Here is a 57671-nt window from a genome sequence, read left to right as displayed (position 1 = left end):
AGCCTAAGGCCGTATCGCCATCTATACTCCGTGGCTTGGACAGGGGCGCAACTCGTGGCGGTGGGCGATTACGGAGGTACTTACACCTCACCCGACGGTATCGATTGGACCCCTCAAAAGTCGGGCACAGCCGAGCAATTGTATTCCGTGACTTGGACGGGTTCGCAACTCGTCGCCGTTGGAAGCTTCAACGCCATCCGTACTTCACCCGATGGCATCACCTGGACAGAGAGAGGCTCGAGTACATTCAACGAGAACCTTATCTCGGTGACCTGGACGGGGACGCAACTCCTGGCCGTGAGCGACTTCGGAAGAAGCTACACCTCTCCCGACGGCATCGCTTGGACCTCCCACAATACTATCCAGGGGGAATATCCACGTTCCGTGGCATGGACGGGAGCGCAGTTCGTGGCGGTAGGTAAGTTCGGTTCCATCCTCACTTCGCCCGATGGCAGCACCTGGACTTCCCGTGGCACGCAATCCACCACCCAACTGGAATCCGTGATCTGGACCGGAACCCAGCTCGTAGCCGTAGGGAACACCATCGCTACTTCACCCGACGGCATCACTTGGACAGTCATAAACGCCGGCGTTCCGGTATCGCTTAAATGCGTGATAGCGTCGGGTTCGCGACTCGTCGCCGTGGGTGGCGGGGGCACCATTCTTACCGCCACGGAAAATTCCAGTTCGATTAAGATCCGGCCGCGGTCCCGGGGCGAACTTTCGCTGCGCCTGACCTCTTCCTATCTTTTTTGCATCCCGCCTTCCCGGCTGGGAAATCAAAAAACCCGCGTGTCGATTTATTCCATCGATGGCGGCAAGGAAATGGAATCGTGGGCCTGGGCCGGCCGCGAGATTAAAGTCCCCATCGATCGTCTGGCGCGCGGACGGTATGTACTGGGATTAACGGCGGCGGGGATGGGAATCGCCGAGCCATTCGAGATAGCGAGATAGAGATCTCCTTGGCGCACACGGATCACTCCTTGATTACTTTCCAGTGCACCTCTTCCCCCAATTGGTCGGTCACGGTACCGGTGGTCTGGGGAACTTGCAGGGCAGCCTCCACCGAATCGCGTGCCGGGTCGGTCAGGAAGCTGGGATGGGCTTCGAAGCGGTTGCCTGCGAGAGGGAATTTCCCGAGGATCTTGTCGTTCGCGAATTCAGGGTTATGCACATAGAAAACGATTTTCTTCCTTGCCGACATTTATGCCCCCTTGAATGTCACTTTGGCCCTTAACCGGGACCGAGCAGGCTATCCAAGACCGAGAAGTCCGAATCGCCCAGCCCCCGCTCCATGCCCTCCCGGTAAAACTCCCGTAAGGCTTGCAGCAAAGGCAATCGCAAACCCTTCGCGTCGGCTTCGGCCAAACGAAGATCCTTATCCATATGCTTCAAGGAGAATTGCGCGGCGAAATCCCGGCTCCGCAATTTCGGTTCCTTCAAATCGCTCACGCCCGAGCGCGATACGTTCCCGCTCAAGGCTTCGAAAAAAATATCGTCGGTCAGGCCTTGGGAGAGAGCGAAGCGATGGCTTTCGCTCAAGGCTTCCATCACCAGGGCGATGTTCATGTTCATGGCCAGCTTGATGGCGCTGCCCTTCCCGAGTTCGCCTACGTGCTGGATCTTCGCCGCCTGCCGTTCCACCACGGGCCGTGCGCGGGCGATGACCGCCGCGTCCCCGCCCATGTAGAACACGGTCTTTCGCTGCTCCGCGGCGATCTTGCTTCCGGTGAACGGGGCTTCCAGGAAATCCGCGCCGGTGGCCTTGACCTGCTTCGCGAATTCCAAAGTCCAGGTCGGGGATATGGTGCTGCTTTGCATTACGATCTGCCCGGCCTTGAGGGCGGGCAGGATCCGGCGCAAGACATCTTGTACCGCGGGAGGATCGGAGACAACGATGATGATGAGATCGGAACCGGCGGCAGCGGCTTCCGGGGTATCGCACCAGCCCGGGAAATCCTTCTTGGTGCGGTTCCAAACCCGCACCGGCAAGCCGTCTTGCTGCAGATTGCGCGCCCAGACGGCGCCGATGATGCCTAATCCTAAAACCGCGACGTTCATCTGCCGGTCCCGGGTGCTCGCTGAATCAATTCGCGACGGTTGCCAAGGCGCGCGGTTCGGTCGCGACGTCGCCCTCGACGAGTTCGCCGCGGTTCTTACGGTATTCCAGGCCCCACTCGCACAATTGCTCCAACAGGGGCTTCAAGGACCAGCCGGTCTCGGTGAGGCTGTACTCGACCTTCGGAGGTACTACGGGATAGACCTTGCGGGCCACCAATCCCGATTCCTCCAGGTCGCGCAATTCCTGGGTGAGCATCTTCTGGCTGATGCCGCGTACCATGCGCTGCAATTCACCGAAGCGCTTCACGCCGCCTTCCTTCAGGTGCCAGAGGATGATGACCTTCCATTTCCCTCCGATGATGGAGAGAGCGGTGGTAACCGGACAGTGAACCATGGTGTTTTGCATACTTCAGTTTTCTCTTGGGCGCCTTGGGGCAGTCCTATGGATACTTTCCTATTGATACGATGGAAAATATAGTTACGGGCAGGAACAAAACAGTTGGCGATAAGGGGGCAATCCTTTATTCCCCTGGATGGATATCCCGGAGAAACTCCTGGATTTTGGGTTTGGCCGCGGAATCCAGGCGTTTTCTCCTAACTTTCGCAGGATGGCAAGGTCGCCTACCCTCACCCGCGCGGAACTGCAGCGTAAAGCGGCGCATGCCGCCGCTTTCTGGCCGGCTTTGCTCCTCCCATGGTTATCGCCCTTGCAAGCCATGGGGGTAACCGCCGCGCTTCTGCTGATGAATCTTTTCGTTCTGCCGCGGGCCGCGCCGGTCCTGTATCGCGCCGAAGCCGACGGGATGGGGGCGCTCGAAATCATCCTCTACCCGGCCGCCCTTTGCGCTTGCGTGGCGGCGGTCGGTTATCCGGCGGGGGGGAAACCCGCATGGTACCTCCCCTTGGGGGCGGCATGGTTCGCCCTGGCCTGCATCGATGCTGCCATCGGCCTATGTTGCCGCGCGTTCCCCGGCGGCCCGTCCTTGCCGTGGAACCGGCGCAAACCCGTAACCGGCGTGTTACTGGGGTGCGCCTTGGCCGCGCTGCCGGGCTTGGCCCTGGCGCATTGGGCGGCGCGTCCGCAGGGCGCCCGCGAGTGGATGGGATTGGGGATCCTGTTCGTCGCGGCGGCGGTGGCGGAAACCTTGTGGTTCGGCGTCGCCGACAACGTGGTCATCCCCTTCACCGTCTGCGTATTGGCCCCGCTGGTTCCCGGTCCGTTGTGGCCGCCCGGGGCAGGCGGCATCCTGGCCGGGGCGGGCGCCGGCGGCATCTGGCCGGAAGCGGGTTCCGGAATCGGGACGGCATTGCTGGTGGGCATCCCCGCCGCCTTCGGATTGTTGGCCTGGGCGGCGCGCCTGTTGACCCCGGGCGGAGCCGTGGCGGGGGCCTTGATGGCCTTTCTCCTCGTGCGGGCCGAACCTTGGCTGTTCGCGTTCCTGGCCGGGTTTTTCGTCCTCGGCAATCTGGCCACCCGCATCGGCTTCGCCGGCAAGCGAGAGCGGGGAATCGCCGAAGCCCGCGGCGGCAGGCGGGGGGCGGCCGAGGTATTCGGGGCCATGGGCCTGGCCGCGTGGATGACTCCGCTCGCGCATTTGGCGCGGGCGCGCGGGGGGGACGTAACACCGGCGTTACTGGTCATCGTCGCTCCCCTGGCGGCCAAGGCCTTCGATACGGTCTCTTCGGAGATCGGAAAGGCCGTAGGCGGGACTACCATCTCCTTGCGGAGCTTCCGGACGGTGCCCGCGGGAAGCGAAGGCGGGGTTTCCTTGGCGGGTACCTTGGCCGGCCTGGCGGCGGCGGCCTTGATGTGCGCCGGAATCGTGCCTTTGGGTTGGGGAGGCTGGGGGGCGGCGGGCATCCTGTTGGCCATTTCCTTGGCCGCCAACGTTTTCGAATCGTATTGGGGCGAATACGCCGCGGGTCGCGGCCTCGATCAAGGGCCGCATGCCAACGTGCTGATGACCCTGTTGGCCGCGGTGCTGGCCTGGTTGGCGTTCGCGGCGGGGCTACGCTAGCGTGGATGCGGAGCGCAGGCTTGGCGGCATTACCTCAGGGAACCGCGATGACGATCCCGGAGTCGTTCTTGCCTTTCTTGTCCGGAGCGGGTTGCGGCGGCACGTCGTCTCCGTTGAGCTTGGCCTTACCGCCTTGCGCGACGTAGATCCCGTCCCCATCGCCTTCCACGGTTCCTTTCACGTCGGCCGTGGCCTTGTTCTCCACCCGCATTTGCCGCGGCAAAGCCCCGGCAGTGTCCGGCACGGTATTTCCCGAGAGCGTGAGGCCGGTGGCGGTCAATTTGGCCTGGGTATCCAACCATATCCCGCCGCCGCCGCCGGAATCGCTGGCGAAATTCCCGGTGAAGGCGCAGTCGACCAGATCCACCTTGGCCTTGGAACCCACCGTCAGCGCCGCCATCAAGGCTTGCTTCGCCCCGTCCACGCGTACCTGCTTCAGTTGGAAGGTCTTCCCGTTGTCTCCCGTCACGATTTGGATGGGATAGGCGCCGCCCGGGGCCGAGAGGAGGAGATTGCTTCCGGCATTTCCGCTATCGCCTTGCAGGCCCCCGTCCGCGGCGACGATGCTGAACCCGTCCAAGGTCGAGCCGTTCCCGGCCATGCGCACCGCGAAGCCGGTTCCCGTGGAGACCAGGATGGACTTGGGATCGGCCACGGTGCGGTCCGCGGTCGTAAGGCCGGTGCCGTCCGCCGGGAACCCTCCATACACGGCCAACCCGGAGGGGATATCCAAGCTTCCCGTCCCATCCTGCGAAACGGCGTATTGCCCGTCGCTGACCCAGATTTCCTTGCCCCCCGCAGCCGCGGCCCCGGACACCGCCTGCCAGACCTCGCCGTAAGCGTCTTGCCAAGAAGTGCCCTTCCCCGCCTGGCCCGAACGCACGAATACGATCCCGGGACGCTTGTGGATCGTAATGGCGGCGGGCGCACCGGTATTGCCGGCCGCGTCCGTGGGGGTTAACGTGACGGTGACGTCACCGGCAGGGTACGTGAGCGGGGGAAGGTTCCAGGCAGGGCCGGAAACCTGGGCCTGGCCGGCGGTAAGCCCCGGGCCGGACCATTTCACGGTGACGGGGCCATTGGCCTCGTCCAGGGTGCCGGAGAGGGCGGGATCGGCGGAGGTAATGGCCGCGACCGGCGCGGGGCCGCTGATGGCGAGCACGGGGGGCGTGCGATCGACAACGATGGCGAGGCTGGCCGCAGCGCTCCAATTGCCCGCGGAATCGGATTCGGAGACGAAGAGCGTTTGCGTGCCCTCGGTGATATCGGCGGCGGCCGCGTACTTCTTGGTGGTCACGGTCGCGAACCAAATCCCGTCGCTCCATCCCAACCGGAAGGTTCCCGTGCCTCCGGGTCCTCCCGAAGTCCAGGTCCATACGGGAGCGCGGGTGGGCGAGGGCGTGCCGGTGAGGATCGGCGCGGCCCCGGCCGCGGTGCGCCTGATGACCAGGACGGAGTCGGCGCCGCGATTGCCGGCCGCGTCCACGGAGGATCGGGTGATGCGGACCGGACCGTCGGCGGGAAGGGCTTCGAGGATTTGCAGCACCTGCGGAACGCCATCCACCGTCCACTGCACGCCGATCAAGCTGGAGTTGGTCCAGGAGCCGGTGGCCGGGCTGATGATCTTGACCACCGGCGCGGTCAGGTCCAGGGTCACGGCGGCGCTTGCCAGGGCCGACCAGTTGCCGGCCGCATCGCGCTCCTGCACGTACAAGGTATGGCTCCCTTCCGCTAAGGGATGGGACGGCACGTAGGCGGTGTCCCCCCAATCGACCATGGTCGCGGCGGGGTCGGTTTTATCCAGGCGCACGCGGAAATGCCCGTCGCCCCCGCCTCCGCCATGCCAGGTCCAACGGGGATACGCGACATTCAAAAGTCCCGGTACGCTGATCACGGGCGGTAATGGCCCTTGCGTATCGCGGATGACGGTCACCGAATCGGCCCCGGAATTCCCGAGCGAATCCCGGAAGGACCGCCGGATGACGTTGGGGCCTTCGTTGAGGAGTCGTTCGGAGGTCTGATCGGTTTGCTTCTGGTCGCCTACCATCCAATCCACCTTTACCACGCTGTCCTTCACGAGGCTGCCGGATATCGGCGACAGGATGGCCACGTCCACCTTGCGCACGGAGTCGGCGATGTCGAGGACCACGTCGAGGGCGGCGGTGGCGGGCGGATGATGGGAGTCGGAGGCGGTGACAGCGCATTCGCGATGGCCCGCGTCGCGGAAGCCGGGGACGAAGGTCCAGCGCAGGGACCCGGAATCGATGCTCCCGCAAGCGGAGGAAAATGAAACCGCGTCGCCTTCCCCGTCCCCGGCGAAAAGGGGTTTGAGATCAAGGACTATGGGCAAACCTTCCTTGCCGGTCAAGGACGTGGTCGCCGTCTTCCATTGGGGGGCGCTATTGGAGTCGATCACGGTGATGCGCGCGGAGATTTGCCCGGTCTCCGCGGGGGCGCCCCCGTCCTGGGCCCGGAACACGAGGTCCGCGAAGGTGGTCTCGCCCGCGGCTACGCATTGGAAGGACGGGGAGAAGGTAACCTGCCCGCTACGGGTGTCGTAGCTTCCCTGCCCGCATCTCGGCCAAGGGGGATTGTCCAGGCTAAGCAGGCTAGTGGGATCCCCATCGGGATCGCTGACGGCCACGGTGAATTTTAAGGTGGCGCCTTCGCGCACGCGGAAGGCCGTTCCCGTGGCGGGAGAGGCGAAAGAAACCGCCGGGGGGCGGTTCACGTGTCCGACGGAAATGGTGAGGATCTGTTCTTCGATGCCGCCGGCGGTATCAGCCACCACGATGCGGAAGCGGTAATTGCCTTTCCGGGAGCCGGGGGAGAAGGCGATCTTCAGCGAATCGCCGCCGCTCACGACCGATATGGCCCGGTCGCCGTCGGGGAACAAGGCGCGCAAGCTGTCGAGATCGGGGATGGAGAAGGTCAATGGATCGCCATCCTCGTCCCTGGCCCGGAGTACCACTACCTTGGATTCGCCTTCCAGCATGCTTAAGTCATGGACCCCCAGCCCTAAGGTCGGCGCATGGTTGGGGCGCGGCCCACCGGAAGTCGGCGGGGCGGTGGAGTCGTCCGGATGATCAGCGGGTTCATTGGACAGGCCGGGACGATCGGTGAGATTACATCCGGATATCCAAACGCAGGCGGAAAATGCCAGGAAGAGACGGGCGCGAATAGGAATCATGTCGGCCTCGCGGGTCAGGAGCGATGATCCGAAAAAACACTCCCGGGGACGGGGCGGGAAACGTTTTTTCCAAGAAGGGTCGGCCCGTGATGGAATCGAGGCCTGCGCCGTTACAATTTCTTGAAACGGCCGCTCAGGTTCTTCAGGATCTGATCGGGACGCGCCAAGCCCTGCGCCGCCGCTTCCGGACCGCTTGCACCGGTCCCGCCGGCCGCCGCTTTCGCCGGGCCCGCCTTCGCGTTCTGGCGCAGGAGCATCGCTTCCAATTCCATCTGGGCTTCGAGCTTGCGCGGCCATGGCAGGTTTTGATCCAGCGCATCCAAGGCGGCACGCGGTTCCTTAGGCAATCCCGCCACGCTTTGCCCCAGGCCCGCGAGGCGCGCGCAGATGCGGTCGCGCAAGGCCTTGGCGCCTTTACGGACGGCCTCGGCACGGTCCCGGGCGGCTTCCGCTTCGGCAAGGGCAACGGCCCCGGCGGATGCAGGCGGCCGATCCCGGGCCGAGATCGGATCGGCTCCCGGCAAGGCGGAAGCCCACGCCTCGGCGAACCGGGCCGCTGCGAATGGGGAGACAAGCAAAGCGTCCCAATCCGGAAGGGCGGAGGCCCGCGCCAGCAGATCGGCAACGGCTTGCTTGGCTTCCGCCGATGGTTGGGTGAAAACGCGGAACCAGGCGGTAAAGCATTCACGCGAAACGAATCCCGCGCCCAGGACCAGCGCGGCCCCCGCCCATCCGTTGCTACCGCCGCCCTTATGCACGGCCTGCCCCAAGGCCGCCAATGACTTCACCTGCGAGCCCGCCTTGGCGAGGACGGGAGGACGCGGCGGCGGCAAATCCTTTTCCGCGCGCGCCAAAGCATCGGCCCCGAAGGCCTCCTGCCAATAACGGGAGAGGATGCGGCCCGCGAGGAATTCCCGTGCCGTAGCGGTGGCCGCGCGGGCCTCCGGGGGCACGGACCAGGCGTCCAGCAACGCCTGCAAGCGTTTGGCGAAAAAGCCGGGCAAGGCCGAGGAGCCCGCCGGGATGATTTCCGCGGCCAGCCTATGCTGGAATGCAGCCTCCGCTATCGATGCGAACCATCCGCATGCGGGCGGGGATTTACCCGCGGATCCCCCGGAAGAGGCTTTCCCGAGCGAGCCCCCGCCCGACCCCTGCGCGCCGCCCGTACCCCGCGATGAGGCCGCCCCCAGGGGATCGGGGCCGAAGGCGAAGCCGCGCCAGGGTAACGGAGGCGCTACCCCTCCCCAATCCGCCAGATGCCCGGGAAGCCATTCCGCCCAGGGCTTTTCCGCCGCTCCGAAGAGGAGCTTGCGGGCGGCCAGAAAGAGATCGGCCTCTCCCCAAGACGGATCGACGTGCAGCAGGAAACGCCGGCCCGTCGGGCTCGTAACGAACACGTGGATCTGCAGGTAGGATGGCCAGGTAACGGGAAAGGACGGCGCGCCGATGGCGTCCTCGGCTGCCAGGGCCCGGGCCAAGAAAGCGGCCGGAGAGGCTTCGCCGGGGGCTTGGCTCCAGTCCGCCGCCAAACGATCCCAGGCGGCCGCCAGGTGGGCGGCGCGGGGGCGGGCGGCTTCGGCGGCCTTCGCGCCCAAGCGTTCCAGGGCATAGTCCCAAATCCATTTGCGCCAGCCGCGGAGTCCCCGCAACAGCGCGGGAATCGTGAGCGCGGCCAGCCCGGCGGCATCGGTCTCCAAGGCGATCCCATCCTGGGGATCGCCGTAGTCGAACCGGTAACTTAGACGATACGTATGACCGGCATGGGTAAGCCGATCGGGGTACAGGCGATGGAGGACATGGTCGGGTCGGGCGGTTTTTTCCGCGCCATCGCCGCCCGCAGCTTCGTCCCACGCATTCCATTCCCCGCCCTCCAAGCCCCCCGCCCAGTCGCGATGGCCGAATTCCAGGATCCGTTCGGGCGCCGCTTTCAGGAAGCGTTCCAATCCGATGCGCGAAGCCACTTCGGGCGCGCGCGACCGGTACCAATGTGCCAAGGCATCCTCGTCAGGAACCAGGCCGCGCATACGGGCCTTGGTTTCCAAGGCCGCCAGGGAGGCAAGCACCCGTTGGTTGGCTTCGCGGAAGGGTAAGGGCGCGCCGGCGCCGCCGCGGATCACGCCTTCGCGCCAGAAAATCTCCGCGCATTCCTCCGGGGCCACCGCCTCGTAATTTACGCGGCGATCCTGGCGGAGGGCGAAGCCTTTGAAGGTGATGCGTTCGACGGCTTCCACGAAGCCGCGCTCGGGATTCCAGGCCACGTTACCGTAAGCTTTCTTGCACATCTCCGGGGCGACTTCCTCCACCCAGGCCGGCTTGATCTCGGCGGCGCGATAGATGAAGGTTCGCGAAGTCTGGCGCACCTCGCCGGCCACGATCCATTCGGGCCGCCGCTTGGCCAGCGCCGATCCGGGATGGATATGCGCCTCCTTGTCCCCGGCCAGGCGGTAGGCGGTATCTTCCGGTTTGCGCCGGCCCAGGAAAGCCAGGAAACCCGCCAGGATGGCCTTATGCAAGCCATCGGTCGCCGCTTCCTCCAGCTTCAGCTTGGCGGGATCGAGTTCGATTTTCAGGAGACGCGAGAATTGATCCGCCAAGTCCATCCATTCGCGCACGCGGTTGTAGGAAAGGAAACTCTCGGCGCACAGGACGCGTAGCTTGCGTTGGGTCCAACGCTCGCCCCAATTGCGATGGATCCAAATCCACAAGGCCAACACGCCCAGGAAATCGGAGCGCGGATCCTCGAAGCGCTTATGCAAGCCGGCCGCCTTCCCGCGATCCGGTTCCTCGCGCGGAAGGAAGCGCGGGTCCTGCACCGTGATGCCCGCCGCGACGACCACGGCCAACTCGAGCACGTTATAATCGGCCGCCTTGAGCAGGATTTTCCCCAGGGCCACGTCCACCGGCAATTTGCTCATGCGCCGGCCTTCGGGAGTGAGGCGCGCGTCGAGCCCGGGCCCGTCCACGGCCCCCAACTCATGCAATTGCCGGAAGGCGCCTTTCAGGATCGCCGGCGCGGGCGGATCGGGGAAGGGGAAAGATCCCACGTCGAGCCCCAGGGCCAATAACTGCAAGGCCACGTTGGCCAGGTTGCTGCGCAAGACTTCGGGTTCGGTGAAGGTCGGGCGCTCGTTGAAATCGGCCTCGGAGTAGAGGCGCACGCAGGTGCCCGGCTTCACGCGCCCGGCTCTGCCCGCGCGTTGGCGGGCGCTGGCCTGCGACACCCGTTCGATAGGCAGGCCCTGGATCTTGGTCTGCGCATGGTAACGCGCGACGCGCGCCAGCCCCGTGTCCACCACGTAACCGATGCCGGGGATGGTCAAGGAAGTCTCGGCGATGTTGGTGGCCAGGATGATCTTGGGCCGATCGCTTTCCTCGAAAACGCGTTTCTGATCCCCGGGCGCCAGCCGGCTATAGAGCGGCAGGATGAGGAAATCCCGGCCCAGGTCCTTTTCCAATTCGCGTTGCAGCTCGTTGATTTCCTTTTCGGTGGGCAGGAAGGCGAGCAGGTTGTCGCGCTTGCGGCCTTGCAGTTCTCGGATGGCGATGGCAGCCGCTTCCACAGGCGGAAAGGCCCGCGCCGGAACGCCTTCCGCGCCCTCATCCCCCTCTTCCGCCGCCTCTTTGCCGGAGATATCCCAATATTCCAGGTGCACGGGAAACTGGCGGCCCTCCACCTCGATGACGGGCGCTTTAGGCTCCGGCGCCGCCTTTGATGAGCCCGCAGATGGCGCGCCTGGCGACGGCGCGCCTCCGGACCTTGCGCCATAAGGCGGGGCGTCCGGAAGCCCTCCGCCAAGCGGCGCGCCCAGATAGGCCGCGAAGCGATCGGCGTCCAGGGTCGCGGAGGTTACGATGAGGCGGAATTCCGGGCGACGCGGCAGCAGTTGCTTGAAGATCCCCAGCAGGATGTCCACGTTCAGCGAGCGCTCGTGGGCCTCGTCCAGCACGATGCCGGCGTAGCGCCGTAGCAGCGGATCGCGACGGAACTCCTGGAGCAGGATGCCGTCGGTCATGACCTTGACGCGGCAACCCTCGGGCACGTCCTCATGGAAACGGATCTTGGCGCCGATCAGTTCCGGCCGGCCCGTCTCCTGGCGCAAGCGATCGGCGATGGTCAATGCCGCGATGCGTCGCGGCTGGGTCACCCCGATCAGGCCCGAGGTCGGCCAGGGAGGCAGGGCTACGGTCGCGGTGGAGTCCGGGACGGCATCGAGGTCCGATTCCCCCAAGCCGGCTTCCAAGAGGAACTTGGGCAATTGCGTGGTCTTTCCCGACCCCGTTCCGCCTTGCACGACAAGCGTCTGGTTTTCCCGCAGGGCCTTGAGGATATCGTCCTTGCGGGCCAGGATGGGGAGCTCGGGATAGGCGAAAGTATAAGGCACGCAAGCAAATTAGATTTATCCGTTTTCCGGGAAGCGGCGGGGCATGCACGAGAAGACGATGGCCGAAAGGCTGAAAGAGCTGCGGCTGAAGGCGGGATTGGATCCCGAAGGCATCGCCGATCAGATCGGCATTTCGCCGGCGTGGTACGAGGACCTGGAAAGCGAGCCCGGCGAACTCGAGGACGGACTCGATCTGGCCCAGCTCCGCAAGTTGGCCGTGCTCCTTCACGTGGGGATGGGTTTTCTGCTCACCGGGGCGATCCTGCCCGACGAGGTTCCCCCTTTATCCTTCCTGGAAGTGGCCCGCCGCGTGCGGGCCCGCCTGGAGCATGCGCCGGACGTGGATGCGCTGGAAGCGAAGATCGGTTGGGAGTTGGGCGCCTTCCTTAAACGCCCGAGCGAAGAGGGCTGGGGGCAACGCGTCACGTTCTTCCGGGATCTGGGGATTGAACTGGAACTCGATTGGCGCGGCGTCCTGAAGTATTGCGAATCGTTTCTGGAGGAGTAACCGCCGTCGCTCAGAATCCCGGATCGGTTTTACAGCCTTTCGCTTGCAGCATTTTCATGACCTTCCAATTTCCCTCGACCGCGGCCGCCAGATAAGGCGTCCACCCCTCCGCATCCACCGCGTTGACATCGGCGCCCGCCCGGATGAGTTGGTCCACCACCGTTGCGTCCCCTCGGCGCGAGGCTTCGATCAAATCCTGGCTGAGACGGTCCTTGGTCCTGGACGTCGCGCATCCCATCCAAGTCAAGCCGACTGCGAACGCGATCCCTGCCTTACCCATGATTTCCCCCACCCTACTTTCCGACCGGACAAAGCCCTATCCATCCCGGGCCTGGGCCGGGCTCGCTTCGGAAAGGAAGGGTTCCAGTCTGCGCGTCGCGCGACGTCTCAAAAACTAATTGGGTAATTTGCGGTTGTCATGAAGTTTGTGCTTTTTCGGAACTTTTAGCCCCATTTAGCGCCAAACTGCATGGGAAGGATTCCTTTCTCCCCCTTCGAGGCTAATCGAATACTCCGGGAGCGTCGCCGCGGAATCCGGCCCCCGTAGCACGCATGTTACCCCTTCCGAACGGAAACCCGCTTGCTGGTCCGCCCCGAAAAAGATTACCTATAGAAGCCATTGCCTAACCGAACCGGACGGGGGAAGCCGCGTGTACCTTTTCAGCAAATACTTCAGCCCGCGTAACTTCCGCTTCGCGGATGCCTTCGACGGGAACGCCTACCGGATCGGCGAAGAGACCTTCGGCTTGGACGCCAAGGCCGTGGGCGACGATATGTGGGCTTTGCGTATCCGCCATCCGCGCTGGCCCATCGATCATTGCCGCTCGGGATTGCACGCGGAGGAGCGCAGCGAAGGCGTACGCCAAAAAGCGCGGCTGGAAATCTCCCGCGACGGGGAGATGGCGCTCAAGGCCGGGGCCCTGGGCCGCACCTTCCTGGGCTCCTTGCCCGGCGCGGGCTTCGGGGTTTCCGGGCAGGCTTGGATGTTCCAATTCCGCCTGCGGCCGGACATGCAGTTCTACGGCATGGGGGAAAAGAGCACCCCTTTCGAGAAGTCGGATCGCTCCCATCGCTTTTGGAACACCGATGTCTGGGCCGATCACGGGACCTCGCGGGCCAAGGACCATGCTTACGATCCCGATTACATCTCCGTTCCCTACGTCATCGTCAAGCGGGGGAATACCTACGCGGGCCTTCTGATCGATAATCCGGGCGCGTCCATCATCTCCGTTTCCCCCCGGCTCAACGTGGCCAACCAGATGATGGCCACCTCCGACGAGGAACCGTATTTCTTCCTGGGTTGCGAGAACGGTCCGCCCGGCCTGTACCTGCTTTTCGGCCCTTCCCTGCCCGAGCTCACGCGCAAGCTGCAGAAGCTCGCGGGCTCAACTCCATTGCCTCCGCTCTGGGCCTTGGGCCATCACCAATGCCGTTGGGGCTATCAAGGCATCGAGGACCTGGAATCCCTCGCCGGGAATTTCGCCAAGCATGAGTTCCCTAACGATGGCTTGTGGCTGGACATCGATTACATGGATGGGTACCGCGTATTCACCTGGTCCGATAAGCATTTCCGCAACGCCGCCAAGGATCTGGCGTCCATCCAAGCCAAGGGCTTCAAGGTGGTGCCCATCCTCGATCCGGGAGTGAAGAAGGAGAGCGGCTTTAGCGTATACGAGAGCGGGCATGCGGCCGGCGTCTTCTGCAAGAATCCCGCGGGAACCGAGTTCACCGGCATCGTCTGGCCGGGCTATACGGTGTTTCCCGATTTCTCCCTGGAGAAGACCCAGGCCTGGTGGGCGGAGCAGGTGGCGGAATTCGCCAAGCTCGGTCCCGACGGGGTTTGGCTGGACATGAACGATCCTTCCACCGGCCCGGTCGATTGCAACGAAATGCTTTTCCAGGACGGCAAAGCCGCCCATGCCGACTACCATAACCAATACGCCTCGCTGATGGCCGAGGCCACCCGGCGCGGCTTCTTGGCGGCCAGGCCGGATAAGCGGCCCTTCCTCATTTCCCGCTCCGGCTTCACCGGCGGCCAACGTTATTCCGCCCATTGGACCGGGGACAATTGGTCCAACTACCATCATCTGCATATGTCGATCGGCAAATCGCTCAACCTGGCGCTCTCGGGGATCGCCTTCAACGGCCCGGACGTGCCCGGCTTCGGCGGAAACGCCAAACCGGCCCTCTTCGTCGATTGGTACAAGGCGGGCTTCCTGTTCCCCTTCCTCCGCAACCACTGCATGCGCACCTCGCGTCGGCAGGAACCCTGGGTCTTCCCCAAAGAGGCGTTCGCCATCGTGCGCCGCTACGTGCGCCTGCGCTACAAGCTGCTGCCCTACCTGTACAATCTTTTCATCCGCCACGAGGACGAGGGCGAGGCCATCCTAAGGCCCTTGTTCTACGACTTCGAGGACAGCAAGCGCCTGCCGCTTTCGCACGTGAATGATCAATTCCTCGTCGGCCCTTCCATCATGCAGGCGCCGTTCACCTTCGAAGGCCCCGCCGAACGCGAAGTCGCGTTGCCGGCCGCGCGCTGGTGGCGCGCCGATCGCCCGGGATGGGTCGAGGGGCCCGCGAAGCTGAAGGTGCGCCGCGTCGAGGCTTCCACCCCCCTATTCCTGAGGGAAGGCGCCCTCATCCCCATGCAAACCGGGATTCCCAAGGACAACGGGAAGAACCTGAAGGAAATCGAATTGCTGCTGGTGCTGCCGCCGGACTTCCGGGGCAAGGCCGAAGGCGTATACGCCTGCGACGATGGGGAGACCTTCGCCTACCGGGAAGGCGCGCGCACGGTCTACCGCTTTTCCGCCGAGGTGCGCCAAGGGACGCTCCATCTCGAGGCCCGCGCGGAGCGCCTCGGGTTCGGGCCGGTACGTATCACGCCGGTTACCCTGGGCGGGTTCGGGGCCTTGCTTTACCGCGACCCCGAAGGCAAGGAAGCGGGCTTACGGCCGGAGCCTTGGTCGACGGATATCTGGGGGGCATCGACCACCTTCACGTTATGGCGCTAGTCGATGGCTGCGGTTGTCGACGGCGACGGTCGTCAGGGATTCCTTTTCAATAGACCGCCACCCGACGCGTCCGGCTCTCCCTTCCGGATACTAGGCGCAGCGAATACACGCCCTTGGGCAAATCCTTCCGCAGAAGTGCGGAATGGCCGCCTTCATCCAGCACCCCGGACGACAGGACGGTTTCTTTGCCCAAGGCATCGTACAAAGACAACCGGGCGGGAGCCCTATGCGCGATGAAGAAGGAGATGCTCTCTCCCGGACGGAATAAGGTTCCCGGCGCGAGTCCGAAACCCGCTGAAGGGGCGGCGGGATGGACGCCGGTGATTTCCGACAAAGCGCGTTCCCATATGGCGCCGTCGGATCCGACGAGGAGGGTCGAATCCATGATCGCCAGCGAATAGACGGGAGTACTCATCAAACCCTTATTGATCTGCGCCCAAGGATCGATCCCTTCCCGGGAAACGAACACGCCGCCGCTTTCGGTTCCGGCAATCAGGGTCGAGCCGGCCATCAGCAAGCAATTCACGTCGTATTGCGTTAACCCGACCCGGTTTTGCGTCCAGGTCTCGCCTTCATCCGGGGAACGGTAGACGCCGTAGTAATCGTTCCAGACCCCGACGAACAAACCGGTCTCGCTAACGGCCAGGGATTGGGGATCGCCAATCCGCACGTTGAGGTTGACCTTCGTCCATGATTCCCCATGGTCCCGGGAGCGGAATACGTTGCCGGTGTTCCCGGCGGAAGCGATGGTTCCGGCGAAAAGGGTAGAGCCTTTGACCGCCAGGCTGCGGACATAGCTCTCCGTCAAGCCATTATTGATCTGGGTCCAGTCATCCCCATTGTCCCCGGAACGGTATACGCCCCGGCCTCCGGATCCCGCGAAGAGATCGGTACCGCTCACCGCCAGCGGAAGCGAACCGCCGAAGTTCAAACCGGCGCCCATCTCTACCCAGGTATCGCCGTTGTCCAAGGTACGGTAGAGCGACCCGCCGGCCATGCCCGCGAAAAGGGCGGATCCGTTTACGGCGAGGGTTAAGACGGTGTACGCGAATCGGTTGTCATTGACGCGCGTCCAAGTGCCGCCTTTATCCCGAGAGCGGTACAAGCCGTTCACGGCTCCGGCGAACAGGGTGTTCCCGTTGACCGCGAAGCAGTAAACATTATCCGCCTCGGGCAGCTTGATTTGCGTCCAATCGGCCAGGACCGGAAAGGCGGCCGAAAGGATCATCGCCATTCCAAAAGCGAGTCGAAGCATCATGATGGATCCGGACCTTCCTTGGGAGTTCCCCCGTCGCCCGCCTCCGGAGAGGCATCCCCAGGTAGCGCCCCCGCCTCCCTCGGCCCCAGCCAGCGCACCCAGGACCCGTCGAGGTTCTTCAGGGCATGGGCCGGCGACGGGAATTCGGAGATGCGGTTGCAATGCACCACGCGCAGGCGAGGCTCTTCGCCTTCCTCCCGCTCCATCCAATCGAGGGTGTACAGCAGCTTCATCCCGTCGGTGCGGCGGAACTCGTAGATGCCGGGACGCAGGGGACGTCCATGGGGGTCGAAATGGGAGGATCCGGAATCCTCGAAGAAGGGTTTCACGGCCATGATCCCAAGGTAGCAACGACTTTGAAATCTCCCTTTGCTATTTGCGCGGGGCATACCGAGGACGGGAGGTTTTGCGTGGGTAAAAGAAGAATCGCGATCGCCGCTATAACTGCGCTGCTGTCGGGATGCAAATTCGGCGGCTATTCCGGGTCCGGGCCCGAAACCTTGCTCCGGCTGCATGGGTCCAATACCATCGGCGCGAAATTGGCGCCAGCCTTCGCGCGCGCATGGTTCAAGGCGCGCGGCGCGGATAGCGTTTGGGACGTGGCGGGCGCCAACGCGGAAGAGGCCAGCGTACACGCGCGATTGGGAGGGCGAGAACGCGTGGTGGAAATCTGGTCCCATGGATCGAACACGGGGTTCGACGATCTGACATGGGGCAAATGCGATATCGCATTATCGAGCAAGCCCATCGACGCGGAGACGGCGCAGCGTTTGGCGGCCTTGGGCGATATGCGATCGGCCGAATGCGAGCACGTGATCGGATTGGACGGCATCGCCTTGATCGTGAATCCCGGCAACCCGCTCGCGAGCCTTTCCGTCGCCGAAGCCGCGTCCCTCTTCGCTGGCCGGGTGGGCTCGTGGGACCGGCTACGGGGCGGGGCCCGGGGCCCCGTGCATTTATATACCCGCGACCATAATTCCGGGACCTTCGACGTGTTCCGCCAAGAGGTCCTGGGGGGCGCGCGCATTTCCGATTCCGCCCGCGTCTGCGAGGGCAACCAGCAATTAGCCGCGGCCGTCGCCGCCGATCAGCAGGGTATCGGATATGTTCCCGTAGGCGCCCTGGGGACCGCCAAGGCCCTGGCCATCGCGGGCGGGGAAGCCCCGGCCCTGCCTCCCACCAAGACCGCCATCGCCACCGAGGATTACGCCCTCTCTCGCCGTCTCTTCTTCTATACGGCGTCCCGGTCTGCCAATCCCGAGGTGGCCGACTTCATCGCCTACGCCCAGTCCGATGCGGGCCAGGTCCGGGTGGAAGAATGCGGCTTCGTGGCCCAGAACCTGCGCGCCGCCCGGCCGCCCTTGCCCGCGGGGGCGCCTGCCGCCTATGCCGACGAGGTTCGCGATGCAGTGCGTTTGTCGGTGGACTTCCGCTTTCGGCCGGGGAGCGCGGAACTGGACGGCAAGGCCCGCGACGATCTCGCCCGCCTGGCCCGCTTCGTAGATCAGGAACGGCTGCGCCCTTGCCAACTCAAGCTCTTGGGGTTCTGCGACAACTTGGGGTCGCAGGACAGGAATCGGGATCTGTCTCTGCAACGCGTGCGCGGCGTGGCGTCGGTCCTGGAAAAAGATTATCGCCTGCCGGCGGCACGGGTGGAAGGGTTCGGTAGCGCCCTGCCGGTGGCGGACAATTCCGTGGAGGCCGGGCGGCAGAAGAACCGTCGCATCGAGGTTTGGCTGGCGTGCAACGCCGATCTGGCCGCGGCCGATCTACGCTGAGACCGGGCCATGGGCCCAGGCGTATTCGCGTCCCTGGGCCATCTTCACGGTCTCGTCATGGCGATGGGCCCAACGCAAGGCGACTTCGAACGCGGATAGCCGGCAATTGCACTGATCGATCCGCTTATCCAGGTAGAATCTGAACCCGCCTTGGACCAGGGAAAGGATTTCCAGGACCGCATCGGCGCCCTCGGCGGTGCGCGTTTGCGCGAAAGTAATGATGCCGTTGGCGAAGTTGAGAACGCCGGCGGGCGGGCCGTCCTCGATGCTGAGCATGCCGCTGCGGCGACCCACTTCCAGGAACTGCAAGATGTCCGACAAGCCTGCCGTCTCGATGCGGCCTTCCAAGGAACAGGGTACGGCCGGCACGGCTTCGTCGCCTTCCGCGGCGGGCCGGGCATGATAGAGGGGCGCCAGCAATTCCATCACGTGCCGGCTAGAAAAGCGCCCGTTGAGGTAATGCACTTGCGGCAGATCCGCCGGCGGACGGATGGCTTCCGGATCATCGGAATTATACAGGAAGATCATGACGGGGGCCCGGCCCGCGCGTCGGCACAGGTCCAAGGCCCCAGCCGTCGCCCGCCTGCCCAGCCGGACGTCCAGCCCGAGCACGGCGGGGACATCCCCTTTCCGGAAACGCATCGCGCAGCGCGCCAGGGTATCCGAGTGCTCGACCGCGAATCCAAGATCCCGCAGGGCCTGTCCCAGGGGGATGAACACTCCCGGTAAATGGCTTTCGATAACCTTCTGGCGCGGGGCTAGCAACAAGGCCCGCCGGCCGGCGGGAACAGGGGGACCCGGGCGGCGCGTCTTGCGACGGCCGCGTCGGGAAGCCAACATCGCGGCCATGAGGGCGCAGGCGCTGCCGGCGAGGCCTAAAGCCAGCGCGATACCCAAGCGCCGGGGCAGTCGGACAACGGAAGCGCGCGCAAGGGCGGACGCCAGGGCCGTTTCGCTTCCTCCCATCGCGCTATTCGGGCTACCTTTCCCATCGGCGATCGGAAAGCCAACCGTAACTGGAATGTTACCCTGGGGAGGCGGCGCGGTCCGGATCCATCCGGTGGCGCGGCGGAAGCCGACTTGGGCCCAACCTTCCTTGCGCCTGAATACGGCAAGCCGAAGCCCGTCCTCGGCGAGGCCCATCAGGGGCGCATCCTCCGAGGGCAAGAGGAAGACCTTCGCGAAATAATTGATGGTCAGGGAATCGGCGGCTTCAAGGCGTAAGGCCGCCTTCTCCGATGCCGTCTCGGCGGCGAGTGGGGCTGTCGCCGCGAAAATCGCGGCGAGCATGATTCCGGCTCCGGTTGCCATACAGCCTCCTTACGGGCGCCTTCGCTTACGAAAGACCGCCCATTGCGAGGTCGGAAGGTTAGGAAATTGGGGACGGGTATCGCTCAAGGTAACATTGCGATGCTGTTTCAGGCCCCATGGGGATCGGAAGGATCCTTAGGAAGCCTTATGGCTGATGAGGGAGAACCTGATCGTTCTCGTCCAGCCGGCAGGCCCATTGCATCAGCGCTTCCTGGGGCATGATTCGGCAATTGCTTTGCATCACCCGCTTATGATCGAAGAAATGGAATGTACCTCCGGTCACCGATAGGACCTCCATGATGGCTTCCAGGCCCTCGGCGAGCCGCGTCTGGGCGAAGGTAATGGCGCCTTGCTCGAAGCCGATGATGCCCGCGGGCTTGCCGTCCTCCAGGCTCAGCAGGCCGGTCCGGCTCCCCGCTTCCAGGAACTGGAGGATCTCCGGAAGGGCATGGCCGACATTCTTGCCTTCCAGCGTCGAGCCTTCGCGTAATGCCGCGGCGGGGCGGGGAGCGTTATCTTCCAGGGAGATGGCGTAGGAAATGATTTCGAGCACGTGCAGGCCCGCGAAGTTTTCGCCCAGGTAGGTGGCCTGGGGAAGGCTGGCCGGGGGCTTGAGGGTTTCGGGCCGGGCCGCGTTATAGAAGAAGACCACGGAGGCGCGCATTTCGAAGCAGGCCCGGCAGGCGGCGTCGATCCTCCGCAGCGCCTTCGGTCCCAGGCCGCAATCGATGCCCAGGATCACCGGGGCCCCTTTCCGTAAGATTGCCTCGAAGCGCCGCAAGTCGGCGGTCGCCTCCACCTGGAAGCCGATGTCCCGGAGGAACTTCTCCAAGGAAACGAAAACCCCGGCGATGCCGCTTTCGATGATCTTCTCGCCGCGGCCGAGCAGGACCACAGATTTTTCCCCGACGTGGCCTTCGCTCCGGGTCCGCGAGAGGCGCTGACGGCGTTGCTGCCGCTTCAGCAAAACGGCGATGAGGATGAGCGACATCCCCAACAACAAGCAGGCATAGAAGGTGAAACGAGGGTTCAAGCCGAAAGGCATGCCTCAAAGAGAGATAACGTCGCAAAGAATGGAAACCCCCGCGAACGGGAAATTCGTGCCTGGTCGTCGCGGGGGTGTTGGGGATTTTTACAGATCCGGGTTCCCAACCCGGACGATTCTTCACATTGGCGGCGTCTCGATTCTCCGCCGGGGGGGAGGGCGACCGTTGTATGCCACCGGATAGGGTAACCTGGAAGAAACGGTCTCTCCCAGGTTACGCCTCCGGAATCCCGCCGTAGGGCTCTTCTTACCTATGACGATGCCAGGGGCGAAAGCCGCGTCCGATCTTGGGCGGATGGAGCTCTTCGCAGGCTTCATGGGTAGCATGGGAGAGGATGGCATAATCCGCGGAGGATGAATCCGCGGAAGCCAGCTTGGTCTTAAGGGAATCGCACCGCGCCGCGCGGGCCGCGGAATCCAGGCGAGCCGGAGGTACGAAACAGGCAAAAGCCGCATGTGCCTTAGCGGCGGCGTAGCCGGAGTCGGTCGAATCCATGCCGGCCACGACCTTGGTCAGCGAATCGCACATACCGGCCCGGGCGGCTGAGTCGAGGCGGCCGGGGCCGTCGCTGTCGTTATCTCCATGCCGGCCATGGCGGTCGCCGCCGAAGCCGCCCCCTTCCAATATCCGCCGCGCCTTGGCCGTATCGATGATACAGGCGCCAACCAGGCTATCGGTTAAAACAGCCGAATCCTTGCCCGCGTCGTGGGCGATGGCGCAGCGCGCGTGCAGGGAGCGGCAATCGCCGGAGTCCTTCACCGCCAGGGAAAGTAGGGAGGCCTGGGTATCTTGCGTGTTACCTGCGGCGCTTTGCCCCGGATTCTGGCAGCCCAAGAAGAACGCGGCTACGAGCCCTGCTCCCGCCAGCGCCGAAATCGTCGTCGTTTTCCTGTTCATAGATCCTCCAAGGATAGGTGGTACGAATAGGATAAATGCCGCGTAGGCCTGGATGCGGAATCTAGGGGCGGAAAACAGGGATAGAATGTCCCCGTTTGCGTGTACCGATTGGGACACCCCCCGAAAGAGGGTCGAACGAACGCGAAAAGCGGGAGACCATAGGCCCCCCGCTTCCATTCCGATGCCCGGCGGTTCGATGGCCGTGTCGGAATCCCCTCCCCTGCTTCGGATTACCTTAGGGAACGTCCGGGCAATGCCCCTTCATCAAAGCGGTCAGTTGCGCGTAATCGGCCGACGCCGGATCCAAGGCGGCGCGCTTGGCGCGCAGTTCGTCGCAATTCACTATCGGAGCCGTGACGGGAACGGGCTCCGAGCACTTGGCCTTGAAAGCCGCTTCCAGATCGGACCGACCCGCGGTGCCCGCCGGCGTATTCGCCAGTTGCAGCTTCAGGGCCATGCAAACCGAATCCGATACCGGAGGCTGAGGCGGGATTTTGGTGGTATCCGTCACCGGCGGCTTCTCTGGGCAATGCGCCTTCAGGGTGACCACCAGGCTGGCGTAGTCGGCGGAACCGCTATCCAAGAGAGCGATCTTCTTGCGCAACTCATCGCAATTCACCGTCGGGGGCGGGGGCGGCACGGGAGTCGAATCATGCGGCACGGGTTCGTGGCAGCGCGCGGTGTATTGGTGTTCAAGATCGGCGCGGCCGGGTTCTCCGGGCTTCACGGTTCCCAATTTGACGAGCAGCATCTTGCAGGTATCGTCTTCGGGGTTCGTGCGAGGAGGCAAGCTATCGTCATCGTGGGGCTTGGGAGGCAGGCTATCCGTATGCGGCTTCGGTTCAAGGCACAATTTCTCATGGGAAGCCGAATCCGTGGCCTCGAGCTTACGGCAATCGTCCGGGCAATATTTCCGGTACGATACGGATAGGGAATCCCGGCCGCCTTCGATCTGGGCCACGATCCATTTGCAACGCGTGCCTGAATCGGGGAGCAACGGGGGCGGGATCACGGGGACGGGCTTGTCCTTCTCGGGCTTCACTTCGGTCACGCAAGACGCCAGGAAGGCCGACTCGGAGGCGCTATCCGGATGGCCCGCGCTGCGCGCATCCAGGATGGCATGCCATTCGCCCATGCAAGTGCTGTCGTTCCGGATGGACAGGCTTAAAGAACCGGTTTGATCGACGCTCGTCGCGCCCGGGTCGGAGGCCGTCTTGCCGGGATTCAGAAGGTCCTGGCACCCGATCATCATTCCGGCAGCCAGCCCCAGGGCCGCGGCGATGCGCAAATTGGGGAAGTTGAATTTCATGGTTCCTCCGTAAGGCGAACAGTGCCTTGCTCCATAGGATAACGATTGGAATGGAAGAACGGAAAGAATATGGGTCCAAAAGCGAGGATGGTTTGTCCTCGCTCCGCAAGCGGCGAATCGCGTTCGCTCCGGAGGCCGATCGGACAAAAGGCCCTCCAAACCGGCCTCAAAGTCATATTTGCCTAAAAAGCCCCTAGTTCCTTCCGGTCATAAGGTCGTGAAAATGCCGTTTTAAGAGGGGATTATTTGTCCTCACCCGATTGATGAGTAATCGGGCCTCGCGGCCGGGTCGGCGTAGTATACTTGGGATATGGATGCCGAAGCCGAGCCGGCTACCGAGGCGAAGTGGACGGGCCCCGCCCCGCAACTGCTTCAGTACCTCGACTATCGCGATTTCCTGCGCGACTATTACGCGCATCGTAAATCCGTGGATCCGGAATTCTCCCAACGCGCCTTCGCCCGCGAAGCCGCCCTGCCCGCATCCTGCTCGAGCCTTTTGCCCGCGGTCATCCGCGGCCGCCGCCAGCTGTCCCAGAACTTGCGCGTCAAGTTCGGGAAGGCCCTTAGGCTGGGGGAGCGCGAAAACCGCTATTTCGATCTGCTGGTGCAATTCAACCAGGCCAAGGGCATGACCGAGAAGAACTTCTTCTTCGCGCAATTGGCCAAGTTCCGCTCTTCGCGCGCCCGCATCGTGGGCGAAACCCAATACCGCTTCTTCTCCAAGTGGTATTACTCGGCGGTCTGGAACTACTTCGGCATCGACCAGAAGACGCGCCATCCCGGCGCCATCGCCGCCAACATCCTGCCGCCGATTACCCCGTCCCAGGCCGAAGAATCCGTGCAATTGCTCTTGGAATTGGGCCTCATCAAGAAGACGGCCAGCGGCTACGCGGTGGCCGAACGGCACATCTACACGGAGAAGAACGTGCAGGCCATGGCCGCCCGCCAGCATATCCAGGAGCTAATGTCCATGGCGGCCGCGGTTTTCCCCGATCTCCCGGCCGAGCAGCGGCAATATAACGCCCTCATGTTCTCGATATCGAAGGACGGGTTCCAGGCCATCAAGGATCGCATCCGATCCTTCCAAGAGGAATTGCGCGAGATCATCGACCGCGACCGCAATGAGGACAGGGTCTATTCCCTGACCTTGCAGTTGTTCCCCAATACCAAGGTGCCTTCGTGAAGCGGGCCGCGCCTCGGGAAATTAATACTATTGCTGCCGGGAGAATCCTTTCCCCGGACCATTAAGCTATGCCGCTTTACCGTTTCCCCGCCCATCCGCTCCGCTCCTTGGCCCGCAATCGCGCGACGGCCTGGGCCGCCATGCTCGGCGCGCTGGGCCTTTTCGCCGCCTCTTGTTCGGATAACCAGGTCGCGGGCACCAGCTCCGGCGTCGACAACCCCTCCCTTACGGTCAGCTTCGCCTCTTCCGGCACGGCCGCCCGCGTCACCGGCGATCTCAACGTTTACACCGCCGATCAGAACCCCGCGATCGATCCCGAGCCGCTCGCCACCATCAAGATCAAGAACTCCGCCTTCACCGTGCTTACCGGCGACGACTTCCGCCGCGCCCAGCAGACGGCCGCCAAACGCGCGGCCGCCGGCGAAACCGTAGGCGCCGAGGATCGCACCCTTTTCAACCTGGTGCTCACGACCCAGGACAAGAACGGCGGCATCGCGCTCAACCTGGTCTACGATTCGGCCGCGCGCGCATTCACGCGGCGGGATTCTTCCGTGAAGTCCGTCGCGCTTGAAACCAAACCTTTGATCCGCTACCAGGCGCGCATAGCCAAAGAGCCCGTGCACGGGGAGGATTGCCGCATCTACGTGCCGGGAACGCCTTATCTCGCCACCTTGGTGGACAGCGAATTCGCGTTCGTGGACCTGCCCCAAGGCGTGCTGCCATTGCGCCTGATCGGTTCGGACGGGAAAATCTATCCTGTCCCCGATTCCCTGAATACCGCCGATTCCAATCGGGTGTATCATCCCTCAATCACGCCATCCGGCTCCATCGATACCGTCCCCTCCGGCGATTCCCTTCCGGATTTCCAAATCGCGGCCCCGCCTGCATTCGAAACCTTCGTGGAAGGGCATACCTATTTGGAAGCCAAGGTCATCGGGATTTCCGCCACCGATCCGCGCTTGTCCGTGCTTTGGAAGTGGCTTCCCGATTCGACCCATCGGGCGGATTCGCTCGCCCCGGATCTGCATTCGGCGGATCCCCAGCCCCCGCCTTTGGCCGAAATCCTTTCTCCGACTTCGTTGCGTACCGAGGTCCGTTTCCACGGCGATGGCGTATTTCGGTTTCTGGTCTCCGCCAAACTGGGTTCCCGCACCCGGTCCGATAGCGTGGTGGTTTCGGTCCGCCATTTGCCGCCGCCCGAGCCCGCCGTGATCCACCCGGCCCCGGCCGAATCCTTGCACCTCGCGAAGACCTACAACGTGCAATGGCAAATGCAGGGGAAAGGCCCGTATACCCTCGCGGTTTCGACAACCGGCGGCGAGAGATGGATCGTGTTGGAAAGCCATTATACGTCCCCGGACAGCTTACCGATCTATGCCTGGACCCCATCAATAGATCTCGGGGTGTCGGATCGCTGCCTGCTCCGCGTAACCGATGCCGTCGATACGACCCTGGTCGCGACCACCAAGGACTTCTTCCACCTCGTCCATTGAGTCGGCGCTCCCCATCATCGCCTGCGATTCACCTAAGCGCGCGATGGGATTTTACGCTGATTTTCCCGAAAAAAGCCCCAAAACTACAGGGATCGGGGGAGCGCCGCGGTTGACTGGGGCCTTGCTCCGGCCCCTATCATTGGATATGGATGCTTCGTCGCGCCATCGGTCCGGCAACTTCGGCGCCTATCAATTGGATGAGCGGCGAACGGACAATTACACCTTCACCAATCTCAAGGGCCTGATCCGCTACTTCTCCTCATGGCTGGAAGACGAGGAAATCGATGAGGTCATCGAGAACTCGAAGGTCGGGTTCCAGGTCCGCACGGGATGCAGCGCGGAAGAAACCAAGCTGCAGATGATCAAGAAATGCGAATACGCCTTGGTCCGCATCCTGCGCCGGGGCCCCCGCTAACCCGGAAATTCCTACTCTTCCTCACGGCATGAGGCCGACACCCTCTTGCAACCGGGAGAGGCGATGGCCGCGAAACGCGCGCAGGCGAAGGCAAAGAGCAAGGGTAAGGGAACGCTATGGCAGGGCCGCTTCCAGGGAGGCATGGCCTCGTCGATGGAACGGCTTTCCCTAAGCCTCCACTTCGATCGGAAACTGTTCCGCGAGGACATCGAAGGCAGCATGGCCCATGCCCATGGCCTCAAGGCCGCGGGCGTATTGACCGGGCCCGAGCTGAAGCGGATGCTGGCGGGCCTCGCGAAAATCCAGGCGGATCTCGAAGCCGGTAAGGACCTGTTCCAGCCTTCGGATGAAGACATCCACATGGCGGTCGAGCGCGTCCTCAGCGAGCGCATCGGGGCCTTGGGCAAGAAGCTGCATACGGGCCGCAGCCGCAACGATCAGGTCGCCACCGACGTGAAACTGTACGTGCGCCGCCGGGCCGCGGGGCTGGAAACGGCCGTGGCCGCCTTGCAGAAAGCCATCTACCTGAAAGCGATCGAGTACCGCTCGCAATTGATGCCGGGTTACACCCACGTGCAGCAGGCGCAGCCCATCTACATCGCCCATTACCTGCTTTCCTTTTTCTTCGCCCTGGAGCGCGACAAGTCCCGCCTCCGCCACGCCGCGGATTCGGCCGCCGAGATGCCCTTGGGCTCGGGCGCGCTGGCGGGCTCCGCCTTCCCTTACAAGCGCGAGCTGGTGGCCGCCCGCTTGGGCTTCCCGCGGCTCTCGCCCAACAGTATCGACGCCACCGCGCATCGCGATTTCGCCCTGGAGTTCCTGGGGGCCTGCTCCGTGCTGGGCGTCATCCTTTCCGGTTACGCCGAGGACTTCGTGCTCTGGTCCACGCAGGAATTCGCCTACATCGAGCTCGGGGAGGCTTTCACCTCGGGCTCGAGCATGATGCCGCAGAAGAAAAATCCGGATTCGATGGAATTGATCCGCGGCAAGGCCGGCCGCTTGCTGGGGAACTTCACCCGGCTCTTCACCGTCATGAAAGGCCTTCCCCACGCTTACGATCGCGATCTGCAAGAAGATAAGGAGCCGATCTTCGATTCCGTGGAAACGCTGGAGATTTGCCTCATGGTCATGACCGAGGCCATGGGGACCCTCAAGTTCCGTCTCGATGAGATCGCCCGCAAAATGCATCCCGGCATGCTGGCCACGGATTTGGCCGATTACCTGGTCGGGAAGGGCATACCCTTCCGCGATGCGCATCACATCGTGGGCCGCATGGTGGGCAAAGCCGAGGCGGCCGGCGTCTCCTTCCTCGATTTGCCCGAATCCGATTGGGCGGAGATCCCCGAGGGAAAAGCCTTCCGGAAGCGATTGACCTTCGCCTACTCCGCCGAGCGCCGGAACATCCAGGGCGGCACCGGCAGCCAATCCGTGGCCCGACAATTGGCCCAGGCCGCGAAGATACTGGGCTTGAAACCGGTCCGCAAACCATAAAATAGGGTTCACCCCCCGGAGGCGCCTTTCCTCCGGGCCCCGGCCGGTGATATATTCTTCCCAGGACCCGTAAATTCCATGTACGATGATCAAGGCGATTCCTCCGCCAGGCCCGCGGCGGATATTCCCAAAACCCATTTGGGCGGCGTCTTTGTCGGCTCCCCGTTAATACGCAACGCGCTGTTCAACAGCCTGCTGGACGGGATCGCCTCCAACGGCATGTTGGCCCTGAACGAGACTTTCTCGGTCGCGGCGGCGGTGGCCTTGCGCGCCACTTCCATGGGCATCGCCCTCATGACCTCCATCCCGTCCCTGCTGGGCGCGATCAGCCAATATTTCTCCCCATTGTTGACCCACCCTTCCAAAGGACGAAAGCCGCTGGTGCTCGCGGGCGTGGCGGGCCAGGCATTCTTCCTTTTCCTCGCGGCCCTGTCCGGATGGCTCCCGTCTTCCATGGCGCCTTGGGCCTTCGTCGCCTGCTTCGCGGCCGCCACCTTGAGCACCAACCTCACCGGGCCTTTCTGGATCTCGTGGATGGGCGACCTCATGCCGGGCGAGACGCGCGGCCGGCATTTCGCCTGGCGCAGCATGTTCTTCTCGTGGATGTACCTCTGCTGTTCGCTCACGGCGGGCGTACTATCGCGCCGTTTCGGCTCCGCCAACGCTCCTTGGATGCTCTTCTTCGGGGTGTTCTCGGCCGCCGCCGCCCTGCGCGGCATTTCCTGCTTCTTCCTATCGCGGCAATACGAACCGCCGCAGCACGGCGCCCACGCCGCCTTCGCGCCCTTCCGTTTCCGCCCGGGCCGCGACTTTTCGCGCTACTGCCTGGCCACCGGCCTCTACCAAGGGGCGGCCAGCATGTCGGGCCCCTTCTTCACGGTCTGGTACCTGCGCGATCTGCATTTCAATTACCTCTTCATCGCCATCGCCCTCTCCCTCACCGTGCTCGGCTCCATCACCTTCGCGCTCTTCTGGGGCCGCCTGGTCGACGCCTACGGCGCGGGTCGGGTGCTATGGGCGGCGGCTTTGCTCGCCGCCCTGGTCCCGATCCCGTACGTCCTCACCGCGAATCGCTTCGTGCTGTGGGCCAGTTGCTTTTACAGCGGCGCCTCGTGGGGCGGCTACAACCTGGCCAACTTCAACCAGACCCTGGCGGCCACGGACCAAAGGCATCGCAGCCATTACCTGGCGTATTCGTCCCTGGTGGTCGGCCTGATCGGTTTCGCGTTTTCCCTCACGGGAGGATTCCTGGCTACGCGCCTACCCATCATCGCCACCTGGCGGCTGCAAAGCCTTTTCCTGCTCTCCGCAGCCTTACGCCTGATCCTGGCAGGCGCCATTTACCGCTTGATGCGCCGATCGACCGCCCCGGCCAAAGCCTTACGCGAGCCTTTCTACCATGAATTGCCCGGATTCCGTCTCGGCAATGGCCTCGTCCGCACGGTGGCCCGCGCCCTTAAGTAGCCTTCACTGGGCGGGGCTCTTATTCACCCGCTTAACTACTTTTCCCCTCTGGCCCCTATCGCGAGGATTTCGATCATGGAACTGGACAGCCAGGCCGTAAGCCTGAACGACGCCATCAAAGCCTTGAACCCTGCCGTGCTGGACATGCTGTCCGCCAAGGGCAAGGCCATCTTCTTCCCCAAGCTGGGCATCCTGGCCCAGTCGGCGGAAGCCAACGGGAAAGATATCAACGCCACCATCGGCATCGCCCTCGAGGACGACGGCTCCCCGGTGGCCCTGCCGAGCATCGTCAAGAACCTGAACCTGCCCGGGAATGACGCTTATACTTACGCGCCTAGCCCCGGCCGGGCGGACTTGCGCAAGCTGTGGAAGGAAATGCTGGGGAAGAAGAATCCGGGCCTGGCGGGCAGGATCTTCAGCAATCCCGTGGTAACCTCGGCGTTAACCCATGGCCTCAGCATGGCCGGATACCTTTTCTGCGACCCGGGCGATACCGTCATCCTGCCCGATCTGTTCTGGGAGAATTACGGCCTCATCTTCACGCATGCCTACGGCGCCGCCCTGGACACCTTCCCGACCTATACGGGCGAAGGCAAAGCCGGTTCCGGTAAGGGACGATTCAACATAGCGGGCCTGAAGGCCAAGCTGGACGCGCCTTCCAAGGGCGGCAAGAAGATCGTGCTGCTGAATTTCCCCAACAACCCTTCCGGCTATACGCCCTATCCCGAAGAAGTGCAAGCCATCGCCGCCGCCGTCAAGGCCGCCGCCGAGCGCGGCGAGAAGGTGGTGATGCTCATCGACGACGCCTATTTCGGGCTGGTGTTCGAGGACGGCGTCTACAAGCAATCCATCTTCTGCGATCTCTGCGATCTGCATCCCAACGTATTGGCCGTGAAGATCGACGGGGCCACCAAGGAAGACTACGTGTGGGGCTTCCGGGTGGGCTTCCTCACCTACGGCATCAAGGGCGGCACGCCCGCCCTTTACGAGGCCCTGGAGGCCAAGACCGGCGGCGCCATCCGCGGGAACATCTCCAACTCGTCCAATCCCGCGCAATCCCTATTGCTGCGCTCCTGGTCCTCGGCCGAATATTCCGCCGAGAAAAAGCAGAAGTTCGACCTCCTGAAGAAGCGGTACGACGAGGTGAAGCGCATCCTGGCCGCCCATCCCGAGTATCAGGAACAGTTCACCGCCCTGCCTTTCAACTCGGGATATTTCATGTGCATCCGGCCCAAGGCGGATTCGGAGAAGTTGCGCCAGAAGTTGTTGAAGGATTACTCGACCGGGACCATCAATTTCGGCGGCATTCTCCGGCTGGCCTTCTCGGCGACGCCGACCGGCAAGCTGGAAAAACTGTTCGAGAATGTCTTTAAGGCTTCGAAGGAGCTGACCGCTTAACGCGCGCGGCCGGGGCAAGTCTCCGGCCGCTTACCACGCGGCGCGAGCGCTTAGTTAGCGGTTCGGGTCTGCGCGGAGGATCAGGGCCTGTTGCCCGATCCGCTCCGCGGATTGGGCCTGGCCCATCAGGCGTTGGCCCGTTAGCGTGAAGATCGCGCCGGCCTTGTCGTCCAGGCCGCCGAAGGCGAGCGTCGCCCCGCTCCGCTTGGTCCAGCCGCCCGCGGCCTTGGGGGCTATGGAAACCGCCGACCCGCCCCGCACCTTCGAGAAGGCCCAGATCGCGAGCAAAGGATTATGGGCGGCGCCGATAAAGCCGGCTTCATGGGTTCCGCCGGTCATGAAGGTGTTGATGTAGTTCGCGCCGCCTGCGATGGCGCGCTTGAGGGAGTCCAGGGTGACCGGGGCTTGGATGCCCTTGAAGATGATGTCTTCGGGCTTGGCGTTGCCCGCGACGGCGCTGGCCCAGCCGGCGGAAGTATTGATATTGTAGGTGACGGTCACCTTCACCGTTTTGTAATGGTGGGATTCCAAGGCGGCCTCCATGCGGATGCCTGCGCCCCCGGCGTTGTCACTCAGCCCCTGATGATGCCAGATGGGCGTCTTGGCGATGAGATCGATTTTCGTGGAATCCCCTCCCGCCGAGCAGGGTATGGCCGCGGCGAAATAGTTGGGTTTGAATTCGATCAGATGATAGGTTCCCGCCCCGCCGATGGAGAATCCGTGGATGATGAAACGGTTGGTATCCAGGGAATACTGCTTCTTCAGATCCTCAATCACCTCGACGACGGCTACCGACGGGGCCGCCAGGACGGTTGCGCCCGGCCCGCCCCCCACGCTCATGCCGCCCCAGCTATCGGAAATGCATTCGGGGACGAGGACGAAATGCGGCACGCGGGCCTGGATGCTGTCTTCGATCCAGGGATGGGCCTGATCGAAGTTGTCCGTGGCGCCGGTATAGGTGTTGCCCGCCCCTCGCAGGCAAACCACCAGGGGATATCTCTGGGTCCCGGTCGCGCTATATCCCTTGGGTACGAAAAGCAGGTACTTAATGGCGCCCTGGGTGGACTGGAAAGTTTTATCCAGCATCTTCTTGCTGTCCCCGGAAGCGGCCCGGCTCGGGTTGAAGGCGAATGCCAACAAGAGAGATGAACACAAGACGCGGCGAATCAGGGTGTGCATAAAAACTCCTAACCCCCCATAGCGCGGAGGCCTCAACTGCAACGGAAAACGGGCCCGGGCAGGAACCCCCTCAGAAGCCTAAACTTAGGCGGGATGCCCGCATTCCGCTTCCGGTATTTCCGCGGCCAGGGCGCGAATCCCGAAAGGTTTCGCGCCAGGGAATGGAAATCCGCCTTCCTATACATTGGATCTTCTTCGCCGAGACAGGTTTCGCCGAAAGCCCGAAGGACCTTGCCGAAGCAGCCGAACGGCGGGCCCAAGGTTATCCGAACCGTTCTGGGCCCGCGTCGCTAAGGTAACCCGGAAGTTTCCGGGCCTCGCCGATCAGGTTCTCCGAGACCCGGAACTCCTCCAGCTCCAGGGTGCTGCCGATGGCCGCCACGCGCGCGCCTCCCATGTCCTGCGGACGATCGCGGAAGACGTGGGCGATGGCGGCCCGCAGGGCCGCGGCGGCATCGTCCATGACCAAGGGAAGGCGGCCGCGCTCCAGGAAACCGCTGGCCAGCACGTTCTTCGCGGTCAGATGGAAGTCCACCTTGGCGGCCAGGGCGCGGGTGGTGAAATCCGCCAGGCCCATGCCGAGGGCGTTCCCGTGGGTGGTCTCGGTGAGATCGCAGGCGACGATGGCCCGGATGCGAGGCGAGGCGGGCTCCGGCTGCCCGGGGATGCGGAGCCGGCCGATCACGTTCGTATCCATCCCGGTCCCGCTGATGTCCTTGCCCATGCGGTCGACCACCAGCACGTCGAGGTCGGCGAAAGGCAGGGCCGGGGACAGGCTGCGGGCCAGGTTCAGCAATTCCCGTTCGCCCGCTTCCAGCTCGGCGGCGGAAAGGCCGCGCAGGGCCACGGGACGATGGGTGCCGTCCTCCACCACGCCGAAGCCGGCCAGGAAGGGGACCTTCGCCAACAGGACGCGGGCCACCTCGGGCATATCGTCCCGCAGGCCGTCGGGCCCGCGGCTATGCAACAGGGTGGCGGCCCTCTCTTTCCCCATCCCGATGGAGAGCATCTTGTGCAGGCCGCTTTCCAAATAACCATGGAAACTGGTATGTATCTTGATCCGGTTCGCCAGCATGACCCCGTCGGCGGCGGCGGCGTAGGCGTCGAAATGGGCCGGCAGCCCACCGGCGGTATGCCCTAGGACAACCGTGTCCATGGTGGCCCGCAACGGGCAGCCCATGGCCGCTTCGGTGATCCCCAGCGACGCCAGCACTTCGAGCTGGCCCTCCGGGGTGGCGCCGCCATGGCTGCCCATGGCCGGGACGATGAAGGGCTCGGCCCCGGCGGCCTTGAGACGGTCGATGATGCGGCGGACCAGGACGGTTAGCCCGGTGATCCCGCGGCTGCCGACGCCTAAGGCTACGCTGGGCGGCCGCGCCAGGGCCCGGGATCGTTCGGCCAGGACCGCGTCCAGGCCCAGGCGATTCCATTCCGCGTCCACGGCGGCGGCGGGTTCGATAGGGGGCCTGCCTTGCAGGCTGCGTTTTACGCGATAGAAGAGGGGAAGGCCGGTCACGTCCATGCTGCCTCGCGAATTCAAAGGACGGGTCCCGGGCCGCCTGTCTACGCGGGCTCCGGCCGGCGGGGACCCGGGATTCCCGATCAGTCCTGGTCCAGGAAATCCTTCAGGGCCGCTCCGGTGCGGTTGGCTTCCGTCTTACTTGCCGCGCTGGTGTCGGAGGGAGCGGGCGTCGGCGCTTCCAGCAGGGCGCAATCGCCGGACTTGCAGTTGCCTTGATCGAATTCCGCTTCCTTGGGATCGCCTCCGGTCTTGCCCCAGACCTGGACCTTGCCCTTGAGCTTGTCCTTGTCGAAGGTGGCTACGATCCAGGGATTTCCATCGGAGTAAAACATCCGCCAGGTGCCTTGCTTCTCTCCGTTATCGTAGCTCTTCTGCCACTTCGCGGCGCCGTTCTCGTACCAGGCTTGGGCCGATCCGTCCCGTTTGCCCATCTTCCAAATCACGCTCTCGCTGGGATTGCCGTTCCGGAAGAACTTCTTGTGGACCCCCTGCTCCACGGTGTCGCCGTTGGGTTTGCGGGCGAAGGTCCAATCCTCCTTCACATCCCTCCCGTTGGGATAGGTAACCGTGCGGCGCTCCAGGCGCACGTCATCCCCGCCGCAGCCGGCGATGGCGATCAAAGCAATGGCGCCGCATACGATGGAAGCCAGACCCCTCATTTGGACTCCTTTCCGATTTCCCAAGAAATTAATCCCAAACCGGGACCGCCGCCGGGCGTTCGGGCCGCTTTCAGCGCGCATAACGGAGCGGAGGCTCACGGCTGCGACGCCAATCCGGCCATTTCCCGGAAGGTGGATAGTTGCAAAGCGCTGTCCGCCGCCGAAGGCGTGCTCGAGCGCGCCGCCAGGCGGGTGAAGACATGCAAACGGGAATCCACCAGCTGCACGTCCACGTGGCCTCCGTCGGATTTGCGCATCCCCTTATAGATCATCAAAGCCCCCACCGGGTCGGCGCTCTTATCGTGCTTGGACTTCCGCACCAAAGCCTGGGTCCCCTCCGGCAGTCGGAAGCCGTCTTCCAGGCGGTTCTTCACGATATTGATCAGCGCGTAAAGTTGCTTCAAGGTTTCTTCCGGGCGGTTGACGTACCAATAATGGTTCTCTATCGAATCGCCCTGGTCTGGGCTATTCCCCAGGATGGGACCGAGGGCGTCCACCAAGGAGAGGATTTTCGCCGAGGGCACCACGATGGGATCGATCATGAAGATCCATTTCGGGGCGGGCCGCTTCTTGAAATCGCCCGCGCTTATGTATTGCATGAGCAAGGGGCAGCCGGTGGACGAGCAGGCGAAGCTGATGCGCTTGTAACCCCGATTGGTGAGGGAATCGTATTCCTCCAGGATGGGTTTGCCCCAGTCCTTCCAGGTGCTGGACCGGAAGACATCCAGGCTTTGGCCGTGCCCGCCCAGGACCACGCGGGAAACCCGGACCTGGGGATAGCCTTGGGCCGTATCCTTTATGAAATCCGCGAACTCGCGCCACTCGAAGGAGGTGGCGGTGAAGCCGTGCACGGCGATGATGATCCCCAGGCTATCCTTTTCTCCGTCGGTCGGAGGGAGGAGACTGCTCGAGACCCGGCATTGCCTGGCGGTATCCAATAGGCAGGAATCGACGAAGCCCCCGCCGTCCAGCCAACCGTCCACGCATTCCTTATCGCATTTGGTTTCGACCAACTGGCAGCCGGGCAACCAAAGGGCCGCGGTCAGGGCGGCCAACACGCATGTCCCAAGCCTCATATGATTTTCCAGAATCCGACCCCGAACACGCCGGGGAACAGCAGCCCCGAATCCGGGGTGATGAGATTGTACCCGAAATGGTAGTAGAGACCGTATTCGCCCTGGAACAAGTTCAGCGCGAATCCGACCTGGATGGACGCCACCCAACTGGAATTGTCCAGGTCCTTGAAGATTTCGCTCTCGGTGTCGTATCGCCAATACCCGAGATCGGCCTGGAGGGTGGGATCGAAGATTGCCCGGCGGCGGAAATGCCAAACGGGCGAAAAGAGGAAATAGTCCTGGCGGATGATGGCCGGGCGGAAGGCGGCTTCGAGGCGATTGGTGAGGTAGGCGCCCCGCAATTGCAGGCTATGGGAGAACAGATTATAGTCGGAGTAGCCGATCTCGGGGCCTTCGAAGAGGTCTTGGCCCGGCTCGAAGTCCACCACGCCCTGGGTTCTCAGGCCCAAGGACCATAAGCCTTCGCCGGCCCGGGCGGTCGAGGCCAAGCAGAATACGACCAGGCCCCATGCGCAAAGCCTTCGCCAGTCTTTACCCAGATCCGCCTCGCTTGTTATCTTTCCGGCGCCGCTCTCCGCTGGAGATGCCGACCCGGTAAGCCCTGGAATCACGGGCGGAAAGCTAGCAATCCCATATGAGCCTGAAAATGGAAGAACGCCTTTGGATCACCGCCAACTACCTGGCCCGCGAGGCCGGACTGGAGTATTCGGTCCCTTGCGCTATCGTGGTCCGCGACTTCGTGCGCGCCGGGACCCGTAACATGGTCCGCGAGAAACGCACCTCGGAGCACGATTTCGATGAGGCGGACGCCAACTTGTCGCGCCTGGTAGCGCAAATGATCGATGCGGCCAACCGCATGCCTAATCCGCGCGCCAAGCTTCCCGGGCCCATCCTGATTCGCGAAGGCGCCTTCGTCAAGGCCAAGGAAATCTGTCCGCTCTGGCCCTTCTGCTGAAGCCGGCTAAGCGGCTTTTCACGAATGGCTTCGACTCCGGCCCATGCGGAGCGTGCCCGTGCCATAGTTCCCAGTTCGTAAGCATCAGGCGCCGGACATGATATGCTTGCGTTCACATCCCGTAATACCTATGTAACCTGCTCACAATCCGGAGCACGCATTTTTCTTCCTGCCCGAGATAGGGTTACCCCACCCAATCGAGCCTTCGTCTAATGCCGGCACGTGAGGATGGTCACGGACATCACCGCGGATAAAAAACATCTTATCACAGGTCCGAAGCGATGGTGGACACATCGCCCGGGCGAGAGCGAATCACGAGGGGCGGAGGAAACATGAGAACGAGCAAGACGGTAGCGACGCTGAAGAGGACCTTGGATGTCGCGGTAGGCTTGATCGGAACGACGATATACCTGGTGGCGTATCCCGTGCTGGCCCTGCTCATCAAGCTGGAATCGCCCGGCCCGGTGATCTATCGCCAGACGCGCGTGGGCCGCGACTCGCGGACGTCCCTGGGACGCATGGGCGATTCCCGCCGGGTGACCGACGTGGGCGGGAAGCCCTTCATCATCTGCAAGTTCCGCACCATGGGACGGGACGCGGAGAAGAACGGGCCGCAGCTTTTCGATAAAGGGGGGGATCCGCGGGTGACCCGCATCGGGCGTATCTTGCGTTCGACCCATCTGGATGAGCTGCCGCAGTTCTGGAGCGTGCTCAAGGGCGACATGAGCTTCATCGGCCCCCGTCCCGAGCGGCCCCATTTCACGGTGAAGTACTTCCGCGAGATCCCCTTGTATCGCGAGCGGACCCGCGGGCTGAAGCCCGGCATCACCGGCCTATCCCAGATCGTGCTCGGTTACGACGATTCCCTGGAAAGCGTGGCCCGCAAGACGCATTTCGATTTGGCCTACCGCACCTCCATGTCCTCTCTCGGGTCCTGGCTGCGCATGGAAGCCTGGGTGCTTTGCAACACCCTGCGTTACTTGCTGCAGCGCGCGCCGCTCACCGAGGCGAAAGCGGGTCTCGCCATGGCCGGGCTCGCTTCCGGATCCCTCGGGGAGCCGCGCGTGGCCATGGTCCGCCATCGCGGCCAAATGCGCCCGACCTTGGTGCTGGCCTCCAGCTCCGAATCGCAGGATCGGGCCCGCGGCGGCAAGAATGCGGTTTCCGCCCTTCTCCGGTCCCAGGATGCGCGTCCCGGGTCCCAAGGGAACGGTGAACCCGTCCGTAATTTTTTCACCGTGGACGTGGAATGCTGGTTCCATGCGCATAACCTCGCCATCCCCCGATCCCAATGGGACGCCAGCCAGTCCCGTGTGGCGGCCAACGTCCTCCGCATCCTCGATATGCTGGCGGTGCATCGGGCCAAAGCCACCTTCTTCCTGCTGGGTTACGTGGCCGATCGGTTTCCGGAGGTGGTGCGGATGATCGACATCGCCGGGCACGAGATCGGCACCCACGGCTACAGCCATGAACTGGTTACGGCCATGGGGCCCTACGAATTCGAACGCGACCTGGACCGTTCGCTTAACGCCTTGGCGCGCCTAAGCGGCCAGAAAGTAGTGGGACACCGGGCGTCCAACTTCAGCATCGTGGAATCCAGCATGTGGGCCCTCGACATCCTGGCCCGCTACGGGATCGAATACGATTCCAGCATCTTCCCCGCGAAGCGCAAACGCTACGGCATCCCGGACTATCCCAACCGCATGCCCCATCTGGTCGATCTCGGCGGAGGCCGGACCATCAAGGAGATCCCCATGTCCGTGGCCGAAATCGGCGGGCGTACCCTGCCCATCGCGGGCGGCGGATATCTTCGCCTCTACCCCTTGGCGATGACGGACCGTTTCATCCGGCATCGGAACCGCCAGGGAGAGCCGGCCATGGTTTACCTGCATCCTTGGGAAATCGATACCCAGCAGCCGCGCGTGGCGGCCGGGGCCCTCGAGTCTTTCCAGCATTACGTGGGCCTGAATGGCGCGGCGGGAAAGCTCAGCCGTCTCCTGAAGGCGCATGCCTTCGGCCCGGTCAAGGAAATCCTGGAGTCTCCCGCGATGGCCGCCATGTTGGCGCGCGCGCCGGTCGCCCTACCCGCACCGGTCGCGACACCTGCGCCTATTCCTGTTGCGGCCCGCGGCAATTCGGGCGTATCCCGGATGCCCGCGTCCTCCCTGCCTTCGGCGCAAGGGCTGTTGGCGACTTAATGGGTCGAAGGGTTGATTACCCTTCGGCTTCCACTTCCGCGTGCTCCTCCTTGTACGCCATGATCGAGTCCCCGATCATCTCCGCATCCTCGCGCGCGAGGGAGCGCTTGGCCTTCGAGAACAGCGGGCCTTCTTCCTCTTCGATATGGTGCTCCACGTTTTCCTTGAGCACCGATAGCTTGGCGGTCCATTCGTCCGTTCCCTTGGGTTCGGAGACCAACTCGGTCAGCAAGGTCTTCACCACCTTGTGTTCCTCCAGGGCCTCATAAGCCAAATCCTTGGTCTCGGACATCTCCCGCAAGCGGGGATAAAAGAATTTTTCCTCCGCTTCGGAATGGATTGTCAATTCCATCTCCACCTCCTTGATCAGGCGCTCGCGGGACTTCTCCGCTCGCTCGGTGGTGTCTTCCAGCTCATTGAGCAGGGATTTCACTTTTTGATGATCTTCGTGCAGCAGCTTGTAGAGATCCATGGTTGCGTCCTCCTACTTGGTGAAAGAAAATTCGGAGCGGGCGCTGGGCGACGGGAATCTTTGGCCGGCGTGTAGCTTGCGCCGGTGCGGGGCGCCGGCGGGGCCTCGCCTGCGGACAAGGCTTTCCGTTTAGATGGTCTTTACGCCCTCTTTTTGCCGCGACGTCGGCGTACTCGGGGGTAAATAGTGGCTACTACGCCGACTGTTATTGCGTTGAGGGCGGATGCGGCAAAAAGAGGGCGAGCGCCTTGAACTCGGCGCGGACCCGCCTGCGACCCGCCCCGGCGCCCGGCCCACCCCGGCACTTGGTTCTGTCGCGGCACCCGTTCCGTTGTGGCGCGCGTGAGTCCCGGCGCACCACTTCGTGGCGGCGCCCAATTGTGTCGGAAAGGCCGACGGAGAGAAGCGGGGCAGGCGGAGCGGAAAATTATTCGACGGCGTAGCGGATGGGCATCAGTACGTTGCCGCAATGGGGGCAGGCGCGGGCGCTGCGGGCCACGGGCTTTTGGCAGCGGGGGCAGGTCGGGCCTAGTTCGGGGCGTTGCCGGGATTGGCCGTCGAAGGGGCCGGCGGAAGAACTGGTGAAGGGGCCGTTGGCGGAACCGCCGAAAGGCCCGGAAGCGGTGCCGGCATAGGTCCCTCCGAAAATTCCTCCTGGCGCGCGCGGGCGGCGGGCGGCGGGGGGCAAAAGCATAATGGCAAGGCAACCCAGGGGGCCGAGGATGAGGCCGAGGAGCAGGCCGGCTCCAGGGCGGCCTTTGCCCCAGCCGCAGAAGTATCCGATGGCGCCGGAGAGGAAGACCCACCATAGGGGTTCATGCAACAGGAACATCAGGCCGACCCCACGGGATTTTCCAAAACGCCAATCCCGGAAATCTCGATGCGTACATGATCGCCCGGCTGCAGCCAGAGCGGCGGGGTGCGGGCGAAGCCTACGCCGGCGGGCGTTCCCGTGAGGATAACCGCTCCCGGGCGCAGGGTCATGGTCGACGAAAGCGATTCGATGAGGGCGGGAACGTCGAAAATCATGTCGGCGGTGCCTTGATCCTGGCGCAGGGATCCGTTCACCCAGGTTTTGATCCACAGGGCGCCCGGATCGGGAACCTCGTCGGCGGTCGTGATCCAGGGACCTAGCGGGCAGAAGCCGTCGAAGCTTTTGCCGCGCGCGAATTGGCCGCCGCCCAGTTGTTTGTCCCGCTGCCAATCCCGGGCGGTCACGTCGTTGGCCACCGTGTAGCCGAGCACGTATTCCAAGGCCTTGGCGCGCGGAACATCCTTGGCCGATCGCCCGATGACCACGGCCAGTTCGCCTTCGTAATCGATCTGCTGCGAAAGGCGCGGTAGCGGGATGACGTCCCCCGGACCCGACAGGGAGTTGCCCGCCTTGATGAAGAGCAAAGGCACCGGAGGGGTTTCCGATTTGCCTTCGCGCGCATGCTCGCGATAGTTCAATCCGATGCCGAGGATATCCGCCGGTACGATGGGGGCCAGCAAGCGCTCGACGGGAAGCCGCTCCGGGCCGAAAGCCAGTTCCAGGGGGAAGTAGGGATCGTCGGGAGCGGAGTTGAGCAAGGGCGAAGCCGTCCCGTCCGAATTGAGGCGGCCCTTCAAAGTGCGTCCGGCGCAGCGAAAGCGGATCAAGCGCATGAGGTTAAAATAGCAAGAAGGGAGAAACTCCCCGGTTAACCCCTCCACAAGTCCCTGGCTTTCGGGAATCCCTTTGTTACCTTGGGGCGCGATCCCGGGGAAAGGGTCCATCCATGCGTCCTATCTGCACGAGCCGCGCCAGCGCGCTTTTCACCGCACTTTTTTGCGCCCTAGCCGCGCTTCCGGCGGGAGCGGCCTCCATCGACGATATGGAGCCCTCGGCCAACATCAACGGCACCCTCGGCTTGGGCCAAATCGTATCGGCGGAGCCGATGGGCCAGGGACGCCTGACGGTTACGGCGCGCGGTAACCTTTACCTGCAAGCCAAGGATTTCCCCGGCGCGCCGGCCAAGGACGCGCAAATCACCACGGGCACTTTCGGGATCGGATTCGGCGCCAATCCCTACATGGACGTGTTCGCCGCCGCGAATCTCTATAACGTTGGCAATGTCCCGGCCGGCAAAAGCACGGGCCTGGGAACGGTGCTGGGCGGCGTGCAGGGAAGCATCCCCTTCTCGGAGAGCATCCCGGGGCGGCTGGGTTTCCAGCTTGCCGTGTTGTCCGGCAATTCGGGAACCCAGATCGATTCCAACCGCGCCGACGGTTACGCTTACTTCGAATCCCGCACCGGTACCGATTTTTCCTTCAAGCTCACCCAATCCATCGTATGGAAAAGCCTGCTCTCCTTCCGCTTGCATTTCAACGAGGGCGTGGTGGCTTCGCTGCAATCCGGCAAGGAGTCGCTCTTGCTGCAAGGGATCGGGGTGGAGTTCGCCCCCGCCCCGTCCTTCGTGCTCGGGGCCGAATTCCATTCCCGCTCCGTCCTCAAGGATTATACCGGCAGCGACCCCTTCTGGTTCGCCCCGTCCTTCGAATTCCGGAGCGCGCCCAATCATCTGAATCTGCAAGTGGGATCCGAGATCAGCATGTCGCAGTCGCGCCCCACTCCCGACCGGGCCCTGGAACCCTGGCGCATGTTCGGCGCCCTGACCTGGTCCTACAATCCCTATCCCGGCCGTGCCCGCGACGCGGCCAAAGCCCGCGAGGACTCCCTCGCACGCGCCCGCCTGGAAGACCAGGCCCGCCGCTCCCAGGCCCTGGCGGACAGCCTCACCCGCAAGGCCCGCGAGGATTCCCTGGCCCAGGCGGACAGCAACGCGGTCGCCAAGCGCCGGGCCGATTCCCTGGCCGTCAAGGCCAAGCAGGATTCCCTCGCCTTGCTCGACGCGCAACGGCGCCTGGAAGAAGAGCGCAGCCATCGCACCGATTGGGAGAAGGAATTCCTGCGCACCGGCGTGCTCAATCTCGAAGCCCTCTACTTCGAGACCGGCCGGGCTGTGATCTCCATCAACTCCAAGCCTTACTTGAACCTGGTGGGCAAGATGCTCGCGAAGTACCCCAAGCTGCAGATGGAGATCGCCGGCCATACCGACAACGTGGGCGGGGCGGCCGCCAACATGAAGCTGAGCCAGGACCGCGCCGATGCCGTGCGGCTATACCTGACCGCGGGCTATCCGGACCTGAACGGCCATCTCACGGCCCATGGGTACGGAAGCAGCCAGCCGAAAACGAGCAATAAGACCGCCGACGGCCGGCAAATCAACCGGCGCGTCGAGATTACCGTCCTCAACAAGGATGCGCTCAAGGAATACGAGTAGCGCGGAAGTTACTAGGCGGAATCGGCCGATTTACCACTACTGAAATCGGCGGTCTGGCGCGGAACGCCGGTTTGACGGGCCGATTGTTCCGAACGGTACGCAAAAGCGCATCTAGCATCGGGATTGCGTGGAGAATCTTGATGCGCTGGTTCGGCCCCTGATTTAACTTCCTATCCGTAAGAGTTCCCGACGGGGGCTCAATGCCGATGGACGATCGGCAGTCCTGTTCGACTTGGTTTGGGGCCCGCATGGGTTCTTGGGACGGGAAATGGATTGATTTCACCAACCAGAGGTATCGCCATGGCCTGCACGGATAACGGTTTCCGGATTCGTTTCCTCTCGGCAGCGTGGATTTCCCCGGCCGCCGCCTGCGCGGCCCTGTTCGCCTTCGGCCCGGCCGCCGCCCAGGCGCCGCTGCGTTGCGACTTGCAGCTGACCTCCACTCCCGGGGCCGCCGCGGGGTCGGCTTGCCTCGACTTGGTGGCCCTCCAGAACGGCGGGGCGCCCATCGTCACCGCTAATAACGCCACCCGCATTTCCGTCGACGGGTTCAAGCTTTGCAAGAACGCCTTCGAGGTGAGCAAGCCCGCGGGTGCGGACATCGTCTTCATCTACGACAATAGCGGCAGCATGTGGTCGCATTGGGCCAAGATCAACGCCGCCAAGGGGGATACCTCTTTACTTCGCGCGGACCAGCGTCATCTCCCAAGCCATCGACTACTTGACGAACAATTCCCCGAATTCCACCGTGGGATCCATCGCCTTCGCGGCCGATACGGGCCACGTCCGCCCGCCCCTTCTCCTGTCCGTAGCCGGCAATCCGGCCTTGATCAAGGCATCCCTGCAAATCGATTCGATCCCCGATACCCAGTACGGTCCCCCCCTGAAGTTGGCGGCCAAATGGTTGCGGGATACCTCGCTCACCAATACCGCCAAGCAGGCCATCGTCTTCATCTCGGACGGGCAGCCCAATGACGCCAATGCGGTCACGACCTGGATCAACGCCAACAAAGACATCCCCATCTACACCATCGCCTTGGGGGATTCCACCGCGCCGTTCACCCGCATGCAGGATATGTCCACCCAGACCGGAGGCGTCTTCTACCGCGTCTCTCCCAAAGATCTTGTCCGTATGAACGTGGTGATGCAGCAGATCATCCAGGCTATTACCGTGCCCACCATACCCCGCTCCATCGAAGTCACCAACACCTCCCTCGCCCCGCCCCAGGTGAGCCGCTCCACCGGGATGAACCGCAATGCCGACAGCAGCATCACCCCGGTGATGGATAGCATTCTGGCCCTCAACAAGGGCGCCAACGTCTTGACGGTGAAGGTCACCATGTCCGACAACGACGTCCGCAATTACACCGTAAAGGTCCAGGCCGACGGGCCCGTCGCAGCCGCATCCGGCCAGAGCCTTTCCTGTTACGCCATGCCCACCTTGACCCTGTTGAACAAGGCCGGCGGCGTGGACTCCGCCTATACCGCCGCGACGACGCAGTATAACGTGCGCCTCACGCGAGCCACTTCCGATCTGAAGCAAGTGATCGTGACCGCTACCTCCAGCGATACCACCCGGCCCGGTTGGGGCGATGAGGAACATATCATCCTGCCCGAGGCCTCCGCGGCCGGCGGCACCACCGTGAATCTGAAGAACAATTATCCCTTGAACGGTTCGGCCGCGACCGCCACCAAAGGCGATAATACCCTGGATGCCGCTCCCGGCCCGGGAGGCTCCGTTACCCTCACTTGGCAGCATCCGCGCGACCCGCGCGAGATCGCCACCTACCGCCTGCCGGGCAAGAGCATCTCGACCACCCAGGGCTTTATCGACGTCATTCGCGCCGTGGACGCCCCGCATGGAGTGGACCTGCCTGTGGTGACCGATCCGGTGGTCATCCGCGGCGGCGTGACCCTGGTGCAGAAAGGCGGTTCCGCCGTCCTCACCAGCAAGGGGGACTTGAACAATCCCAATAAGATCAGCGGGGAAATCCTGGACCCGAACCACACGCCCACCTTCGTGTTCAAGACCGCCGCGCCTTTCTCCTACTCCATTTCCATCTACGATGGCCTGGGCCAATTCCTGAATTCCAAGGAGGGGGCGGTGGATTCCTTGAAGTGGGAACAACTACGCGGCGGCGCGGACTCCCTGGCCTGCGCCTTCAGCATCCTGCCGGTCTCGAAGGAGGGCCATCGCTTCGGCACGGGGGTTTACATCCTGCGGGCCACCATCACTACCCACGTGGACGTGCGCCAGGATGTGGGGCGGCCGGCGCGGGTGACGGCGGCGACGAAGACGTTTACGAATCGGTTCGGGTATATCCGGTAAGACTGCGGGCTTGGGAAGGGTTCACGGAGGCGTTGAGCCCCTCCTCCGCCATCGCCTTGATCTGTTCGGTTATCCTATCCGACACTTATCTAAATCACTACCATCAGCAAAATCGATTTTAAGCCTAATCTCTCCGGTATGGAAAAGCTTTGTTTGGTTAAACCTTTCGCGCAATTCTCGCCTCAATAATGACTTCTCGGGGTCGGCTTGCAACAAGGACGGATCAGCTATAGCAGCGGTAACCATATTTCCGCCATTCGAGCTTACCCTATCGATGTTTTTGATTTTATTTAACTGGACAGTTATGACATTGGTATCCGCCAAGTCGACACGGATCTGCAAAACCTCCTTTGCCCGAAAAGGGCTCCATGAATTTCCTATAACCCCGCATGCGCTGAACAAGGAAGTCATGATTAATAATGGAATCAACCTGATACCAGGATTAATCATTTCTTGCTAAACCTCCGCGCTTGTTTTTCAACCAGCATCCGCCCCAAACGCTTGCGTTCGTTGGGTAATGAATTTCCCGCGATGGAAATCCTGTACGAACTAAACCTAAACGCCCGCTTCCGGTAATCCATTCGGATAAAAACAGGCCGCCCGGCTTGCGCCCGCCGGATACAGCGCTGGCGTCTCGCGGCGGCAGCGATCTTGGACCTTGGGGCAACGGCCCGCGAAGGAACATCCCGGCGGCAAATTGACCGGAGAGGGGATTTCGCCGCCCAATAGTTTCGGCCTTCGCGAGCGGTCCAGGGTCGGGATCGATTCCAGCAAGGCGGCCGTATAGGGATGGCGCGGGGCCGCGAAAAGATCGGCCGCGGCGGCTTCCTCCGCGATCTTCCCCAGGTACATCACCAGCACCTTGTCGCTGATCGCTTTCACCAGGGAAAGATCATGGGAGATGAAGAGCAGGGACAGGCCGAACTCGCTTTTCAGATCCATCAACAAGTTGATGATTTGGGCCTGCACGGAAACGTCCAGGGCCGCCACTACCTCGTCGCAGACGATGAGCTTGGGACTCAAGGCCAGGGCGCGGGCAATGCCGATGCGTTGCCGCTGCCCGCCGGAGAAGGCGTGCGGGAAACGATGCATGTAGTCGGGCGAAAGGCCCACCTTGGCCAGAAGGCCGGCGACGCGATCGTGTAGTTCGCGCTCGGGCGCGATGGCATGCACCCGCATGGGCTCGGCCAGGATTTCGAAAAGGGTATGCCGCGGGTTGAGCGAAGTATAGGGATCCTGGAAGATGATTTGGAAGTCCTTGCGGTAGGGATTCCAAGCCGACGGCCGCTTGATATCGATGCGGTTCCCGTTCAGCTCCAATTCCCCGCCGGTGGGCGCGACCAGGCCCAGAACCGAATAGCCCAAGGTGCTTTTCCCGCATCCCGATTCGCCCACCACCGCCAGCACTTCGCCGGCATGCATGGAAAAACTCACGTCGTTGACTGCCTTCACGTGGCCTACGGTCTTCTTCAGCACCCCGCCGGTCACCGGGAACCAGGCCTTCAAATTGCGGACGGCGAGCAGGGGCGCGGCGGAGGCAGTAACCGCTGCGTTACCCTCTCCGGAAGCAGCGGACGCGGGGGCGGTCATCGGGCGGCCTCCACGGGGCCCGGGACGGAATCGGGGCCGCGGTTGCCCGCGCCCGCTTTTCCCCGACCCGGTTCGTTTGGTCCGCCCGGTTCATACAGGAAACAGGCTACCGTATGGCCTTCGCCGGCGGGGAACAAGTCGGGCTTGGCCGGGCAGCGATCGAAGGCACGGGGGCAACGATCGCGGAAACGGCAGCCCGGCAGGTAATCGGCGGGGCGCGGCACCTGCCCGGGAATGGGCCGCATGGTCTCGCGGCCGCTGGCGCCCAGCTTCGGCAAGGCGCCCAGCAGGCCCTCGGCGTAAGGGTGCAAGGGACGCCGCAAGAAATCGCCCACCGGGCTTTCCTCCACGATGCGTCCCGCGTACATCACCCCCACGCGATCGGCGTACTGGGCGACCAGATTCAGGTTATGCGTCACCATCAGCACGGCCATCCCCGATTCGCGGCGCAACTCCTCGATCAATTCCATGATCTGCGCCTGCACGGTTACGTCCAGCGCCGTGGTGGGCTCGTCGGCGATGAGCAGGGAAGGGTTGAGGCACAGGGCCATGGCGATCATCACCCGTTGCAGCATGCCGCCCGACAACTGATGGGGATAGGCCGCCAGCACCCGGTCCGGATCGGCGATGCCGACGCGATCGAGCAGGCCGCGGATGCGCTTTTCGGGATCGCCCTGGAAGGAATGGAAGTGGAACGGCTCCAGCAGTTGCCGGCGGATGGGCCAGAGCGGATTCAAGGCCGCTCCGGGCTCCTGGAAGATCATCGCGATGGCCCCGCCCCTCAAACTGCGCAACTCCTCCTTGGGCATGGTCAGCATATCCCGGCCCTGGAACAGGACGCGGCCGGAGAGGACCCGCCCGCCGGGGGAAGGCAGAAGTTTCAATAAGGACAGGCAGGTGACGGATTTGCCGCAACCGGATTCCCCCACCAGGCCGTAGCATTCGCCGGCGCGGATGCGGAAAGAAACCTGGTCGGTAATGGCGACGGCGGCCGCGTCCCCGTCGAAGCCGATGGACAGGTTTTGGACGTCCAGCAGCGGAGGGGATGGGTTCTCCATTCCGGTAATTTACTAATCCGGCCATGCCGGGGCCGCTTCCTCGCGCGGACCCGCCCAGGATTCTCCCAGGAGCCGCTTTGGGAAAGTGTGGCGGGTGGGTTTGCGAGGCGTCCGGATAACCTGATTTCCCCAGCGATTGCAGGCCCTTGCCCGTATATTCAAGGGCACCTGAAAGGATTGGATGTGAAACGGCGTAGCAGGGCATTGGCGGTCATGATGGCCCTGGCGTCAGTCGCCCATTCCGGCCAGGTTTGCGATCTGGCTTTCGACGGTTGCCCGCGCGCCTTGGCCGGCGGCGTCATCAAGGTCCCTCCCGAATACATCCGCCTCGACCTGCGCGTGCCCCATTGCGACGAGTTCATCCGTCTCGCCGGCGGCAACCCCAAGCCTCCCTCCATCGTCTTCGTCATCGACAATTCGGGCAGCATGAACGAGAACGATCCCACGGCAGCCCGCTTCAACGTGGTCGCCTCCCTGCTCGACGACATCCGCAACGCGGAACCCTCCGCCGCGGTGGGCCTGGTGGTCTTCACGCGGCGGCTTTCCTTCGATCATCGGGAGAACGCATTCTTCCGCACCGCCTTCCCGCGGGACACCTCCCAGCACGATTCCTTCGCGCCTCTCACCCCGCTCGACAAGGCCTTCGCGAACGGGCGCACCGGGTTGGATACCTTGAAGTCCCTGCTCAAGCATGACTCGGAGGGGAACCTCATCTACGCGACCCGATTGCCGGCCTCGCGCGCCAATCCGGTGATGAACCGCCTGGACACCCGCAACGGCACGGATATCTCCCTGGGATTCCTGGCCGCCAAGGAGGCGATGCGCGATTCCAAATCCGATTCCGCGGAGCGCTTCATCGTCTTCCTTTCCGATGGCGCGCCCTCCACGCCGGATTACGGCCGGGAGGCGAGCGTGGACGAATTCACCGCCGGCGCCGGGGTCCCCGCCACCTTCACGGTCTTCTTCGATACCCAGGACATCCGCCCGGTGGCGCCCGCCACCATCGTGCAAATGACGGCGAACATACGCGCCAACGGGTACAGCAGCGCGAATTCGAAAAGCGGATACTGGGCGGTGAACCAACCCGGGACGCAATTGGAGGAGGTTCTGCGGAACAACGTGGTGGGGAACGTCCTCTCGGTGCCGGCGAAGCCGAAAGATTTGGTTCTCGCCAGCGGCGATTCCACCTTCCACGCCGCCGCGCGGGACGACAAGGGATTCGTGTTCACGCACCGTCTGAACCTGCAAGCCGACACCACGCGGATGGTCCTGGATTACGCTTACACCTATATCGACAGTAGCAATGGCGGCGCCACCGCGAAGGAGGTAATCGTACCCTACCCCCTCACCATCGTACGCGCGGCGGGCCCGATACCGGCGGGCCTCGGGGGATCCTGCCGCGATCAAGCCCAAGTAGGGCTGTATCGCGACGGGCAACCCATCACCGCCGTCACCGTGGACGATATCCGCTTGGAAGCGCGCCTTACCCCGCCCGAAAGCCTGGACTGCAAGGGTTGCGGCCTCAAGGTATCGGCGAGCCGCTTCCATGATAGCGAAAGCCTGACCTTGAGCGCGGCCTCGGGTTACCTGGCCGGCGTCTTCGACCGGGAGGAAAGCGCCGCTCCGGTGCCCGGGGACGGACGCTTGCAGAACACGCCTTCCGACAGCATCATCGTAGAGTTCGTGAATCCGGAGAACCCCTTGGACCGCGTGCGGCGGGCCTATCCCTACTTCGGCGCCCCCTCGCTTCTGAAGGTGGCCCATGAGAACGGCCTGGTGCGGCCTTTCTTCCGCCCGCCCGATCCCAGGGGGCCCGCCTTCGTACTGGTGGCTCCGCAGGCGTTCCGGCCGGCGCCGCGGGGGCCCGGCGATCAATGGCGGCTCGATCCCGCCCCGTCCGCGCAAGAGACCGAGCGCTACGCGAGCCTGACCGTCACCGCTTCCCGCGCCTTCTCCGTCGATATGAACGTGTTTTCCAACCTGGGGACTTTCGTGGACCGGCTGGAGTTCGCCGTGACCCAAGGCGAATTCGAAAAGCTCTCCGCCGGGCCGGCCGGGCACACCCGGCTTCTGCGCGTGCTCTGGGATGGCCGCAGCCAGGCGGGAAACCCGGTCGCGACCGGCGCTTACATCGTCAAGACCACGGTGCGTCTTCTGCCCGTTCCCGGCGTCGCCGGGATAACGCGGAGACGACGGAATACCGCCGGGTGGGGATCCTGAGGTCCCCGTAACCCCCCGGTTAACCCGAAGGCGAACAGAGGGGAATCCATTGGAGGTAACCCTCGGGTTACCCATCACTCGATGCGGGAGAACGCCTTGGGATCGAACGCTTCCCGCACGCCTTCGCCGATGAAGGTCGCCAACAGTAGGGTGGCGAACAACGCCGCCACGCTGGAGACGGCGATCCAGGGGGCCTGCAGGTTTTGCAGTCCCTGGGTCAGCATTTCGCCCCAGGAAGGCGTAGGGGGCGGCAAGCCGAAGCCGAGGAAGTCGAGGGCCGTCAAGGATCCGATGCCGCTGACCACGGTGAAGGGGAGGATGGTGATGACCGGGGTGAGGGCGTTGGGGAGGATCTCCTTGAAGAAGATGCGCCCCGGGCCGAAGCCGGAGGCCTTCGCCGCCTTCACGTAATTCATCCCTTTCAATCGGTAGAACTCGCCGCGCATGTAGTACGACAAGCTGATCCATTCGAACAGGGCCAGCACGAGCAGCAGGATCCAGAATCCCTGGCCATAGATCGATCCCAGCAGGATGACCACGTAGAGGAAAGGCAAGGCGCTCCAGATTTCGATCAGGCGTTGCACGCCGAGATCAACCTTGCCGCCGAGATAGCCTTGGATGCCGCCGATCAGGATGCCGAGGACCGCATCGGATAGGGCCAGGCACAGTCCGAACATCATGCAGATGCGGAACCCGTAGATGAGGCGCGCCAGCACGTCGCGGGCGGTATTGTCCGTGCCGAGCCAGTGCCGGCGCGAAGGCGGATGCGGCGGGGTGCCTTCCATGTCCAGGTTGGCGCGCAAGGGCCCATAGGGGATGACGGGGAAAACCATGGAGCCGCCCGCCGTTGCGAATGCCGGATCGTCCTTCAGTTTCAAGTAATCGGGCTCGGTGGAGTAAGGCCCTCCGAACAAGGTGCCAGGATAGAAATGGACGATGGGAAGATAGGTATGGCCCTGGTAGCGTAGCCAGAGCGGTTTGTCGTTGGCGATGAATTCGGAGAAAAGCGAAATCAGGAAAGCGCCGCCCAGGATCAGCAGGGAGACCCAAGCGCGGCGGATGCGGCGGAAGCGGCGCAGGCGCTCCAGGGTCAATTCCGAAAAGAAGGCGCGCCGCCGCACGATCATTGGAAGCGGATCCGGGGATCGACGATCACGTAGAGGATGTCCGCGAAGAGCCGGCCCAACAGGGTCATGACGCTGGAAAGCAAGATCACCCCCAGCACCACGTTGTAGTCGCGGTTGACGGTGGAATTGAACACCAACAGGCCCATACCGTCGATATCGAACACGCGTTCGATGAGGATGGAACCGGCGAACATGAGGGTGAAGATTTCGCTGGCCCGCGTGGCGATGGGAATGAGCGCGTTGCGCAAGGCATGCCGCCGCACCGCCTGGGGAAAGGTGGACCCTTTCACCAGGGCCGTGCGCATGTAATCCTTCCCCACCTCGTCCAGCAGGCTGTTCTTCATCAGCATGGTCAGGAAGGCGAATTCGCCGATCATATAGCAGACCATGGGCAGCACCATATGGTGCATGAAGTCCAAGCTCTTCCCCAGCAGACTCAACGATTCGAACTCGTCCGAGATCACGCCCGAGATGGGGAACAGGTTCAGGTAGCTGCCGCCCCCCAGGAATATGATCAGCACGATGCCCAGGGCGTATCCCGGCATCACGTAGCCGGAAAAGATGAGTACGCTGGAAATCATATCGAACCAGGAATTGTGCTTCATGGCTTTGGCCATCCCCAAAGGCACGCACACGATGTAGGACAGGAGGAAGGAGGTGAGCCCGAAGAAAAGGGAGATGGGCATCTTGGAGAAGATCAGTTTCAGGACCGGCTCATGGTAGGTATACGATCGGCCCAGATCGCCGCGCGCCACGTTGCCCATCCATTTCACGTAGCGGACCGCGGGCGGCTTATCGAAGCCGAAGTAGGCCTTGATGTTTTCCACCTCCTGCGGGGAAATGGACTTCGACGACATGCCGCGCTGGGAGGAGACCTGGCGCATGCGCGAGATGAGCTCTTCCACCGGGCCGCCCGGAACGAACTGGATGAGGGTAAAGCATACCAGGCTGATCCCGAACAAGGTCGGGATCATCAGCAGGATGCGGCGGATCAGGTAGGCTTTCAAGCCGTGCCCTATTCCTGGTAGTGGATGTCGGTTTCCGCGGGCGGCAGGGATTTCCCCCCGGCCATGGCTTCGTCCAAGGCCTTGGACTGGGCCGGATCGCTCCACCAGTATTCCGGGATGGAATTCTCGCGATGGTACTTATCGAGGACGTACTTGGGGGTGCCGAAGCGGCGCCAATAGAGCAGACGGGTATGATCGGCCTGCCACAGGAGGGCGTAAGGCATGATGCGGAGCAGGCGGTCGTCGATTTGCCGCAGGATGGCGTGTTGCTTCTCCATGTCGAATTCGCCTTTCTGCAATTCGATCAGGCTGTCGATAGCCTTGTCCTTCACGCCGGGATAATTGTTGCTCGCCACTTCGTCGACGCTCTTCGAACCCCATGCCGCTTCCGGATCGATAAGGCGATCGTAGGCGAAGGCCGCCCAGTACATATCGAAATCCTGATGGTCCATGCGCTTCACCAAGCTCGAATAGGAAACCTGGTCGATTTTCGCGTCCACGCCCACCGCCTTCAGATCCTCGACGTACACGTTCAGATGGCGCATATCGGGGCTGCTGGTCAAGAGCACCGCCGTGAAAGGCTTGCCGTCTTTTTTCAGGATGCCGTCCGCTCCCGGCTTCCAGCCCGCGGCGGTCAATAGCGCGCGCGCCTTGGCGGGATCGTACTCCAGCATGGGGAAATGCGGATTCTTATTGTCGGGATAAAGGCTAGGGAAATAGCTGTTCAACATGAAGTACTCGTTGAACATCAGCTTCTCATTCATCAGGTTGCGGTTGATGAGCCGGGCCAGCGCCTCGCGCACGCGCACGTCCTGGAATTGCGGCCGCCGCATGTTGAGTGCGATACCCTGAAAGGCCTTCGGCTCGCGGTTATAGACGCGCTGGCGCGCGATCCATCCCTTCTGCACCTGGTCGAACTTCGTCTTCTCGGCCCATATGGCCGCGGTGTAGATGGGGTATACGTCGATGTCCCCCTTCTTGAAAGCTTCCAGGGTCTTGATCTGATCCTCGATGTAGACGTACTTCAGGTAGTCGAAGTTGTACTTGTGCTGGTTCCATTTGCGGGCCAGGCCCCACCAATCGTTGCGGCGTTGCAAAACCACCGAACGTTCCTTCTTCACCTCGTAGAGGCGATAAGGGCCGTACACCACCGGGAACTCGAAGTTCTGCTCGTTGAAATCCACCTTCTCCCAGAGATGCTTGGGGAATGCCACCATGGCCGCGATTTCCCAGAAGTTCCCCCAGTGCACGTTCTTGGCATGGAACACCAAGGTGAGGCTGTCCTTCAGCTCGGGCCGATCGAAACGGCCCATGCCGATGCGGTACATCGAGGTCAGGTTCTTGGGATTCATGATGACGTCCCAATAGAAGCGGACGTCCTCGGCGGTGACCGGATGGCCGTCGCTCCAGCGCGCCCGCGGATCGATGTGCACCGTGAAGGTCTTCTTGTCGTCGGAAATGGTCCAGGAGTCGGCCAATTCGGGGATGGGCTTGTCCTGCGTGGAATGCATATCGATCAGCGGCTCGAAAAGCATGCCGCTGATTTCCTGGGCCGCGGTGGAATTCTCCAACCAGTAGTTGAGGGATTTCGGGAAACCGCCCTGCCAGGTGGCGTAGGACCCGCCCTTCACGGCGGCCGGGTTGGCGATGGGGTCGGCCTCGCCCGCGGAATCGACCGCGACGGCCTTGTCCTCGACTTGGGGCCGGCCGCCTTCGCGATTGCCACCGGCCTGATCGGTCTTGCGGCAGCCGCTTGTGAGGAGAGCCAACGCGAAGGTCGTGATCAAGTAAGCTGAGACCCGTCCCATCATCCCTGCCCTCCCGCTATATATCCGCCGTCTACCCGCGAAACGCCCCGTTTGCGGGTAAAAATTAGCATAATCCGCGATCCGCCGCGCGCATCAAAGGGGGATCAACATCAGCACGGGAGCTTGGGTATTGGTCCTGCGATGGCTCGGATCGGTGCGGGCCTTCTCCGACAGGTTCTCGGCCATGAGGCGGATATTGTCGATGGTGGGATCCTCGCGTTCCGCGGCCCCGCTCTGCTTCTTGAACTCGATGTCCCGCGCGCCGGCGGGCGTGGTCAGATGCCCCTTGATGGCGAAATCCGTCGGATCATAATGATCCACCTGGATCTCCAGGCGGGAGGTTACGCCGGTCGAGTCCTGCGGCGTGGCCACGCCTTTGCGGTTGAGCTGGAAGCGGATCTCCTTGGCGAGCTCGGTCGCGAAACGGCCCTGGGTCCATCCGAGCGGGGCCAGCAAGGAATCCACGGCGGCGGGCACGACCAGGGGCGCGACGTAGACGGATCCGCGCGCTTCCACGACGGGAGCGTTCCGATACTTGATGGAGGCGCATCCCGTGGCCAGGATGGCGCAGAGCATGGCGAAGAACGGTCGTATTTTCATTTTCATAGTCCTAGGCCCGTCAATATACTTTCCATAACCGCCTCCGGAGGATTGTCCACGTTCACCACCAGCGCATCCTCCGGCTCCTCGATGAGTTCGAATTGGCTGCCCAGCAAGGCCGCCTTGAAAAAATGGCCCTGCCTCCGCTCCAGACGTTCGCGCAAGATGGCGAATTCGCCCTTCAGGTACACGAAGCGGGCGCCGCCGACTCCCGCGCAGAGCAGATCCCGGTAATCCCGCTTGAGCGCGGAGCAGGCGATGATCGCCTTGCCGCGCCGCGCGGCCAGGCCAACCAGCAAATCGTGGATGGCCAATAGCCAGGGTCGCCGGTCCCGATCATTGAGGGGCAATCCCTGGGCCATCTCTGCCAGGTTGTCCTTGGGCTGGAAATCGTCGGCATCGTAGAAGGGCCAGCCCAGCTTGGCGGATAGCAGTTTTCCCACGGTGGTCTTGCCGGAGCCGGAAACCCCCATCAGGATGAGTATGCCTTGGGAGCGTTTATCCGAGTTCATGGGAGGCCGTTCAGCCGGAAGGAAAATATATGTTTTCCGACGCGGATCCGGAAAGGGATTCCGGGCTCAGAGCCGGACTCGGCGGGGACCGGGGCGAGGCGACCTCCTCCCGGCAATCGCCGCAGAAGACGGCTCGGAAAAAATCTTTCCCGACCATGCGAAAATATCAACCAATATTCCTGTTCATTTTATTTTCCCTTTCTTCCGCGCTCCGCCCGGTCTGGGGCAAGGATGCGCCTCAATTTACCGCCGCCGTGGCGGCCAACGTGCAATTCGCCATGGAAGAGTTGAAGGCGGATTTCAAGAAGTCGGCCGGCGTCGAAGTCAAAACCGTCTACGGCTCTTCCGGCAAGCTCGCGGCCCAGATCAAGAACGGCGCCCCCTTCGACGTCTTCATCTCCGCCGATATGGATTTCCCCGACTCCCTGGCGAAATGGGGTTATGCCTCGGCTAAGCCGAAGCCCTATGCCTACGGGAAATTGGTCTTGTGGACGATGCGGGATTCGGATCCTTCCAAGGGCCTTTCCCTGCTGGCCGAAGCGGGCGTGGAAAAGATCGCCCTGGCCGATTCGGAGCGGGCCCCCTACGGCCGCGAAGCCGTCAAGGCGCTCAAGAAGTCCGGTTATTATGACCGCGTTAAGAAGAAGCTGGTCTTCGGGGAAAGCATTTCCCAAGTGAACCAATACGTCCTGCTGGGCACGGCGGATATCGGCATTACGGCCAAATCGGTTGTCCTCGCGGCGGATATGCGCGGCAAGGGCAAGTGGGCCGATGTGGATAGCACGGCCTACGATCCCATCGCGCAAGGCGCGGTCATCTGCAAGTACGGCGCCGAGAACAATCCCGGCCCGTCGGCCAAGTTCCTGGAATACCTGTACTCCGCCCCAGCCAGGATCATCCTGGCCAAATACGGCTACCTACTACCCTGAAGCCCCGTTCCACGCCCTGCAGCCCCGCCAGCCAGGCGGATGCGGGCTATTGTTAGCTTTCCTCCTGGCTTGGAGTCCCTAACATCATGGGCGCGAAGTAGCAAGGCCGCGGACGATGAATCGATTATTCGGAACCGTATTGGAACTCGAAAGCGAAGGGGAATTCTCCCTGGTCGGCATCGACGTAGCCGGCACGCGACTCACTTCCCTCGTTCTCGAATCCGCCACCTCCGCGGCTTACCTCGCGCCCGGCAATCCCATCACCGTCCTCTTCAAGGAATCGGAAGTCTCCCTGGCGGTGGGGCCCTTGCCCCGCATCAGCATCCGCAACCGACTCCCATGCCGAGTGGTTTCCCTCGCCGAAGGCGGCATATTGGCGCATGTGGTTTTGGCGTTCGCGGAAACCCGTTTGCACGCCCTCATCAGCACGCGGGCCGCGCGGGAGCTGGAGCTGAGCCCGGGCGCGGCCGTATACGCCCTGATCAAAGCCACCGAAGTCGGGCTGGCGGAGGGCCATGTCCAGCCTTGACCTGGAGCCGATCTGGCTCACCCTCAAACTGTCCGCCGCCACCTGCGCCATCCTTATCCTGCTGGCCGTGCCCTTGGCATGGGGGTTGGCGCAAGCGCCTGCGCGATGGCGCCTGCCTTTGCATGCCCTGGTCTCCATGCCGCTGGTGCTGCCGCCTTCGGTGCTGGGCTTCTACCTGCTGGTCGCCTTCAGCCCGGAGAACGCTTTCGGGCATTTCCTCAAAACCCGGCTCCATCTCTCCATCGCCTTCACCTTCACCGGGCTCGTGATCGGCTCGGTGATTTTCAGCCTGCCCTTCATGGTCAACCCCTTGCTGTCCGGTTTCGACGGCCTGCCCCCCAGCCTGACCGAAGCCGCCTACGTGCTGGGCAAATCGCGTTGGACCACCTTGCTGCGCGTCTCTCTGCCCAACCTGAAACCGGCGCTCTTGAGCGGCATCGCCCTCACCTTTGCGCATACCATGGGCGAGTTCGGGGTGGTCCTTATGATCGGCGGCAAGATCCCCGGAGTCACCAAGGTCGCCTCCATCGCCGTCTTCGATGAAGTGGAATCCCTGCGCTTCGGGAACGCCCACGTGCACGCCCTCATCCTGTTCGTCTTGTCCTTCGCCATCCTCATCACCCTGTTCGCCGTCAACCGCAAGAAGGTGAAACCGTTCTAATGATCCGCCTATCTCTACGCAAGCGCTTGCATACCGCGCGCGGCGACCTGGAACTGGACACCGCCATGGATATCGGGCCGGGGGAATTCATCGCCTTGTACGGGCCATCCGGCGCGGGCAAGACCACCTTGTTGCGCATGCTGGCCGGACTGACCCGCCCGGACGGAGGCCGCATCGAGGTGAACGGTGAAACCTGGTACGACTCCGCCGCGGGCATCGACCTTTCCCCGCAACGGCGCCGGGTCGGTATGGTTTTCCAGGACTATGCCCTATTCCCCAACATGACGGTGCGCGGGAACCTGGAGTTCGCATTGCAGGACCGGGGCCAAGGCGAGCGCGTGGACGCGATCCTGGAGGCCACGCATCTCACCGAACTGGCCCTGCGGCGGCCGGACACGCTTTCCGGAGGCCAGAAGCAGCGGGTCGCGCTGGCCCGCGCCCTCGTTTCAGAACCAAGTTTATTGCTCCTGGATGAGCCCCTCTCCGCCTTGGACCCGGCCATGCGCGCCCGCCTACAGGACGAGATCCTCGCGCTGCAAAGGCGCTTTTCCATAGCCGCCATATTGGTCAGCCACGATGTGGCCGAAGTGCACCGCATGGCGGGCCGGGTCTATTGCCTGGAAGACGGCCGCATCGCGCGCCAGGGTTCCCCGTCCGAGGTGTTCGGAGCCGGCCGCATCAGCAACAAGCTTCGCCTGACCGGGGTGCTGTTGGAGATCAAAGAGGCGGGCGTGGTGCGGGTCTTGACCGTGTTGGTAGGAGGAGATGTGGTGCGGGTGACCGCGCTGCCCGATGACGTGGAAGGGCTGAAGGTTGGCGACAAGGTGTTCCTGGCGGCGAAGGCTTTCAATCCGATGGTGTTCCGGACGGACTAGAAGTCCGGGTGGAGTAATTTGCCTCTCCCGGAACCACGGCTGGATTCGGTGCCCCCTGCCGGGCGTACCAATAATTAAAGGCCGCCCGTTGGACGACCTCTACATTTCCTCTATCCAAATCTCTCTATCGAATCAAGATACGCTTGGACCGCACCGCGCCAGGCACCGCCACCCGCAGCACGTAAATGCCCGGCCGCACGCCGTGCAGCTTCTCATTCACGTCATAGTCCATGGGCGCTTGGGTCCCATGGTCCTGGTACAATTGCCGTCCCGTCATATCGTACAGGGAGACCAGGTGGTTCCCGGAACGGGTGATGAGCACGCCGGCGTCCTGTCCGTCGTGGAAGGTGATGCCGGACTTTTCCATGGCTTGGGGAATCGATCCGCCCTTATGAACTCCTTCGGGGATTATGAGGGTGCTATCATAGCCGGCCATGTAATACATGAATTGCTTGAAGAACTTGTCCCATACGGCCTGGGTCATGGCCTGCATGGTGAACAGGTCATGGCCTTCCATGAAATAGCCCACCGTGCCCTTGGTGGCCTTGAAGGTCCATGCGATAGGATAGCCGCCCGGAGTGCTGTAATTCGGATAATTCAATCCGCAATTGGTTCCGGTCCCGCCCTTGGTGCACTTCGTACCGTCCATCCGCATCAAAATCTCGGCATCCGGCCGGACCGTGTTAATCAGCTTCTGGAAGGTATGGAACTCCCCCTGCTGAACCACGGTGGTGTCCTTGCCGTTGAAACTGATCCCTTCCATCACCGGATGGGTTTTCATGGCGGCCGGGACGAATATCGGCGCGCTCACGTCGGTGCGCGAGGATTCGCCCGTATAAATGCA

At 63.0% G+C, this 57671-nt stretch carries 48 protein-coding genes (1 of these 48 running past the window's edge); 20 read left to right on the top strand and 28 right to left on the bottom strand.

All coding sequences use genetic code 11. The features are described from left to right. Positions 1–954, top strand: the end of a protein-coding gene (locus tag JF616_15485; GenBank protein MBW8889156.1) for a hypothetical protein. 963 nt of this gene lie to the left of the window's left edge; the window shows 954 of its 1917 coding nt (coding positions 964–1917); its start codon lies beyond the left edge, outside the window; it ends in the stop codon at positions 952–954. Positions 955–976: 22 nt separating this feature from the next. Here JF616_15485 and JF616_15480 read toward each other — a convergent pair whose 3' ends face one another. The 3 genes from JF616_15480 to JF616_15470 are packed head-to-tail and all read right to left on the bottom strand — an operon-like array spanning position 977 to position 2467. Next, positions 977–1204, bottom strand: a complete 228-nt coding sequence (locus JF616_15480; GenBank protein ID MBW8889155.1) for a hypothetical protein — start codon at positions 1202–1204, stop codon at positions 977–979. A 29-nt stretch (positions 1205–1233) separates the two neighbouring features. Continuing rightward, positions 1234–2061: an NAD(P)-dependent oxidoreductase gene (locus tag JF616_15475; GenBank protein MBW8889154.1), complete on the bottom strand. Its 828-nt coding sequence runs from the start codon at positions 2059–2061 to the stop codon at positions 1234–1236. Positions 2062–2086: 25 nt separating this feature from the next. After that, on the bottom strand, positions 2087–2467 hold the full coding sequence (locus JF616_15470; protein MBW8889153.1) for a helix-turn-helix transcriptional regulator: 381 nt from the start codon (positions 2465–2467) through the stop codon (positions 2087–2089). Between the two features lie 202 nt (positions 2468–2669). Between JF616_15470 and JF616_15465 the strand changes: the two genes are divergently transcribed. After that, positions 2670–4079, top strand: a complete 1410-nt coding sequence (locus JF616_15465; GenBank protein MBW8889152.1) for a DUF92 domain-containing protein — start codon at positions 2670–2672, stop codon at positions 4077–4079. Between the two features lie 34 nt (positions 4080–4113). Here the strand turns inward: JF616_15465 and JF616_15460 are convergent, their stop codons facing one another. Next, positions 4114–7269, bottom strand: coding sequence for a hypothetical protein (locus tag JF616_15460; protein ID MBW8889151.1), 3156 nt, complete (start codon positions 7267–7269; stop codon positions 4114–4116). A gap of 110 nt (positions 7270–7379) precedes the next feature. Continuing rightward, entirely contained in the window at positions 7380–11651 is a 4272-nt protein-coding gene (gene hrpA, locus JF616_15455; protein ID MBW8889150.1) for an ATP-dependent RNA helicase HrpA, read from the bottom strand. A gap of 43 nt (positions 11652–11694) precedes the next feature. Between hrpA and JF616_15450 the strand changes: the two genes are divergently transcribed. Next, positions 11695–12159: a helix-turn-helix transcriptional regulator gene (locus tag JF616_15450; GenBank protein ID MBW8889149.1), complete on the top strand. Its 465-nt coding sequence runs from the start codon at positions 11695–11697 to the stop codon at positions 12157–12159. Positions 12160–12169: 10 nt separating this feature from the next. Here JF616_15450 and JF616_15445 read toward each other — a convergent pair whose 3' ends face one another. Next, on the bottom strand, positions 12170–12439 hold the full coding sequence (locus tag JF616_15445) for an ankyrin repeat domain-containing protein (protein MBW8889148.1): 270 nt from the start codon (positions 12437–12439) through the stop codon (positions 12170–12172). A 370-nt stretch (positions 12440–12809) separates the two neighbouring features. Here JF616_15445 and JF616_15440 point away from each other — a divergent pair, with 370 nt between their 5' ends. Then, a complete protein-coding gene (locus JF616_15440) occupies positions 12810–15173 on the top strand; it encodes a hypothetical protein (protein MBW8889147.1) in 2364 nt (787 codons plus the stop codon). A 46-nt stretch (positions 15174–15219) separates the two neighbouring features. Here the strand turns inward: JF616_15440 and JF616_15435 are convergent, their stop codons facing one another. Both JF616_15435 and JF616_15430 read right to left on the bottom strand, forming a co-directional pair. Further along, positions 15220–16431: a hypothetical protein gene (locus tag JF616_15435; protein MBW8889146.1), complete on the bottom strand. Its 1212-nt coding sequence runs from the start codon at positions 16429–16431 to the stop codon at positions 15220–15222. Further along, positions 16428–16766, bottom strand: coding sequence for a hypothetical protein (locus JF616_15430; protein ID MBW8889145.1), 339 nt, complete (start codon positions 16764–16766; stop codon positions 16428–16430). Before JF616_15430 ends, JF616_15435 begins: the two co-directional genes overlap by 4 nt. A gap of 75 nt (positions 16767–16841) precedes the next feature. On the opposite strand from JF616_15430, the gene JF616_15425 reads away from it, so the two are divergent. Continuing rightward, positions 16842–18209 carry a phosphate ABC transporter substrate-binding/OmpA family protein gene (locus JF616_15425; protein MBW8889144.1) on the top strand — a complete coding sequence of 456 codons (1368 nt, stop codon included), beginning with the start codon at positions 16842–16844 and terminating at the stop codon, positions 18207–18209. Here the strand turns inward: JF616_15425 and JF616_15420 are convergent. From JF616_15420 to JF616_15405, 4 genes are all read right to left on the bottom strand, one after another. Beyond that, positions 18201–19520 (bottom strand): DUF4388 domain-containing protein, encoded by a 1320-nt coding sequence (locus tag JF616_15420; protein ID MBW8889143.1) that lies wholly within the window; start codon positions 19518–19520, stop codon positions 18201–18203. The two genes, JF616_15425 and JF616_15420, sit on opposite strands and share 9 nt — an antisense overlap. A 145-nt stretch (positions 19521–19665) precedes the next feature. Beyond that, positions 19666–20553 carry a DUF4388 domain-containing protein gene (locus tag JF616_15415; protein MBW8889142.1) on the bottom strand — a complete coding sequence of 296 codons (888 nt, stop codon included), beginning with the start codon at positions 20551–20553 and terminating at the stop codon, positions 19666–19668. Between the two features lie 259 nt (positions 20554–20812). Continuing rightward, positions 20813–21463 (bottom strand): hypothetical protein, encoded by a 651-nt coding sequence (locus JF616_15410; GenBank protein ID MBW8889141.1) that lies wholly within the window; start codon positions 21461–21463, stop codon positions 20813–20815. 235 nt (positions 21464–21698) lie between these two features. Then, a complete protein-coding gene (locus JF616_15405) occupies positions 21699–22772 on the bottom strand; it encodes a hypothetical protein (protein ID MBW8889140.1) in 1074 nt (357 codons plus the stop codon). A 310-nt stretch (positions 22773–23082) separates the two neighbouring features. On the opposite strand from JF616_15405, the gene JF616_15400 reads away from it, so the two are divergent. The 6 genes from JF616_15400 to JF616_15375 all read left to right on the top strand — a co-directional run bounded on the left by JF616_15400 (position 23083) and on the right by JF616_15375 (position 30216). Beyond that, complete coding sequence (locus JF616_15400; GenBank protein MBW8889139.1) at positions 23083–23955, top strand: TIGR02147 family protein; 873 nt, start codon at positions 23083–23085, stop codon at positions 23953–23955. A 68-nt stretch (positions 23956–24023) separates the two neighbouring features. Further along, positions 24024–25448: a hypothetical protein gene (locus JF616_15395; GenBank protein MBW8889138.1), complete on the top strand. Its 1425-nt coding sequence runs from the start codon at positions 24024–24026 to the stop codon at positions 25446–25448. Between the two features lie 145 nt (positions 25449–25593). Beyond that, on the top strand, positions 25594–25863 hold the full coding sequence (locus JF616_15390; protein ID MBW8889137.1) for a hypothetical protein: 270 nt from the start codon (positions 25594–25596) through the stop codon (positions 25861–25863). A gap of 63 nt (positions 25864–25926) precedes the next feature. Then, entirely contained in the window at positions 25927–27354 is a 1428-nt protein-coding gene (gene argH, locus JF616_15385; GenBank protein MBW8889136.1) for an argininosuccinate lyase, read from the top strand. 78 nt (positions 27355–27432) lie between these two features. Next, positions 27433–28818 (top strand): MFS transporter, encoded by a 1386-nt coding sequence (locus tag JF616_15380; GenBank protein ID MBW8889135.1) that lies wholly within the window; start codon positions 27433–27435, stop codon positions 28816–28818. A gap of 75 nt (positions 28819–28893) precedes the next feature. After that, positions 28894–30216 carry an aminotransferase class I/II-fold pyridoxal phosphate-dependent enzyme gene (locus JF616_15375; protein ID MBW8889134.1) on the top strand — a complete coding sequence of 441 codons (1323 nt, stop codon included), beginning with the start codon at positions 28894–28896 and terminating at the stop codon, positions 30214–30216. Between the two features lie 54 nt (positions 30217–30270). Here the strand turns inward: JF616_15375 and JF616_15370 are convergent, their stop codons facing one another. The 5 genes from JF616_15370 to JF616_15350 all read right to left on the bottom strand — a co-directional run bounded on the left by JF616_15370 (position 30271) and on the right by JF616_15350 (position 35140). Next, positions 30271–31395 (bottom strand): prolyl oligopeptidase family serine peptidase, encoded by a 1125-nt coding sequence (locus JF616_15370; protein ID MBW8889133.1) that lies wholly within the window; start codon positions 31393–31395, stop codon positions 30271–30273. 262 nt (positions 31396–31657) lie between these two features. After that, a complete protein-coding gene (locus JF616_15365) occupies positions 31658–32917 on the bottom strand; it encodes a DUF2088 domain-containing protein (GenBank protein MBW8889132.1) in 1260 nt (419 codons plus the stop codon). Positions 32918–32997: 80 nt separating this feature from the next. Beyond that, complete coding sequence (locus JF616_15360; GenBank protein ID MBW8889131.1) at positions 32998–33576, bottom strand: hypothetical protein; 579 nt, start codon at positions 33574–33576, stop codon at positions 32998–33000. A gap of 95 nt (positions 33577–33671) precedes the next feature. Continuing rightward, positions 33672–34652, bottom strand: a complete 981-nt coding sequence (locus JF616_15355) for an esterase (GenBank protein MBW8889130.1) — start codon at positions 34650–34652, stop codon at positions 33672–33674. Then, complete coding sequence (locus JF616_15350; GenBank protein ID MBW8889129.1) at positions 34649–35140, bottom strand: hypothetical protein; 492 nt, start codon at positions 35138–35140, stop codon at positions 34649–34651. Before JF616_15350 ends, JF616_15355 begins: the two co-directional genes overlap by 4 nt. 146 nt (positions 35141–35286) lie before the next feature. On the opposite strand from JF616_15350, the gene JF616_15345 reads away from it, so the two are divergent. Beyond that, positions 35287–35607, top strand: coding sequence for a hypothetical protein (locus JF616_15345; GenBank protein MBW8889128.1), 321 nt, complete (start codon positions 35287–35289; stop codon positions 35605–35607). A gap of 332 nt (positions 35608–35939) precedes the next feature. Continuing rightward, positions 35940–37805 (top strand): sugar transferase, encoded by a 1866-nt coding sequence (locus JF616_15340; GenBank protein ID MBW8889127.1) that lies wholly within the window; start codon positions 35940–35942, stop codon positions 37803–37805. Positions 37806–37821: 16 nt separating this feature from the next. Here the strand turns inward: JF616_15340 and JF616_15335 are convergent, their stop codons facing one another. The 3 genes from JF616_15335 to JF616_15325 all read right to left on the bottom strand — a co-directional run bounded on the left by JF616_15335 (position 37822) and on the right by JF616_15325 (position 39924). After that, positions 37822–38277, bottom strand: a complete 456-nt coding sequence (locus JF616_15335; GenBank protein ID MBW8889126.1) for a hemerythrin domain-containing protein — start codon at positions 38275–38277, stop codon at positions 37822–37824. Between the two features lie 427 nt (positions 38278–38704). After that, entirely contained in the window at positions 38705–39109 is a 405-nt protein-coding gene (locus JF616_15330; protein ID MBW8889125.1) for a hypothetical protein, read from the bottom strand. After that, entirely contained in the window at positions 39109–39924 is an 816-nt protein-coding gene (locus JF616_15325; protein MBW8889124.1) for a fumarylacetoacetate hydrolase family protein, read from the bottom strand. The genes JF616_15330 and JF616_15325 overlap by 1 nt, the downstream gene beginning before the upstream one ends. A 113-nt stretch (positions 39925–40037) precedes the next feature. On the opposite strand from JF616_15325, the gene JF616_15320 reads away from it, so the two are divergent. After that, entirely contained in the window at positions 40038–41582 is a 1545-nt protein-coding gene (locus tag JF616_15320; GenBank protein MBW8889123.1) for an OmpA family protein, read from the top strand. 748 nt (positions 41583–42330) lie between these two features. After that, a complete protein-coding gene (locus tag JF616_15315; GenBank protein MBW8889122.1) occupies positions 42331–43911 on the top strand; it encodes a VWA domain-containing protein in 1581 nt (526 codons plus the stop codon). Between the two features lie 555 nt (positions 43912–44466). Here JF616_15315 and JF616_15310 read toward each other — a convergent pair. Beyond that, complete coding sequence (locus JF616_15310; protein ID MBW8889121.1) at positions 44467–45501, bottom strand: ATP-binding cassette domain-containing protein; 1035 nt, start codon at positions 45499–45501, stop codon at positions 44467–44469. Continuing rightward, positions 45498–46559 (bottom strand): ABC transporter ATP-binding protein, encoded by a 1062-nt coding sequence (locus JF616_15305; GenBank protein ID MBW8889120.1) that lies wholly within the window; start codon positions 46557–46559, stop codon positions 45498–45500. Before JF616_15305 ends, JF616_15310 begins: the two co-directional genes overlap by 4 nt. A 183-nt stretch (positions 46560–46742) precedes the next feature. On the opposite strand from JF616_15305, the gene JF616_15300 reads away from it, so the two are divergent. Beyond that, positions 46743–48779 (top strand): VWA domain-containing protein, encoded by a 2037-nt coding sequence (locus JF616_15300; GenBank protein ID MBW8889119.1) that lies wholly within the window; start codon positions 46743–46745, stop codon positions 48777–48779. Positions 48780–48853: 74 nt separating this feature from the next. Here the strand turns inward: JF616_15300 and JF616_15295 are convergent, their stop codons facing one another. The 5 genes from JF616_15295 to JF616_15275 form a co-directional block, all read right to left on the bottom strand. After that, positions 48854–49906 (bottom strand): ABC transporter permease subunit, encoded by a 1053-nt coding sequence (locus JF616_15295; protein ID MBW8889118.1) that lies wholly within the window; start codon positions 49904–49906, stop codon positions 48854–48856. Further along, on the bottom strand, positions 49903–50913 hold the full coding sequence (locus tag JF616_15290; protein MBW8889117.1) for an ABC transporter permease subunit: 1011 nt from the start codon (positions 50911–50913) through the stop codon (positions 49903–49905). The genes JF616_15295 and JF616_15290 overlap by 4 nt, the downstream gene beginning before the upstream one ends. 8 nt (positions 50914–50921) lie before the next feature. Further along, positions 50922–52724 (bottom strand): ABC transporter substrate-binding protein, encoded by a 1803-nt coding sequence (locus tag JF616_15285; GenBank protein MBW8889116.1) that lies wholly within the window; start codon positions 52722–52724, stop codon positions 50922–50924. A 90-nt stretch (positions 52725–52814) separates the two neighbouring features. Next, positions 52815–53321, bottom strand: coding sequence for a hypothetical protein (locus JF616_15280; GenBank protein MBW8889115.1), 507 nt, complete (start codon positions 53319–53321; stop codon positions 52815–52817). Between the two features lie 2 nt (positions 53322–53323). Continuing rightward, positions 53324–53833, bottom strand: a complete 510-nt coding sequence (locus tag JF616_15275) for a gluconokinase (protein MBW8889114.1) — start codon at positions 53831–53833, stop codon at positions 53324–53326. Positions 53834–53988: 155 nt separating this feature from the next. Between JF616_15275 and modA the strand changes: the two genes are divergently transcribed. The 4 genes from modA to JF616_15255 all read left to right on the top strand — a co-directional run bounded on the left by modA (position 53989) and on the right by JF616_15255 (position 56827). Continuing rightward, complete coding sequence (gene modA / locus JF616_15270) at positions 53989–54762, top strand: molybdate ABC transporter substrate-binding protein (GenBank protein MBW8889113.1); 774 nt, start codon at positions 53989–53991, stop codon at positions 54760–54762. A 115-nt stretch (positions 54763–54877) separates the two neighbouring features. Then, positions 54878–55291, top strand: a complete 414-nt coding sequence (locus tag JF616_15265) for a TOBE domain-containing protein (protein ID MBW8889112.1) — start codon at positions 54878–54880, stop codon at positions 55289–55291. Continuing rightward, complete coding sequence (gene modB, locus JF616_15260; GenBank protein ID MBW8889111.1) at positions 55278–55952, top strand: molybdate ABC transporter permease subunit; 675 nt, start codon at positions 55278–55280, stop codon at positions 55950–55952. The genes JF616_15265 and modB overlap by 14 nt, the downstream gene beginning before the upstream one ends. Continuing rightward, positions 55952–56827 carry an ATP-binding cassette domain-containing protein gene (locus JF616_15255; GenBank protein MBW8889110.1) on the top strand — a complete coding sequence of 292 codons (876 nt, stop codon included), beginning with the start codon at positions 55952–55954 and terminating at the stop codon, positions 56825–56827. The genes modB and JF616_15255 overlap by 1 nt, the downstream gene beginning before the upstream one ends. Before the next feature lie 124 nt (positions 56828–56951). Here JF616_15255 and JF616_15250 read toward each other — a convergent pair. Continuing rightward, the coding region (locus JF616_15250) for a T9SS type A sorting domain-containing protein (protein MBW8889109.1) at positions 56952–57671 on the bottom strand (720 nt) is incomplete at its 5' end.

It is taken from the genome of Fibrobacterota bacterium, from assembly GCA_019509785.1.
Taxonomy (GTDB): Bacteria; Fibrobacterota; Fibrobacteria; order UBA11236; family UBA11236; genus Chersky-265.
The sequence above is the reverse complement of the archived record's forward strand: the minus strand, read 5'-3'. Positions and strand labels throughout refer to the sequence as shown.

Coding starts and splice junctions, on each gene's coding strand:
- JF616_15480 (MBW8889155.1), bottom strand. CDS start 1,204: ATGTCGGCAAGGAAGAAAATCGTTTTCTATGTGCATAACCCTGAATTC.
- JF616_15475 (MBW8889154.1), bottom strand. CDS start 2,061: ATGAACGTCGCGGTTTTAGGATTAGGCATCATCGGCGCCGTCTGGGCG.
- JF616_15470 (MBW8889153.1), bottom strand. CDS start 2,467: ATGCAAAACACCATGGTTCACTGTCCGGTTACCACCGCTCTCTCCATC.
- JF616_15465 (MBW8889152.1), top strand. CDS start 2,670: ATGGCAAGGTCGCCTACCCTCACCCGCGCGGAACTGCAGCGTAAAGCG.
- JF616_15460 (MBW8889151.1), bottom strand. CDS start 7,269: ATGATTCCTATTCGCGCCCGTCTCTTCCTGGCATTTTCCGCCTGCGTT.
- JF616_15450 (MBW8889149.1), top strand. CDS start 11,695: ATGCACGAGAAGACGATGGCCGAAAGGCTGAAAGAGCTGCGGCTGAAG.
- JF616_15445 (MBW8889148.1), bottom strand. CDS start 12,439: ATGGGTAAGGCAGGGATCGCGTTCGCAGTCGGCTTGACTTGGATGGGA.
- JF616_15435 (MBW8889146.1), bottom strand. CDS start 16,431: ATGATGCTTCGACTCGCTTTTGGAATGGCGATGATCCTTTCGGCCGCC.
- JF616_15430 (MBW8889145.1), bottom strand. CDS start 16,766: ATGGCCGTGAAACCCTTCTTCGAGGATTCCGGATCCTCCCATTTCGAC.
- JF616_15420 (MBW8889143.1), bottom strand. CDS start 19,520: ATGGCAACCGGAGCCGGAATCATGCTCGCCGCGATTTTCGCGGCGACA.
- JF616_15410 (MBW8889141.1), bottom strand. CDS start 21,463: ATGAACAGGAAAACGACGACGATTTCGGCGCTGGCGGGAGCAGGGCTC.
- JF616_15405 (MBW8889140.1), bottom strand. CDS start 22,772: ATGAAATTCAACTTCCCCAATTTGCGCATCGCCGCGGCCCTGGGGCTG.
- JF616_15400 (MBW8889139.1), top strand. CDS start 23,083: ATGGATGCCGAAGCCGAGCCGGCTACCGAGGCGAAGTGGACGGGCCCC.
- JF616_15395 (MBW8889138.1), top strand. CDS start 24,024: ATGCCGCTTTACCGTTTCCCCGCCCATCCGCTCCGCTCCTTGGCCCGC.
- JF616_15390 (MBW8889137.1), top strand. CDS start 25,594: ATGGATGCTTCGTCGCGCCATCGGTCCGGCAACTTCGGCGCCTATCAA.
- argH (MBW8889136.1), top strand. CDS start 25,927: ATGGCCGCGAAACGCGCGCAGGCGAAGGCAAAGAGCAAGGGTAAGGGA.
- JF616_15380 (MBW8889135.1), top strand. CDS start 27,433: ATGTACGATGATCAAGGCGATTCCTCCGCCAGGCCCGCGGCGGATATT.
- JF616_15375 (MBW8889134.1), top strand. CDS start 28,894: ATGGAACTGGACAGCCAGGCCGTAAGCCTGAACGACGCCATCAAAGCC.
- JF616_15370 (MBW8889133.1), bottom strand. CDS start 31,395: ATGCACACCCTGATTCGCCGCGTCTTGTGTTCATCTCTCTTGTTGGCA.
- JF616_15365 (MBW8889132.1), bottom strand. CDS start 32,917: ATGGACGTGACCGGCCTTCCCCTCTTCTATCGCGTAAAACGCAGCCTG.
- JF616_15360 (MBW8889131.1), bottom strand. CDS start 33,576: ATGAGGGGTCTGGCTTCCATCGTATGCGGCGCCATTGCTTTGATCGCC.
- JF616_15355 (MBW8889130.1), bottom strand. CDS start 34,652: ATGAGGCTTGGGACATGCGTGTTGGCCGCCCTGACCGCGGCCCTTTGG.
- JF616_15345 (MBW8889128.1), top strand. CDS start 35,287: ATGAGCCTGAAAATGGAAGAACGCCTTTGGATCACCGCCAACTACCTG.
- JF616_15340 (MBW8889127.1), top strand. CDS start 35,940: ATGAGAACGAGCAAGACGGTAGCGACGCTGAAGAGGACCTTGGATGTC.
- JF616_15335 (MBW8889126.1), bottom strand. CDS start 38,277: ATGGATCTCTACAAGCTGCTGCACGAAGATCATCAAAAAGTGAAATCC.
- JF616_15330 (MBW8889125.1), bottom strand. CDS start 39,109: ATGTTCCTGTTGCATGAACCCCTATGGTGGGTCTTCCTCTCCGGCGCC.
- JF616_15325 (MBW8889124.1), bottom strand. CDS start 39,924: ATGCGCTTGATCCGCTTTCGCTGCGCCGGACGCACTTTGAAGGGCCGC.
- JF616_15320 (MBW8889123.1), top strand. CDS start 40,038: ATGCGTCCTATCTGCACGAGCCGCGCCAGCGCGCTTTTCACCGCACTT.
- JF616_15310 (MBW8889121.1), bottom strand. CDS start 45,501: ATGACCGCCCCCGCGTCCGCTGCTTCCGGAGAGGGTAACGCAGCGGTT.
- JF616_15305 (MBW8889120.1), bottom strand. CDS start 46,559: ATGGAGAACCCATCCCCTCCGCTGCTGGACGTCCAAAACCTGTCCATC.
- JF616_15295 (MBW8889118.1), bottom strand. CDS start 49,906: ATGATCGTGCGGCGGCGCGCCTTCTTTTCGGAATTGACCCTGGAGCGC.
- JF616_15285 (MBW8889116.1), bottom strand. CDS start 52,724: ATGATGGGACGGGTCTCAGCTTACTTGATCACGACCTTCGCGTTGGCT.
- JF616_15280 (MBW8889115.1), bottom strand. CDS start 53,321: ATGAAAATACGACCGTTCTTCGCCATGCTCTGCGCCATCCTGGCCACG.
- JF616_15275 (MBW8889114.1), bottom strand. CDS start 53,833: ATGAACTCGGATAAACGCTCCCAAGGCATACTCATCCTGATGGGGGTT.
- modA (MBW8889113.1), top strand. CDS start 53,989: ATGCGAAAATATCAACCAATATTCCTGTTCATTTTATTTTCCCTTTCT.
- JF616_15265 (MBW8889112.1), top strand. CDS start 54,878: ATGAATCGATTATTCGGAACCGTATTGGAACTCGAAAGCGAAGGGGAA.
- modB (MBW8889111.1), top strand. CDS start 55,278: ATGTCCAGCCTTGACCTGGAGCCGATCTGGCTCACCCTCAAACTGTCC.
- JF616_15255 (MBW8889110.1), top strand. CDS start 55,952: ATGATCCGCCTATCTCTACGCAAGCGCTTGCATACCGCGCGCGGCGAC.